Annotated in this window: 56 protein-coding genes (2 of these 56 running past the window's edge); 15 read left to right on the forward strand and 41 right to left on the reverse strand. The window is 61.2% G+C overall.

Annotated elements, in window-relative coordinates; all coding sequences use genetic code 11:
• The 10 genes from ACVWVP_RS24705 to ACVWVP_RS24750 form a co-directional block, all read right to left on the reverse strand.
• Positions 1-1318, reverse strand: the 5' portion of a protein-coding gene (locus ACVWVP_RS24705) for an OprD family porin (RefSeq protein ID WP_457408537.1). It extends 17 nt beyond the left edge of the window; 1318 of the gene's 1335 nt are visible here — the first part of the coding sequence; it begins with the start codon at positions 1316-1318; its stop codon lies off the left edge, out of view.
• 144 nt (positions 1319-1462) lie between these two features.
• Positions 1463-2812 carry an MFS transporter gene (locus tag ACVWVP_RS24710; RefSeq protein ID WP_457408539.1) on the reverse strand — a complete coding sequence of 450 codons (1350 nt, stop codon included), beginning with the start codon at positions 2810-2812 and terminating at the stop codon, positions 1463-1465.
• A 109-nt stretch (positions 2813-2921) separates the two neighbouring features.
• On the reverse strand, positions 2922-3941 hold the full coding sequence (gene dmpG / locus ACVWVP_RS24715) for a 4-hydroxy-2-oxovalerate aldolase (RefSeq protein ID WP_178923757.1): 1020 nt from the start codon (positions 3939-3941) through the stop codon (positions 2922-2924).
• A 10-nt stretch (positions 3942-3951) separates the two neighbouring features.
• Complete coding sequence (locus tag ACVWVP_RS24720; protein ID WP_178923759.1) at positions 3952-4884, reverse strand: acetaldehyde dehydrogenase (acetylating); 933 nt, start codon at positions 4882-4884, stop codon at positions 3952-3954.
• A 1-nt stretch (position 4885) separates the two neighbouring features.
• Positions 4886-5077: a 2-hydroxymuconate tautomerase gene (locus ACVWVP_RS24725; RefSeq protein WP_178923761.1), complete on the reverse strand. Its 192-nt coding sequence runs from the start codon at positions 5075-5077 to the stop codon at positions 4886-4888.
• Between the two features lie 10 nt (positions 5078-5087).
• Positions 5088-5888: a 2-oxo-3-hexenedioate decarboxylase gene (gene dmpH, locus ACVWVP_RS24730; RefSeq protein WP_259175602.1), complete on the reverse strand. Its 801-nt coding sequence runs from the start codon at positions 5886-5888 to the stop codon at positions 5088-5090.
• An 11-nt stretch (positions 5889-5899) separates the two neighbouring features.
• Positions 5900-6676, reverse strand: coding sequence for a 2-oxopent-4-enoate hydratase (gene dmpE / locus ACVWVP_RS24735; protein WP_457408542.1), 777 nt, complete (start codon positions 6674-6676; stop codon positions 5900-5902).
• Between the two features lie 8 nt (positions 6677-6684).
• Complete coding sequence (locus ACVWVP_RS24740; RefSeq protein WP_457408543.1) at positions 6685-8142, reverse strand: 2-hydroxymuconic semialdehyde dehydrogenase; 1458 nt, start codon at positions 8140-8142, stop codon at positions 6685-6687.
• Entirely contained in the window at positions 8139-8843 is a 705-nt protein-coding gene (locus tag ACVWVP_RS24745) for a class II aldolase/adducin family protein (protein ID WP_457408544.1), read from the reverse strand. Before ACVWVP_RS24745 ends, ACVWVP_RS24740 begins: the two co-directional genes overlap by 4 nt.
• Positions 8840-9703, reverse strand: a complete 864-nt coding sequence (locus tag ACVWVP_RS24750; protein ID WP_178923771.1) for a VOC family protein — start codon at positions 9701-9703, stop codon at positions 8840-8842. Before ACVWVP_RS24750 ends, ACVWVP_RS24745 begins: the two co-directional genes overlap by 4 nt.
• Before the next feature lie 106 nt (positions 9704-9809).
• Between ACVWVP_RS24750 and ACVWVP_RS24755 the strand changes: the two genes are divergently transcribed.
• Complete coding sequence (locus ACVWVP_RS24755) at positions 9810-10715, forward strand: LysR family transcriptional regulator (RefSeq protein ID WP_457408546.1); 906 nt, start codon at positions 9810-9812, stop codon at positions 10713-10715.
• A gap of 344 nt (positions 10716-11059) precedes the next feature.
• On the opposite strand, the gene ACVWVP_RS24760 is transcribed toward ACVWVP_RS24755, so the two are convergent.
• From ACVWVP_RS24760 to ACVWVP_RS24780, 5 genes are read right to left on the reverse strand one after another with little or no spacing between them, the layout of a single operon-like run.
• A complete protein-coding gene (locus ACVWVP_RS24760) occupies positions 11060-11638 on the reverse strand; it encodes a hypothetical protein (protein WP_457408549.1) in 579 nt (192 codons plus the stop codon).
• Positions 11639-11675: 37 nt separating this feature from the next.
• Positions 11676-12170, reverse strand: a complete 495-nt coding sequence (locus ACVWVP_RS24765; protein ID WP_457408551.1) for a periplasmic heavy metal sensor — start codon at positions 12168-12170, stop codon at positions 11676-11678.
• Complete coding sequence (locus ACVWVP_RS24770; protein WP_178923779.1) at positions 12167-12598, reverse strand: hypothetical protein; 432 nt, start codon at positions 12596-12598, stop codon at positions 12167-12169. The genes ACVWVP_RS24765 and ACVWVP_RS24770 overlap by 4 nt, the downstream gene beginning before the upstream one ends.
• Entirely contained in the window at positions 12595-13173 is a 579-nt protein-coding gene (locus ACVWVP_RS24775; protein WP_178923781.1) for an RNA polymerase sigma factor, read from the reverse strand. The genes ACVWVP_RS24770 and ACVWVP_RS24775 overlap by 4 nt, the downstream gene beginning before the upstream one ends.
• A gap of 37 nt (positions 13174-13210) precedes the next feature.
• A complete protein-coding gene (locus ACVWVP_RS24780; RefSeq protein ID WP_176997828.1) occupies positions 13211-13522 on the reverse strand; it encodes a YXWGXW repeat-containing protein in 312 nt (103 codons plus the stop codon).
• Positions 13523-13745: 223 nt separating this feature from the next.
• On the opposite strand from ACVWVP_RS24780, the gene ACVWVP_RS24785 reads away from it, so the two are divergent.
• On the forward strand, positions 13746-13886 hold the full coding sequence (locus ACVWVP_RS24785; protein ID WP_178923785.1) for a hypothetical protein: 141 nt from the start codon (positions 13746-13748) through the stop codon (positions 13884-13886).
• A gap of 3 nt (positions 13887-13889) precedes the next feature.
• Here ACVWVP_RS24785 and ACVWVP_RS24790 read toward each other — a convergent pair whose 3' ends face one another.
• Entirely contained in the window at positions 13890-14138 is a 249-nt protein-coding gene (locus tag ACVWVP_RS24790; protein ID WP_178923802.1) for a DUF1652 domain-containing protein, read from the reverse strand.
• A 247-nt stretch (positions 14139-14385) separates the two neighbouring features.
• On the opposite strand from ACVWVP_RS24790, the gene ACVWVP_RS24795 reads away from it, so the two are divergent.
• Positions 14386-15330 (forward strand): sensor domain-containing diguanylate cyclase, encoded by a 945-nt coding sequence (locus ACVWVP_RS24795; RefSeq protein WP_457408554.1) that lies wholly within the window; start codon positions 14386-14388, stop codon positions 15328-15330.
• A gap of 288 nt (positions 15331-15618) precedes the next feature.
• Here the strand turns inward: ACVWVP_RS24795 and ACVWVP_RS24800 are convergent, their stop codons facing one another.
• From ACVWVP_RS24800 to ACVWVP_RS24820, 5 genes are all read right to left on the reverse strand, one after another.
• On the reverse strand, positions 15619-15879 hold the full coding sequence (locus ACVWVP_RS24800; RefSeq protein ID WP_457408557.1) for a hypothetical protein: 261 nt from the start codon (positions 15877-15879) through the stop codon (positions 15619-15621).
• Between the two features lie 4 nt (positions 15880-15883).
• Entirely contained in the window at positions 15884-16330 is a 447-nt protein-coding gene (locus ACVWVP_RS24805; protein WP_457408559.1) for a GNAT family N-acetyltransferase, read from the reverse strand.
• An 80-nt stretch (positions 16331-16410) separates the two neighbouring features.
• On the reverse strand, positions 16411-17319 hold the full coding sequence (locus tag ACVWVP_RS24810) for a helix-turn-helix transcriptional regulator (protein WP_259175592.1): 909 nt from the start codon (positions 17317-17319) through the stop codon (positions 16411-16413).
• A gap of 36 nt (positions 17320-17355) precedes the next feature.
• Positions 17356-18051: a fumarylacetoacetate hydrolase family protein gene (locus tag ACVWVP_RS24815; protein WP_457408562.1), complete on the reverse strand. Its 696-nt coding sequence runs from the start codon at positions 18049-18051 to the stop codon at positions 17356-17358.
• Between the two features lie 66 nt (positions 18052-18117).
• A complete protein-coding gene (locus ACVWVP_RS24820; protein ID WP_457408564.1) occupies positions 18118-19173 on the reverse strand; it encodes an AbrB family transcriptional regulator in 1056 nt (351 codons plus the stop codon).
• A gap of 107 nt (positions 19174-19280) precedes the next feature.
• Between ACVWVP_RS24820 and ACVWVP_RS24825 the strand changes: the two genes are divergently transcribed.
• The gene (locus ACVWVP_RS24825; protein WP_259175588.1) at positions 19281-20180 is read left to right on the forward strand and encodes a LysR family transcriptional regulator; all 900 of its coding nucleotides are present in this window, start codon (positions 19281-19283) and stop codon (positions 20178-20180) included.
• 13 nt (positions 20181-20193) lie between these two features.
• On the opposite strand, the gene ACVWVP_RS24830 is transcribed toward ACVWVP_RS24825, so the two are convergent.
• Complete coding sequence (locus ACVWVP_RS24830) at positions 20194-20523, reverse strand: hypothetical protein (protein WP_065906328.1); 330 nt, start codon at positions 20521-20523, stop codon at positions 20194-20196.
• Positions 20524-20614: 91 nt separating this feature from the next.
• Positions 20615-23116, reverse strand: coding sequence for a TonB-dependent siderophore receptor (locus tag ACVWVP_RS24835; protein ID WP_457408567.1), 2502 nt, complete (start codon positions 23114-23116; stop codon positions 20615-20617).
• A 252-nt stretch (positions 23117-23368) separates the two neighbouring features.
• On the opposite strand from ACVWVP_RS24835, the gene ACVWVP_RS24840 reads away from it, so the two are divergent.
• The 4 genes from ACVWVP_RS24840 (at position 23369) to ACVWVP_RS24855 (ending at position 25322) form a co-directional block, all read left to right on the forward strand.
• The gene (locus ACVWVP_RS24840) at positions 23369-23782 is read left to right on the forward strand and encodes a hypothetical protein (RefSeq protein ID WP_457408569.1); all 414 of its coding nucleotides are present in this window, start codon (positions 23369-23371) and stop codon (positions 23780-23782) included.
• 58 nt (positions 23783-23840) lie between these two features.
• Positions 23841-24227 (forward strand): hypothetical protein, encoded by a 387-nt coding sequence (locus ACVWVP_RS24845; protein WP_457408571.1) that lies wholly within the window; start codon positions 23841-23843, stop codon positions 24225-24227.
• Between the two features lie 240 nt (positions 24228-24467).
• The gene (locus ACVWVP_RS24850; RefSeq protein WP_457408574.1) at positions 24468-24764 is read left to right on the forward strand and encodes a hypothetical protein; all 297 of its coding nucleotides are present in this window, start codon (positions 24468-24470) and stop codon (positions 24762-24764) included.
• Positions 24765-24914: 150 nt separating this feature from the next.
• On the forward strand, positions 24915-25322 hold the full coding sequence (locus ACVWVP_RS24855) for a hypothetical protein (RefSeq protein ID WP_457408576.1): 408 nt from the start codon (positions 24915-24917) through the stop codon (positions 25320-25322).
• A gap of 555 nt (positions 25323-25877) precedes the next feature.
• Here ACVWVP_RS24855 and ACVWVP_RS24860 read toward each other — a convergent pair.
• A complete protein-coding gene (locus tag ACVWVP_RS24860) occupies positions 25878-26315 on the reverse strand; it encodes a DUF3995 domain-containing protein (RefSeq protein WP_176999060.1) in 438 nt (145 codons plus the stop codon).
• A gap of 93 nt (positions 26316-26408) precedes the next feature.
• Here ACVWVP_RS24860 and ACVWVP_RS24865 point away from each other — a divergent pair, with 93 nt between their 5' ends.
• Together ACVWVP_RS24865 and ACVWVP_RS24870 are read left to right on the forward strand one after the other, a co-directional pair.
• Positions 26409-26798, forward strand: a complete 390-nt coding sequence (locus ACVWVP_RS24865) for a DUF2946 domain-containing protein (RefSeq protein WP_457408577.1) — start codon at positions 26409-26411, stop codon at positions 26796-26798.
• Positions 26799-26893: 95 nt separating this feature from the next.
• Positions 26894-29020, forward strand: a complete 2127-nt coding sequence (locus tag ACVWVP_RS24870) for a TonB-dependent receptor (RefSeq protein WP_457408578.1) — start codon at positions 26894-26896, stop codon at positions 29018-29020.
• A gap of 139 nt (positions 29021-29159) precedes the next feature.
• On the opposite strand, the gene ACVWVP_RS24875 is transcribed toward ACVWVP_RS24870, so the two are convergent.
• Together ACVWVP_RS24875 and ACVWVP_RS24880 are read right to left on the reverse strand one after the other, a co-directional pair.
• Positions 29160-30176: an ABC transporter substrate-binding protein gene (locus ACVWVP_RS24875; protein ID WP_457408580.1), complete on the reverse strand. Its 1017-nt coding sequence runs from the start codon at positions 30174-30176 to the stop codon at positions 29160-29162.
• Positions 30177-30308: 132 nt separating this feature from the next.
• The gene (locus ACVWVP_RS24880; RefSeq protein ID WP_174244875.1) at positions 30309-30758 is read right to left on the reverse strand and encodes a hypothetical protein; all 450 of its coding nucleotides are present in this window, start codon (positions 30756-30758) and stop codon (positions 30309-30311) included.
• A 414-nt stretch (positions 30759-31172) separates the two neighbouring features.
• On the opposite strand from ACVWVP_RS24880, the gene ACVWVP_RS24885 reads away from it, so the two are divergent.
• The 3 genes from ACVWVP_RS24885 (at position 31173) to ACVWVP_RS24895 (ending at position 32097) form a co-directional block, all read left to right on the forward strand.
• Complete coding sequence (locus tag ACVWVP_RS24885; protein ID WP_218647132.1) at positions 31173-31448, forward strand: hypothetical protein; 276 nt, start codon at positions 31173-31175, stop codon at positions 31446-31448.
• 110 nt (positions 31449-31558) lie between these two features.
• Positions 31559-31789, forward strand: a complete 231-nt coding sequence (locus ACVWVP_RS24890; protein WP_178923303.1) for a hypothetical protein — start codon at positions 31559-31561, stop codon at positions 31787-31789.
• Between the two features lie 71 nt (positions 31790-31860).
• On the forward strand, positions 31861-32097 hold the full coding sequence (locus tag ACVWVP_RS24895; protein WP_178923304.1) for a DUF2789 domain-containing protein: 237 nt from the start codon (positions 31861-31863) through the stop codon (positions 32095-32097).
• Between the two features lie 6 nt (positions 32098-32103).
• Here ACVWVP_RS24895 and ACVWVP_RS24900 read toward each other — a convergent pair whose 3' ends face one another.
• From ACVWVP_RS24900 to ACVWVP_RS24910, 3 genes are all read right to left on the reverse strand, one after another.
• Entirely contained in the window at positions 32104-32307 is a 204-nt protein-coding gene (locus ACVWVP_RS24900) for a hypothetical protein (protein ID WP_176999053.1), read from the reverse strand.
• Between the two features lie 114 nt (positions 32308-32421).
• Positions 32422-34104: a methyl-accepting chemotaxis protein gene (locus tag ACVWVP_RS24905; protein ID WP_372339935.1), complete on the reverse strand. Its 1683-nt coding sequence runs from the start codon at positions 34102-34104 to the stop codon at positions 32422-32424.
• A 95-nt stretch (positions 34105-34199) separates the two neighbouring features.
• Positions 34200-34604, reverse strand: a complete 405-nt coding sequence (locus ACVWVP_RS24910; RefSeq protein ID WP_010564800.1) for a TraR/DksA family transcriptional regulator — start codon at positions 34602-34604, stop codon at positions 34200-34202.
• A 373-nt stretch (positions 34605-34977) separates the two neighbouring features.
• Here ACVWVP_RS24910 and ACVWVP_RS24915 point away from each other — a divergent pair, with 373 nt between their 5' ends.
• Positions 34978-39609, forward strand: coding sequence for a hypothetical protein (locus tag ACVWVP_RS24915; protein WP_457408584.1), 4632 nt, complete (start codon positions 34978-34980; stop codon positions 39607-39609).
• A gap of 241 nt (positions 39610-39850) precedes the next feature.
• Here the strand turns inward: ACVWVP_RS24915 and ACVWVP_RS24920 are convergent, their stop codons facing one another.
• The 11 genes from ACVWVP_RS24920 to ACVWVP_RS24970 form a co-directional block, all read right to left on the reverse strand.
• On the reverse strand, positions 39851-40873 hold the full coding sequence (locus tag ACVWVP_RS24920; RefSeq protein ID WP_026083090.1) for an ABC transporter permease: 1023 nt from the start codon (positions 40871-40873) through the stop codon (positions 39851-39853).
• Positions 40874-40898: 25 nt separating this feature from the next.
• Entirely contained in the window at positions 40899-42452 is a 1554-nt protein-coding gene (locus ACVWVP_RS24925) for a sugar ABC transporter ATP-binding protein (protein ID WP_176999050.1), read from the reverse strand.
• A 64-nt stretch (positions 42453-42516) separates the two neighbouring features.
• Complete coding sequence (locus tag ACVWVP_RS24930; RefSeq protein ID WP_176999049.1) at positions 42517-43446, reverse strand: sugar ABC transporter substrate-binding protein; 930 nt, start codon at positions 43444-43446, stop codon at positions 42517-42519.
• Positions 43447-43494: 48 nt separating this feature from the next.
• Entirely contained in the window at positions 43495-43680 is a 186-nt protein-coding gene (locus ACVWVP_RS24935) for a hypothetical protein (RefSeq protein ID WP_176999048.1), read from the reverse strand.
• Positions 43681-43831: 151 nt separating this feature from the next.
• Positions 43832-44860: a Gfo/Idh/MocA family protein gene (locus ACVWVP_RS24940; protein WP_259175571.1), complete on the reverse strand. Its 1029-nt coding sequence runs from the start codon at positions 44858-44860 to the stop codon at positions 43832-43834.
• Between the two features lie 150 nt (positions 44861-45010).
• Complete coding sequence (locus tag ACVWVP_RS24945) at positions 45011-46021, reverse strand: Gfo/Idh/MocA family protein (RefSeq protein ID WP_176999046.1); 1011 nt, start codon at positions 46019-46021, stop codon at positions 45011-45013.
• 18 nt (positions 46022-46039) lie between these two features.
• Positions 46040-47971, reverse strand: a complete 1932-nt coding sequence (gene iolD / locus ACVWVP_RS24950; RefSeq protein ID WP_457408590.1) for a 3D-(3,5/4)-trihydroxycyclohexane-1,2-dione acylhydrolase (decyclizing) — start codon at positions 47969-47971, stop codon at positions 46040-46042.
• Positions 47972-48056: 85 nt separating this feature from the next.
• The gene (locus ACVWVP_RS24955) at positions 48057-48878 is read right to left on the reverse strand and encodes a TIM barrel protein (protein ID WP_457408593.1); all 822 of its coding nucleotides are present in this window, start codon (positions 48876-48878) and stop codon (positions 48057-48059) included.
• Positions 48879-48903: 25 nt separating this feature from the next.
• Positions 48904-49692 (reverse strand): 5-deoxy-glucuronate isomerase, encoded by a 789-nt coding sequence (gene iolB, locus ACVWVP_RS24960; protein ID WP_078742045.1) that lies wholly within the window; start codon positions 49690-49692, stop codon positions 48904-48906.
• A complete protein-coding gene (iolE, locus tag ACVWVP_RS24965; protein ID WP_457408596.1) occupies positions 49689-50582 on the reverse strand; it encodes a myo-inosose-2 dehydratase in 894 nt (297 codons plus the stop codon). Before iolE ends, iolB begins: the two co-directional genes overlap by 4 nt.
• A gap of 176 nt (positions 50583-50758) precedes the next feature.
• The gene (locus tag ACVWVP_RS24970) at positions 50759-52696 is read right to left on the reverse strand and encodes a bifunctional 5-dehydro-2-deoxygluconokinase/5-dehydro-2-deoxyphosphogluconate aldolase (protein WP_457408598.1); all 1938 of its coding nucleotides are present in this window, start codon (positions 52694-52696) and stop codon (positions 50759-50761) included.
• 284 nt (positions 52697-52980) lie between these two features.
• Here ACVWVP_RS24970 and ACVWVP_RS24975 point away from each other — a divergent pair, with 284 nt between their 5' ends.
• Positions 52981-53889: a MurR/RpiR family transcriptional regulator gene (locus ACVWVP_RS24975; RefSeq protein WP_176999041.1), complete on the forward strand. Its 909-nt coding sequence runs from the start codon at positions 52981-52983 to the stop codon at positions 53887-53889.
• Between the two features lie 57 nt (positions 53890-53946).
• Here the strand turns inward: ACVWVP_RS24975 and ACVWVP_RS24980 are convergent, their stop codons facing one another.
• On the reverse strand, positions 53947-56033 hold the 3' portion of the coding sequence (locus ACVWVP_RS24980; RefSeq protein WP_457408602.1) for an efflux RND transporter permease subunit. It continues 1018 nt past the right edge of the window; only the last 2087 of its 3105 coding nucleotides appear in the window; its start codon lies off the right edge, out of view; it ends in the stop codon at positions 53947-53949.

Here is a 56033-nt window from a genome sequence, read left to right on the forward strand (position 1 = left end):
TATAGGTCAGATAAAGCCGGTTTTCATCCAGGTCCCGTTGCGTGGCCACGGTGCTGCGCAGCATCGCATTGCGCCACTGCACGGCGAACCCGGTGAGCGGCTTGCTCTGGAAGGCATAGGTCAGCATCACATCACGTTCCCACTCGTGCTGCGCGCCCTGGTCGGACTTGATATCCCCGCCGCGCTGGTAGACCACTTGGGAGGTCAGCCCCGGCAACCCTACCGTGGCAAAGTTGAAGGCATGTTGCGCCACCCAGGTGTTCTCCCCGGCGCGCTGGAAACGTGCGCCGGTCTGGCGGTCGGTGATCAGGTAGGTCGCCGAGCCGTCGCCCTGGTTGAGAAACGGAAAGTCGCTGGAACCGTTGAGGTGCTGGTAGCCCAGGCTCACCGCATGGCCGCCCAGGCTGTAGGTGAACAGCCCCGCCAGCACGCGGTTATCGACTTCACCGTTGTTGTGGTAACCGGTGCTGCGGTAGCCCTCGGCACGCCCAGCAACGTTGCCGTTGCGGCCGTCCGATGAACTGTCGAAAAAGCGCAGGTCAGTTTTGAAGCTGCCCACCGGCAGGGCCAGGGTGTGGACCAGGCCGACGAAGTGCTGCTGGTAGAAGTCTTCGAGGTCGCCGTAGTAGTACTGCAACAGCAAGTTCGGGCGCAGCGTGTAATCCACGCCGGCGTAGTAGAACTGATTGCTGCGCTTGCCGGCCGGGCCGCCAGCCCCGCTGATGGCGAGGTCTTCGTTGTTGGACGAGTTACGGCTTTTCACACCGCTCAAGCGCCCGCCGATCAGGGTGAGGTTGTCGAAGTCCTTGGACGTGGCCTGCCAACCCTGGAAGGTTTCCGGCAACAACCGGCCATCGTTGTAGACCACCACCGGCAACCTTGGCATCAGGGTGCCCACTTTCAGTTCAGTCTTGGCCACGCGCACCTTGCCGGTCAGCCCCAGGCTGCTGAAGTCACTGACCGCGCGCCCGTCGCTGTCGGTGGGGAAGACGAACCCGCCCTGGGTCACGCTGTTGGGGTTGCCGTGGGTGCCGCGCCCGGAATCCAGGCGAATGCCGAGCATGCCCAGTGCGTCCACGCCAACACCTACCGGGCCCTGGGTGTAGCCGGAAGTGAAGTTGAGGATAAAGCCCTGGCCCCACTCTTCCAGCTTGGACGGCTGGGCCGGGCCACTGCGGTTGTCCTGGTTGAAGTAGACGTTGCGCGCCTCAAGCTTGGCGTGGGCATCATCGATGAAGCCTTCGGCCTGGGCGACCGAGCTGACGGCGAGCAAAACGCAGGCGCACGCAGGCGCCGCTTGGAATACGGAAGTTTTCATTGGGTGTACCCGTTGGCTTTTATTGTTGTGTGGGGTGCAGCTAAAACCTGTAGGAGCCGGCTTGCCGGCGATGGCGGTTTTGAGGCCTGCGATGAAGGCAAAGTCCTCATCGCCGGCAAGCCGGCTCCTACAAAAACAGGGGTGTCAGGTTGGGAGTACGGTGACCTCAGGCCCGCGCTTTTTTTCGGTCATGCGCTGCAAAGAGAAGATCGCAATCGAACCGAACAACGCGGGAATCGCCAGTACCACAAAGAACACTGAGGGCTGGCCCAGCTGCGCGATCAGCCATGCGCCGAGCACCGAACCGATGATCGAACCCACCCGCCCGTTGGCCATGGCCCAGCTCACGCCGGTCGCCCGTGCTGCCGTCGGGTAGATGCTCGCCGACAGCAGGTTCAAGCCGTTCTGCGCCCCGGCAACGCCAAAGCCGACCATGAACACGGTGAGCCCCAGCCAGAACGCGTCCGCCAGCACAAAACCAATCAGCGCGATCACCAGCGCCGAACCGAGGTAGGCCAGGCCCAATACCCGATACGGGCTGACACGGTCCATCAGCAACGCCATGAGAATGGCGCCTACGGTGCCGCCCAGCGGCACCATCGCACCGATCCGCGCAGCGGCGGCGATGTCGTAGCCGGCGTCCTTGAGGATGCTCGGCAGCCAGCTGGTCAGGAGATAGAACACAAACAAGGAGCAGAAGAACGTGCCCCACAACAGCACGGTGCGCAGGGCACGGTTTTCGATGAACAGTTGCGAGATCGGCGAACGCACGGCCACCGGGCTTTGCGGCTCGATGAAGGTGACGTCGTGCAGGTCGTTGCGGCCGGTGATCCTGCCCATCACCTTGCGCAGCGCATCGGCATGCTGCGGATGAGCAGCCATGAAGCGCACCGATTCGGGCAGCAACCACGCCAGCAATGGCAGCAACAGCAACGGCACGATGCCACCGATCATCAGCACGCCACGCCAGCCGAACACCGGGATGATCTGGCTGGCCACCGCACCGCCGAGCGCCAGGCCGGTGGTGAACCCGCTGTAGCTCAAGGTGACCATGATCATCCGGCGCCGGGCCGGCGAATACTCGGCGCTCAAGGTGATGCACGTCGGCATCGCCCCGCCCAGGCCGATGCCGGTGAGAAAGCGCAAGGCGGTGAGCATGTCGATGGAGGTGGAATATGCCGAAGCCAGGGTGCCGAGGCTGAAGATCAGCACCGAGACCAGCAACACCTTCTTGCGCCCGTAGGCATCGGCCACCGGGCCGAAGATAAACGCGCCGACCATCAGGCCGAACAGCCCGGCGCCGAAGGCCGGGGACAGTTGCGCCGGTTGCAGGCCCCATTCCTGGCGCAGGGCCGGGGCGATATAGCCGATGACGGCGGTGTCGAAGCCGTCCACCAGTACCACCAGGAAGCACAAGACCAGCACCATGATCTGGTAGCCGGAAATCCTGTTGTTATCAATTGTTGCGCCTAGGTTGGCAGTCTTGCTGTTCATCAATGTTCCCCTGTTTTTGGAGTTGTCTTGGGGTGAAGCCAATGTACTGCAACGCAGATTTTCCAGTTTGAAATCCGATCACCTGTGGGTTCTCCACCAGCAAGTGAAATCACCGGTTAAGCAGGTCGAGTGCGACGTCGACGATCATGTCCTCCTGCCCGCCCACCATGCGGCGTTTGCCCAGTTCCACGAGGATGTCCACGGTCTTGAGGTCGTAGCGCCTGGCCGCGACTTCGGCATGCCGCAAAAAGCTCGAATACACCCCGGCGTAACCCAGGGCCAGGGTCTCGCGGTCCACCCGCACCGGGCGGTCCTGCAGTGGGCGCACAATGTCGTCGGCGGCGTCCATCAGTGCGTACAGGTCAGTGCCGTGGTTCCAGCCCATGCGGTCGGCGGCGGCGATGAACACCTCCAGCGGCGCATTGCCCGCACCGGCGCCCATGCCGGCGAGACTGGCGTCGATGCGGTCGCAGCCCTCCTCCACGGCGACGATGGAGTTGGCCACCCCCAGCGACAGGTTGTGGTGGGCATGCATGCCGGTTTCGGTCTCAGGCTTGAGCACGGCCTTCACCGCGCGGAAACGCTCACGGATGTCGTGCATGCCCATGGCGCCGCCGGAGTCCACCACGTAGATGCAGGTGGCGCCGTAGCTTTCCATTTTCTTGGCTTCGACGGCCAGGTTCTGCGGGCTGGTGAGGTGGCTCATCATCAGGAAACCCACGGTGTCCATGCCCAGGGTGCGCGCGAACTCGATGTGCTGGCGGGCGCAGTCGGCCTCGGTGCAATGGGTGGCTACCCGCACCACCCGCGCCCCGGCGTTGTACGCGGCCTTGAGGTCGTGCACCGTGCCAATGCCCGGCAGCAACAGGGTGGCGACCTTGGCGTGGCGGATCACATCGCTGACCGCCTCGATCCACTCAAGGTCGGTATGGGCACCAAAGCCGTAGTTGAAGCTGGAGCCTTGCAGGCCGTCGCCGTGGGCCACTTCGATGGAGTCGACACGGGCCTTGTCCAGGGCGCGGGCGATGGTTTGCACGTTGTCGAGGGAATACTGGTGACGCACGGCATGGCTGCCGTCGCGCAGGGTCACGTCGCTGATATACAGCTTCTTGCCAGGGTTGAAGGTCATGGTCGGGGCCTCACAAAGCCTGCGCCATGCGCTCGGCGGTGGCCAGCGCAGCGGAGGTCATGATGTCGAGATTGCCGGCGTAAGCCGGCAGGTAATGGGCGGCGCCTTCGACTTCGAGGAACACCGTGGTCTTCAAGCCGCTGAAGCGGCCCAGCCCGGGAATGTTCAACGGTGCGTCGGGCGTGATCACGTCGAACTGCACCTGCTGTTTCAGGCGATACCCCGGCACGTAGGCCGTGACCGCATTGGCCATGTCTTCGATGGACGCTTGCACTTCAGCCTGATCCGCCGCCTCCGACAACACGTACACCGTGTCACGCATCATCAGCGGCGGTTCGGCCGGATTGAGCACGATGATCGCCTTGCCCTTGCCCGCGCCGCCTACCGCCTCGATGGCCTGGGCGGTGGTTTCGGTGAACTCGTCAATGTTCGCCCGGGTGCCGGGGCCGGCGGACTTGCTGCTGATGGAGGCAATGATTTCCGCGTAATGCACCTTGGCCACCCGGGACACCGCCGCCACCATCGGAATGGTCGCCTGGCCGCCGCACGTGACCATGTTCACGTTCAGCGCCGCCAGGTTGGCGTCCAGGTTCACCACCGGTACGCAATACGGGCCAATGGCTGCCGGCGTCAGGTCGATCACGCGGATGCCCGGCTTGTGCTGGCGCAGCAGTGCATCGTTGGCCACATGGGCGGTGGCCGAGGTGGCGTCAAAGACAAAGTCGATCCCGGCAAACTCCGGCATGCGCACCAGGCCTTCAACCCCCTCGTGGGTGGTGGCAACGCCCAGGCGCCGCGCCCGTTCAAGGCCGTCGGAGGCGGCATCGATGCCCACCATCACCGCCATCTGCAACTGCTGGCCATGGCGCAGGATCTTGATCATCAGGTCGGTGCCAATGTTGCCCGAGCCGATGATTGCGACGTTCTTCTTGTGTGTGCTCATGTCAGCGCCCCAGGGCCTTGGCGGTTTTGCCGGCGATCCCGAACTGGGTCTTCGGCACTTCGGTGATGATCACCCGCACGGACTCCGGCGGGGCCTGGATCGAGTCGACCGCAGCCTGGGTCAACGCCTCGATCAGCCGCGCCTTTTGCTCGTCGTCGCGGCCTTCAATCAGATAAACCTGCATGATCGGCATGGTGCTTTCCTCACTCGGACTTGGCGGCAAAGCGCATGGACACGCTGCCCAGGTGCTGGTAGCGCACGGTGATCTGGTCGCCCGCCGCCACCGCGATGGCTTCGGTCACGCCACCGGTCATGATGAAGGTGCCGGCGGGCAGTTCCTTGCCCTGGGTGGCCAGCATGTTGGCGAGCATCGCCACGCTTTGCGCCGGGTGGCCAAGCACGGCGGCACCGGCGGCGGTGGCGACCACTTCACCGTTCTTTTCCATCACCACGCCCAGGCACTTGAGGTCGATGCCCAGCGGGCTGCGAGCCTGCCCGCCGGTGACAAAACGGGCGGACGAGGTGTTGTCGGCGATCACGCTTTTAAGGTCGAAGCGGAAGTGTTCATAACGCGAGTCGATCACTTCCACCGCCGGCAAAATGAAGTCGGTGGCCGCCAGCACATCCCCCACGTGCACGCCCGGGCCTTTGAGCGGGTGCTTGAGCACAAAGGCGATTTCGGCCTCGACCTTGGGGTGGATCAGCCTATCAACGTCGATCACCGAACCATCGGCGCAGGCGCCGTAGTCGGTGATAAAACCGTGGATCGGTTCGGTGACGCCCATCTGCTTCATCTTGGCAAAGGACGTCAGGCCCATCTTCAGGCCGACAATGCGCACGCCTCGTGCTTCCTTGTTGGCGCGGATGGTGTTCTGGATCGCGTAGGCGTCCTCCCAGTCCATGTCCGGGTGGGCGTCGGTGATCTTGGTCACGGCTTCACGGTTGAGCTCGGCGTTTTCCAGGTGAATGGCCAGTTCGGCGATGGTTGCGGCTGACAGGTTCATGGGGTGGTCCTTCAAACAAAACGGATGGAAGCCGAGCCGATACCGCCCAGGCTCATGCGCAACTGGTCACCCGGCTGGACCGGGACCATGGCGGCCAGGGAGCCGGACAGGATCACCTCGCCTTTCTTCAACGGGATGCCCAGACGCCCCAGGGTATTGGCCAGCCATACCACGGCATTCGCCGGGTGGCCGAGGGCCGCCGCACCGGCGCCGGTGGCGACGATCTCGCCGTTCTTTTCCAGGGTCATGCCCACGCACGCCAGGTCGATGTCACGCGGGTCGGCCACGCCGTCGCCGAGCACGAACGCCGCGGCCGAGGCATTGTCGGCGACGGTGTCCTGGATCTTGATTTTCCAGTCCTTGATTCGCGAATCGACGATCTCGAAGCACGGCATCACATACGCGGTGGCGCGCAGTACATCAGCCACGGTCACGCCCGGGCCGACCAGGTCCTGCTTGAGCACAAAGGCGATCTCGCCTTCGGCCTTGGGCGCGATAAAGTCGGCGCACGCCAGCGCGGCACCGTCGTTGACCAGCATGCCGCTGAGCAGGTGGCCGAAGTCGGGCTGGTCCACGCCGAGCATGTCCATCACCACCTGGCTGGTGACGCCGATCTTCTTGCCGATCACGGTTTGCCCGGCATCGAGGCGCGGTTGCAGCATGGCCAGCTGGATCTGGTAGGCGTCGGCCACCGTCAGCTCGGGGTATTGCTCGGTCAGCGGCGCCAGCGGTTTACGCTCGGTGAGTGCCTGGTGCAGTTGCGCGCCGAGGGGGTTGAGATGTGTCATGGCGGACCTCACAGGCGGATGCACACGTTGCGCAGTTCGGTGTAGAACTCCAGGGAATGCACCCCGCCCTCGCGGCCAATGCCCGATTGCTTGGCGCCACCAAACGCGGTGCGCAGGTCGCGCAGGAACCACGAATTGATCCAGCAGATGCCCACATCCAGCGCGGCGCCCATGCGGTGGGCAACCTGCAGGTCGGTGGTCCACACGCTGGCGGCCAGGCCGTAGGGCGTGTCGTTGACCAGGCGCACCACCTCGTCTTCATCATCGAACGGTGCGATGTGGCAGCACGGGCCGAAGATTTCTTCACGCACAACAGCAGAGTCTTCCGACAAGCCGGTCCAGATCGTCGGCTGCACCCAGGCGCCTTCGGCCAGTTCGGCAGGCATGTCCGGGATGCCGCCGCCCGTCACGACGGTGGCGCCGTCTTTGGCTGCCTGGGCGTAATAGCTCAACACCTTCTGACGGTGGCCCACGGAAACCAGCGGGCCCATGGTGACGCCAGAAGCATTTGGCGGGCCGACCTTGATGGCTTCGGCACGCGCCTTGAGGGCGGCGACAAACGCCTCGAACAGCGGCCGTTGCACGTACACGCGCTCAGTGCCCAGGCACACCTGCCCGCTGTTTTCGAACACCGCGCGGGCGATGCCGGCCACGGCCTTGTCCAGGTCGGCGTCGGCGAAAATCACCCCGGCGTTCTTGCCACCCAGTTCCAGCGAGACTGGGCGTACGCCCTTGGCCGCGGCTTTCATGATCGCTTCGCCGGTACCGGTCTCGCCGGTAAAGGTGATGCCGTCTACGTCTTGATGTTCGGTGAGGAAGGCCCCCGCCGAGTGCTCGCCAAAGCCGTGCACCACGTTGTAGACACCTGCGGGCACGCCGGCGTCGCGCATCACTTCACCGAGCAAGGTGGCAGTGGCCGGGGTTTCTTCCGACGGTTTGACCACCACGGTGTTGCCGCAGGCCAGGGCTGGGCCGACTTTCCAGGTCATCAGCAGCAGCGGCAGGTTCCACGGGCAGATTACCCCGATCACCCCGCGCGGGTTGCGCACCGCGTAGTTGACCGCCTTGCCGCCGTCGGGGGTGTCCATGGTGAAACTTTCGGTGGGCACGTTGCGGATCAGGTCGGCAAACACCTTGAAGTTGGCGGCGCCACGGGGGATGTCCAGGTGGCTGGCCAACGCATGGGGCTTGCCGGTGTCGGCCACTTCAGCGGCGACGAACTCTTCGGCGCGCTGTTCGATGCCGTCGGCCACCTTGTGCAGCAACGCGGTGCGTTGGGCGATGGTCATCTTGCCCCACGGACCGCTCAGTGCGGCGCGGGCGGCTTTGACCGCCGCGTCGACCTGCTCGCGGCCGGCCTCGTGAACCTGGCCGATCACGCTATTGTCGGCCGGGTTGCGGTTGTCGAAGGTGCGCACGCCCTCGACCCATTGGTTATCGATGAAGTTATGAAAATGCTTGGTCATGGTTGGCGCTCGTCTCTTGTTATCAGGTTCAGCTCGGCATCGCCGGCGGTGAGGTAGTCCCACATGCGTTCAAAGATTCGCCCGCTGGCGGTGGCGCGGCGGTCCGCTTCTTCACGGCTCAGCAGCGGTGCGTGGTCGGCCACGCCGGCCGCCAGCAGTTGCAGTTCGATACGGGCGGCGTCTTCGAGGTAGAACACCAGGGTCAGTGCTTCCACCAGGGAGCCGCCGACCACCATGGCGCCGTTGCCACGCATCACCAGGGCCTGGGAGCGGCCCAACTGTTCGGCCAGGGCGGCGGCCTGCGAGTCGTCGCGCAGCAGTTGCGGGTCATCCCACAGCGGCACGCCGTCCTTGAAATAGGCGCCCATGCCGTGGCGCAAACGCGGGGTCAGCCCGGCGCAGGACAAGCTCATCACCTGCATCGGCATGCAGCGGATCACCGCGTTGACGTCTGGCCGACGCTGGTAAATCTGTTGATGAATGCGCACTTCGCCCAGCACACCCTCCGGCAGCGGACCATGCACCGGCACCACGGTGCCGGGCTCGCCGGGCGGGATCAGGCCCATGGGCTTGGCGGCGCACACCAGGAAGTGCTCGGCATCCAGACGCAGGCTGCAATGGCCGTAGGCGTGCACAAAACCGGCGTTGGCCAGGGCACGCGCGGCCACCCGCACTTCGGCTTCTTGGCTGACGCGGCTCATGATTTGAACTCCGGAATGTCCGGCTTCGAACCCCAGGCACAGAACGAGCTGGTGACCAGCGGGAATTGCCGGGGCTGGTGGGTGGCCTCGTCTTCCGGGGCGATATGACTCACCCCAGTGGAGTATTCGTAGGTCATGCCGTCTGGCCCTTCGAAGTACAGGAACATCGCCCCTGACGTCGGGTGACGACCCGGCCCGAATAGAATCCTGATCCCGCGTTCCTTGAGGAAGTACCAGGCGCGCATCACGTCATCGATGCTTTCCACCTGGTGGTTGATGTGCTGCACGCCGGCATGGCTGGAGGGGAACAGCGCGATCTTGTGATGCACCTCATCGATGCGCAGCAGCGGCGCTTCACCGATGCGGTCACTGACCCGTGCGTTGGCCAGGGTGGTCCAGAACGCTTCGTCGCGCTTGGCGTCGGTGGTGCGCAGGCCGATATGGCTGAAACCGGTGATACCGGCATCGCGGGTGGCGAAGTAACGGCTGCCACTGGCATGGGGGCGCAGCACCAGTTCGATGTGATTGCCGCTGGGGTCGCGAAACTGAATCAGCTCGTTGACGTGGCGCACCTCGGCGTCCTGGCGACTGCCATGGCGCACGGCAAAGCCGTTGTCTTCGAGCAATTGGGCGGCGTGGTCGAGTTCGTTCCAGCTGGTGACTTCGAAGGCGGTGGTGGTTTCCCGTGGGTCGCCTTCGTAGTAGCACAGGGTGTGGTCGCGGCTGTCGGAGCGAAAATAGATCGCACCGTTGGCCTCGCGCGCCACCTGCAGGCCGAGCATCTGCGTGGCGTACAGCTTGGCCTGGGCAAGGTCCGCCGTGCCCAGACGCACATAGCGGATGTCATGCAGATTGATCATGAGGGTGCCTCTTGGTTTTATTCTTGTCTGGACACCATCCTCGCCGTGGGGCACAAATAGCAGAAGCAAATTCTAGTTATTCAAACTATTTGATCTGGTTATAGTCATGCGCACGGACCTGAACCTGCTACGCGTCTTGTTGGCCATTCACGATTGCGGCAACGTCACCGCCGCCGCCAAGCGCCTGGGCATGAGCCAGCCCGCCGCCAGTGCCGCGTTATCGCGCTTGCGTCACTCCCTCGGCGACCCCTTATTCGTGCGCAGCGGCACCGCCATGGAGCCCACGCCACGGGCGCGTAGCATCGTCGAACGCACCCGCGAAGTGATCGCCACCATCGACCAGGAAATCCTCCCCAGCCCCACCTTCGACCCGGCGCAAAGCCGCGAAACCTTCACCTTCTGCCTCAGTGAAATCGGCGAAGTGGTGTTCCTCCCCGCCCTCTTCGACCGCCTGCGCAGCGCCGCGCCCCACGCCAAGATCCAGTGCCTGAGCCTCGGCCCCAAAGACCTCCACGACGCCCTGCGCGAAGGCCGCGTGGACTCGGCACTCGGCTACTTCCCCGACCTCGACGCGCCGAACATCTACCAGCAACGCCTGTTCGACCACGACCTGGTCTGCCTCATCGGCCGCCACCACCGCATCACCGCGCCGCAACTGAGCATGGAAGAGTTCTGCACACTGGAGCACCTGCAGGTACGCGATGGCAGCCGCAGCCAGGAAATGTACGAGAGCTTTTTGGCCGAGCAAGGGATCGAAAGGAAGATCGTGGTGCAGATGTCCCACTACATGAGCATGTCGGCCATCATCGAACGCTCGGAGTTGATCGCGGTGATGCCGAGGTCGGTGGCACATATCTATGAAAAGCACTCGGCGGTGCGAATGATTGAACCGCCGGTGGAGATACCGCCGTATAGCTTGAAACACCACTGGCATGCGCGGAATCAGAAGGATCCGCGGCATTTGTGGTTGAGGAAGGTGGTGGTGGGGATTTTTGGGGATGGGCGAAAATAGTACCCCGCTAACCCCCTGTGGGAGCGGCGGTGCGATGATTCGACTTGCTCGCGAAGGTGGTGTGTCAGTCGACTCAGATGCCAGCTGGCCTACCGCTTTTCGCAGGCAAGCCAGCTCCCAAATTTTGAGCTGTGTCCGGCCGGGAAATTGGGTACACCGCTAACCCTCTGTGGAAGCGGCGGTGCGACGATTCGACTTGCTCGCGAAGGCGGTGTGTCAGTCGATTCAAATGCCAGCTGGCCTACCGCTTTCGCAGGCAAGCCAGCTCCCACATTTGAAGCTGTGTCCGGCCGGGAAACCGGGTACACCGCTAACCCCTTGTGGGAGCGGGCTTGAAGAGTGCTTTAAACCTCCACTTCCTTCTCCAGCACCAAGGTAATCCCCGTTTGCGAGTACACCTTCGACCAGGTGTTCATCGTCTTGAAGTTATCGTGGTTGTCGCCATCCGCCGGGCCCATGAAGTCTCCGCCCGGGCGCAGCATTACGTAGTGCAGCCCCACTACAAAAGTGGTGACCACACACAACGCTCGGCGATTCGCGGCCATCGGTGGCGGTGCGCCGTGGATCACGGGGAAGCCTGCCTTCACGCAAAGCTCTTCGCACTTGGGGTACAAGGTGGCCAATGCGCTGGCCAGAAAGCCTTCCATGTAGATGGTCACGTTCAACCCCAACGTCCGCGCCGCCAACGCCACGCTGTGGGGGTAGGAGTAGCCGGCTTTGGTCGGATCGAAGGGTTTGACCACCCCGCCGGTCAGCGCGCCGGAGGTGAATTTGTAGAGTTCCACCTCACACATGTTGGTGCGCAACGCATCGGTTGCGGTCATGCCACCGGGCAAGGTTGCCTCCAGCTCCACTGCCGCGCACAACAACGACGCAGCCCCACAGGAAAAATCAAAAGCCTGTTTCTTTTTCGCAGCCGGCATAAGCACACTTCCATTGAGTTCATGCGGGCTTAACAACTCAAGAGCGGGGTTTATTCCCCGCTGTCTGGATGAATTTTTCTTTAGCCTTGACCTGCCCGCGCTGGTACAGCGCCTCGACCAGTTTCTGCCGTTCGTCCTGGGGCAAGTTGCTCGCAAATTGCGCCAGGGTGGTGTCCACCAGGGCCCTGAGCGCAACGTCTGCCTCGCGGGCCTTGGCCAGTTCGGTGACCAGCGCGTCGCGGTTCAGGGTCGGCGATTCCAGCTGCTTGATCACGCCAAGGCGTGCTTCGCGACCGGCCATGATCAGCGGCTGGCTGTCGGCACGGTTCTGGCGCAGCAGTTGGCGCAGTTCCTTGCGCCGCTCGGGCGGCAACTTGATCATCGCCTGGCGCAGGCCATGCTGGTTGACCACCGCTTCGGCGGGCTTGGCGGCTGTGGTCCAGTGGTACAAGCCACCGCCGACGCCGCCGATCAAAAACACATTGAGCAACACCGAGACGACCAACCACGGCTTGAGGGATTTGGGGGTCATTGCTCGGTTTCCTCGGCGTTGACGGTAAAGACGACGTCGGCGTCGCCCTGATCGAAGACGCTGGGCAGCACTTCGGATGACGACATCGGCAGCGGCACGCTCAGCGACGCCACCAGCACCCCGGCCGCAATACCGGCGATGCCCACCCCCACCAGGCCGGCGGGTGACAACCAACTGGCGTAGCGCGACCAGAATGACGCACGGCGCGGCGCCGACTGGCGAATCTGTCGGGCCAGCGCCGGGTCGGCGAACGCCAGCTGATGGCTGTCCAGCTGGGCATCCAGCCAACTGGCTTCGCGCAACGCCTCGCGGGCGCTGGCATTGCCGTTATCGAGCAGCGCCTGGGCGGCGGCTTGTTCGGCGACGGGCCAGCGGTGCAGGCTGGCCCCGTAGGCATCAGCCAGATGAGCAAATCGTTCGGGCGTCATGGTTTTTCCCTTCCTGGGCGGGCAAGCCCTGGTGTGTCGGCAAGTTGATTGCGCAACTGGCGTCGGGCCCGCGACAGCAGGCTCTCCAGTGCCTCGACGCTAATATTCATCAGGGCCGCGGCGTCGATGTTCGACAGCTCCTGGTAATACTGCAGCACAATGGCTTCGCGCTGGCGCTCGGGCAACGTCGCCAACGCGGCGGCCATCCTCGCACTGCGGTCGGCGGTTTCCAACTGCTCATCAAGGGACGGTGCGCTGTCCGCCAGCTCCAGCACTTCGTCCTCGTCCAACGGGCGCTCCTTGCGCCGACGCAAGCGGTCGTGGCACAGGTTCAGCGCCACCCGATGCAGCCAGGTGTCAAACCGCGCTTCGCCAGCACGCCAGTTCGCCGCATGGCGCCAGATCCGCAAGAAGCTTTCCTGGGCCACGTCCTTGGCCTCGTCGGCGTCCCCCAGGATCCGACCGGCGAGCGCCAGCAGACGCGGCAGCTTGCGCGTCACCATCTCGTTGACGGCCGCAGGTTCGTTGTTGCCGATACGTGCCAGTAGCTCAACGTCCGGATCAGTGTCTTTCAATCGGGTAATACTCGGTCCGGAGGCTAAGTTTCAGGGTTCAGCGGATCCAATGCCCTTCGCGCCAGTACCAGTTCGGCCCATGGGATTCCCAATGGCCGGGCTCCCAGCGCGCGTTGCGCATCACTGGCTGCCAGTGCCCCGGCACCCAGGCATAGGCACCGCCTTCCCAGCGCCAGTGCCCACGGTCCCAGGCGTAGCCGGGGCGTTCGGCGGGTATCACTTCAACGCGCTCGGCCGGTGGCGCCTGGCGAATGATGACTTCGGTCTGGGCAAACGTCGGGGTGCTGACAAACGCAGCGAGTGCCAGCGGGGCAAGCAAGACAAGGCGCAATTTGGCCAGTGGTTTCATGGCAACTCCTCATACGGCGAGCGAAAGTGCACGCTGCTGATGGGTTGAACGCCAGGTGCGGGAAGAATCCGTCGCGAACACCGCAGATTTTTTTACGCAATGCGTAAGAGGAGTATTGCCCAGGGGATGGCGGCGCTTGATGAAATGTTTGAAAGCATCGCGACGGATATTCCAGGGTGGCGGCGTTCAACCTGTAACGCCGAACACACCAAGAGGAAACATCATGTCCCGTCGCCTATCTATGCTGGTTGCCGCCCTGCTGATCGTGAGCCTGAGCGGCTGTGTGATCCTGCCGGAACATCGGCATTGCTGCTGGCGCTACTACGGCGCGGTCTCGACCCAGGCCGACAGCGCCGTGTCATGACGCTTAGCCTACGGCTGCAAACCCGCGGCGCCCGGCCTTGATCTCGGTGCGCAACTCGCCAATCAGGTTTGAAATGGAACGGATGCTGTCCAGGCCTTCGGGCGAGACGCGGGTCAGCAGCAAGTCGACGCGCCCCGTCACCGGCTCGAACACGCTGATGCGCAGCGAGCCGTCGCTGTTGAGGCTGCAATCACAAGACAGCGGCAAGAAGCCTGACGCCATGATGCGACTGAATTCAGTGATCGAAATCATCATAAGCCCCCGTCCCTGGGCCCTGCCCTGTCGGTGTGATGGAACCAGAGTAGATGAGCTTGCGACCCTGGCGTAACAATTAATGCAAAAGTGTTAGCTACCGCGCATTTTGCCTCGTAAACGCTGGTGCGTTGGCGCCAGGAACCCGGCACTTGACCTCTCGTCCGGTGCGCTGGCGAAGGCTTGACTCAAGGGCCGGTTCAAAAGACGCTCATGGCATTTCGCCCTCCCTTCGAGCAGCCCACCCATGAGCATCGCCCCACCGAGCCAGCCCGACAGCGACGTCTACAAAACCCTGCTGGAGTCGACCAAAGCCATCCCCTGGCGCATCGACTGGCAGACCATGACCTTCAGTTACATCGGCCCGCAGATTGAGACACTGCTGGGCTGGACCCCGCAAAGCTGGGTCAGCGTGGATGACTGGGTCGAGCGCATGCACCCCGATGACCGCGAATACGTGGTGAATTTCTGCGTGTCGCAGTCCCGTGCCGGCGTGGACCACGAGGCCGACTACCGGGCGCTCACGGTGAATGGCGACTACGTGTGGATTCGCGACGTGGTGCACGTGGTGCGCAAGGATGGCGAAGTCGAAGCACTGATCGGCTTCATGTTCGATATCAGCGAGCGCAAGAAGACCGAAGAGCACCTGATTCGCTTGCAAAAGCAGCTCGAAGAATATTCCTACCAGGACGGCCTGACCGGCATCGCCAACCGGCGCATGTTCGACATGGTTTTGGAACGCGAGTGGGCCAGCGCCCAGCGCAGCCAGTTGCCGCTGTCGCTGATCATCCTGGATATCGATTTTTTCAAGCAGTACAACGACCACTACGGCCATATCAAAGGCGATGAGTGCCTGCGCCAAGTGGCGCGCACGCTGTCGCTGGCGGCCAACCGGCCACGGGATTTCATTGCGCGCATCGGCGGCGAGGAGTTTGTGTGGTTACTGCCGGAGACCGATGCCGCCTCGGCCAGGCAGGTGGCGCAACGCTGCCTGCACTTGATTTGCCAGCAGCAGATCGAGCACGGTTTTTCACCGGTGTCGAAATTGCTGACCCTGAGCCTGGGCGTGGGCACCCATCTCGTCACGCCCGACAGCGCGATCCTGGGGTTTGTCGAGAAGGTGGACAAGTTGCTGTACCAGGCCAAGCGCAACGGGCGCATGCGCGCGGAGTTCGCCGAGGTGGAAGTTTGACGTTTGAGTCAAATCGCAGGCAAAAAAAATCCCAAGTAGCTGATGGAAACTTGGGATTTAAAAATGCATAAACCGTGGGAGGTGAACGCCCGGCTATAGTACCGATTGTAAAAACCTGTAACAAGATTATTTTAATCCTTTCGTCGGATTAAAAGTCGCGTAAGTCATTCAATAACCACATATTTTTTAAGGTAGCACGACGCACTTGTGCCACTTTTTGGTGCAAGTACTGCGACTATCACCTGACACTTCGTCGGTATATATCCGCTGTATAAATAAGGTTATTGATTATAACGGTGCGACACTTTCGGAAGAGCGAGCCTTTAGTTGCCTGCACGCCTCGGGCGGCTGGAGGTTGGCCGGCAAGGCCGCACGGGCCACGCTTTCGATATGTTGGCAAAGGGTGAGGCGCTCGGCGGCTTCCTCCCGCTCCTGGTCCACCTGCGCATTGAGCCGCACAAAGTAAACGCCCAGCAAAACCGCGACGCACAGCACGCCGACCACAAAGTAGCGAAAGCTGTTGGAGGACGGGGCTACGGGTGGGTTCATGGCACTACAGCGCCCTGCTCTTCTGGTAACGAACGTCGTCGCCGTCGACCTGATCCACCACCGACCAACCCAGGCGTTGGTAAAACCCATTGGCGCGTATCTCATCACGCCCGTCGGTGACCAGGAACAACGTGTCATGGCGTTCAAACAAGGCTGCCTCGGCAACCGCCATCAATTGGCCGCCCAGCCCTTGGTTTTCATAGGCCGGCCGCACGAACATCGCAAACACTTCGCCACTGTCCAGGTCGACCATGGAAAACCCGGCAGGCTCACCATTGACCTCGGCGATCCACACACAGGGCGCTTCACGGATGCTGCCCGCCAGCACTTCAGGGGTAATACCCCGCTCGGCCATTTGTTCTCGGCTCAGGTGGTTCTGCGTCACCGAGGTCCGAATCGCAAACAATATGTCGATGTCCTGCAGTGTCGCCAGCCGTATCCGCGTATTCATGGGCGCTTCCTCCGTTGAAGCACGCAATTGTATGCAAATAGAAACATATGCATTGTCGTGGTTTTGTAAAAAGCGCGGGATTACAGGGATTCAGTGTGCTGCTGGCGGCGGAATTGCCCGGGCGCCAAGCCGTGGGCCTTGCGGAAACAGCGGGAAAAGTACGCCTCATCGGTGAAGCCACAGCGTTGGGCGATAACGCCGATCAATTGCGCACTGTTGAGCAACAAGGTGCGCGCCAGTTGCATGCGGCGGTCGAGCACCAACTGGGAAAACGGTTTGCCGGTCTCCTTGCGCAACAAGTGGGTGAGGTAGTTGGGCGACAGGAAGGCCGCAGCAGCCGTGTCTGTCAGGTTGAGGGTGGGTTCGTGCAGGTGCTCGCGGATGTGCCCCTGAACCCGTGCCAACGCGTCCTTGCGCCCGCGCCGGGTGGCATTGCTGGCGGCAAATGCCTGCAGCGGTTCGGCGTAGGCCTGGCACACCAGGCCGATCAGCTGGAACAGGTAGCCCTTGAGGCGCTCGCGCGCGCCGAAGGTGCGGTGGGCGTCGAGGGTACGCATCTGGGTGAGCCAGGTTTTCACTTCTTCGAAGGCGGCGTCGTCGAGGATGAAGTCCAGTTGTTCCTGGAAGCGGAACGGTGCCAGTTCCGGCGCCTGGCCGATGGGGATGTCTTCCAGGTCCAGTGGGTCGCACGTCAGCTGCGGCAGGAAAAACGCCTGGCTGAAGTTGATCAACATGAACTCGCCATCCTCGGGATGAGGGATCACGTGCAGGCGATGGGGCAGGATGAACGCCAGGGCCTTGTGCGGAAACGGCCGCACCGCGCCGCCGATATGCTGCACGGTGTCGCCACCGAGGTTGATCTGGATCTGGAAATACTCATGGCGATGGGGACTGGTCAGCGCCGCCCGCCCGCGCTTGTCGCGGATGTAGAAGTCGGGGCGGTCGCTGCGTTGTTCCATGCCATAGGTGGTGACGCGGGTGCCTGGCATAACAGTCTCTCGGGTGGCCTGGGCACCACTTTAGCCTTAACCCTGGCTGAGGGTGAAACTCAACTCGCCAATGCCGTCGATGCCGGCCGTGAGCACATCCCCCGGCTGCACGGCACCCACACCTGCGGGCGTGCCGGTGAAGATCAGGTCGCCCGCCTTGAGCGCCACGGATTTGGACGCGTGGCTGATTACTTCGCTGACGGACCAGATCAGGTCGGCCAGGTCACCCACCTGGCGTTGTTCACCGTTGACCTTGAGCCAGATTTTCCCCGTTGAGGGGTGACCGATGGCACTCACGGGTTGCAAGGCGGTGTTCGGCGCCGACTCATCAAACGCCTTGGCCCATTCCCACGGACGGGAGAGTTTTTTCGCCTGGGCTTGCAGGTCACGGCGGGTCAGGTCGATGCCGACGCCATACCCCCAGACATGGGACAACGCTTCTTCAGGGCTGATATCCACCCCACCCTTGCCGATGGCCACCACCAGCTCCACTTCATGGTGCAGGTCGGCGGTCAGCGGCGGGTAAGCGATCACCCCTTCGGCGGGCACGACGGCATCCGCCGGCTTCATAAAGAAAAACGGCGGCTCGCGGTCTGGGTCATGCCCCATTTCGCGGGCGTGCTCGCTGTAGTTGCGCCCCACACAAAACACCCGGCGCAGCGGGAAACGTGCGTCGCTGCCCTGGATGGCAAGGGAGGGAATGTGCGCGGGGGTGAATACGTAATCAGTCATGGCCTATGCCTCTTCGTTTACCTGGCGCCAGTATGGCGAGGGGCACGAGGGCAAAGTTGGACAGGCTTACGCAGATTTTGTACTGGCCGGTGCTTGCTCTTGCAGCGCTCGGTCCAGCAGGCGGTACAGCGGCAGACACGCAGCCTGGATCAACAGCATACGGATAACTTGCATGGCCGTGACCAAGGTGACCGCCAACCCCAAGGCTTCGGCGGTGAGGCTCATTTCCGGGGCACTGCCGGGCATCATGCCCAGGGCCAGCGACAGCCACGGCATGCCCAACCCGGCACCGAGCCCCCACGCGGCCAGCGCAGTGGCAATCACTGAGCCCGTCAAGAGCACCAGCACCTTGGCCAGAAAACCCGGCGCACGGCGGAAAAAACGGCGGTCGAACGCAACACCCAACGCACACCCGATCAGCAACTGCCCGCATCCGCTGAGCCAGCCCGGCATACTCATCGACAAATGGTTGCAACCCACCCCCACCGCACAGATCAGGAACGGCCCGAAGGTCCAGGGGTTGGGAAGGTTGCAGCGCTTGAACGCCAGCGCGGCGAGAAAGCCCATTGCCAGGATAAAGATCAGCCAAGGCCAGATGACCGGCAACGGCTCGTGCGCCACGGAATGGGACACGCCAAAGGTAGCCACCGCGGGCACCGCCAACAGGATCAGCAGCAACCGAATGCTGTGGGCCGCCGCGATAAAACTGGTGTCCGCCTGACGCTGCCGCCCCAGGTGCACCATCTCAGTGGAGTTGGCCGGCATCAGCGCGAAGAACGCCGTGTTCAAGGCAACGCCCCATCGGTGCAAGACCAGCACCGACCCCAAGGCCAACACCAGCGTGAGCAATACTGCCGTTACGATCAGCCCCAGATGCCCCGCCACTTGCTGCATCACCGGCACGGTGAAATGGCAGCCGATGGCCACGGCCACGATCAACTGCCCGGCTTTGCGCCCGTGGGGAATTTCCGGCACCCGGCTGCCCGCGCAGCGGGTCAGCAACACCGCGAGCAATGAGCCGACCACCCAAGGCAAAGGCCACCCTGCCCACTGGGCAAGGCTGCCGCCCAAGGCGCCAACAATAAGGGTGGCAAGCCAGTAACAGCGAAGGTAAAGGGGCATGATGACATCCGGCATGGAGAAGAATGCCGACAGGTTATAGACTGCCGCGCATCACAAAAAATATCCATTTGTGAAGCAATTCATCACTCTTTGTTATGTGAGCCGGAATGAACCTCAGAGCCCTGGAATACTGCGTCGAAATCGCCCGCCAAGGCAGCTTCACCAAAGCCGCGCAGGCCCTGCATGTGGCGCAGCCGGCATTGAGCATGGCGGTCAGCCGCCTGGAAGATGAGCTGGGCGTGGCCTTGTTCAACCGGGCCACACGCCAGATCAGCGTGACGGCCGAAGGCCAGCTGTTTCTGGCTCGCGCCGAAGCGTGCCTGGAGGGTTTGGCCGGCGCACGCCGAGAACTGCAGGACTTGACGCAACTGCACAGCGGCGAAATCCGCGTCGGTGTGCCACCGATGTATGGCATCCGCCATATTCCGGATCTGTTGATGCAATTTCGTGCCCGCTACCCCGGAATTGCCATGCACGTGATCGAAGGCAGCGCTGACGACATCAGCGAACGCCTCGCGACACGGGCGATTGATGTCGCGTTGCTGGAGTCGCGGCGCGTCGAACCTGGCTGGGAGTCGGTGCTGCTGGGCAGCGATGAGATGGTGCTGTGCGTGAACGAGCATCATCCTTTGGCGGGAGCGGAATCGCTGTCAGCAGACCGCCTGCATGACGAACCGATGCTGGTGTTCGACAACACCTTCCTGCAACGTCACCTGCTGGATACTTTTTGCAGTACCGCACGGGTGCGGCTCAACATCGCCCTGGAAAGCAACTTCGTGCCGCTGGTGATAGCGGCCACGCGCAGCGGGATGGGCGCTTCTACTCTGCTGCGCTCCGTTCAGGAGCAGGAGCCAGGGTTGGTGGGTGTGTCTTTTGCGCCAGCGCAATTCATGCACTTCAACCTGTGCTGGCGCGCCGATGAATACCTGTCCCAAGCCAATCGGCGCTTTATCGACATTGCCAAGGTGTTTTTCCAGGAAGATGCCGGCTCACCACTGTCACGCTGAGCCAGTCAGGCCATTACTTGCGCGCCACTTTGTAGCGCAGGCAATCCTGGTAAAAACTCTGGCGGATGGCCTCGGGTTTCAGCCGGGAACGGCTGTCATAGGTCTGCTCGGTGATGCCCATGGCCATCATGCGCATCCACGATTTGCTGAACTTGATGGTCTGGATCTTCTGCCGCGCAGCATACAGCGACACACCCGACAGCTTGAGTTCCTGGGCCCTGGCGGCCGTGCCAGCGCCCCAACTGCACATGTACTTGTCACCCTCGCGCAGCTCCCGTGCCTGCACGGCAGCCGCGCCGCCTGCCAGGGAGCAGGCGATCAGCATGATTCCAACAGTGCGCATTTGCATCCCCACCTAACCACCTGAAAATAAAAGCGATTCTGGCGAGGATTTTGTTACAAAGGGGCCATTAAATTGCCTTATCGGTGGTTTTTTACCACTGATAAGTCGCACTCGCCTGCACGGTGCGTTGCGAGCCGTACCAGCACCACGAGTACGAGTAGCACGAGGCCACGTACTCTTTATTCGCCAGGTTGGTGGCGTTCAATGCCAGGCGCAGGTTGTCCTTGAGGCGGGTGATGTTCGGGATGTCGTAATGCACCGCCGCGTCGAACAAGGTGTAGCCCGGCACCTTCAGGGTGTTGGCGGTATCGCCCCAGGACGACCCGACATACCGCGCACCGGCGCCCGCACCAAAGCCTTTCAGGCTGCCATCATGAAAGGTGTAATCCGCCCACGCCGACGCGGTATGGCGCGGCACGCCGTAGGTGGTGGTGCCCTCGGCGGCAACGGCCGGGCCTACGGCAATGTCGCTGATCGGCGCATAACGCACGGTGCTGTTGGACTTGCTGATACGGTTGTCCAGGTAGGCGTAGGCCGCGGTGATGTCCAGGTTGTCATTGAGACTGGCCTTGCCTTCGAGCTCGAAACCACGGGACTGCACTTCGCCATCCTGGCTCTGGCAGCGGCCGGTACCGCACAAATGCGTCGGGTCCGGGTCGGTGGTCAGTACGTTGGTCTGGCGCAGGTCGAAGATCGCGGCAGTGATAAAGCTGTTGCTGCCCGGCGGCTGGTACTTGATGCCGACCTCATACTGCTTGCCTTCAGTAGGCTTGAACACCGAACCGCCATACCCCGTACCCGATTGCGGCTGGAACGACTCCGAATAGCTGGCGTACGGCGCCAGGCCGTTATCGAACAGATAGACCAGCCCCACGCGGCCGGTAAAGGCCTTGCTGTCCAGGGACGACTTGGCCTTGGCGCCGGTGCTGAGGGTCTGGGTGCTGTTGTCGGTGCTGGCCCAGTCATAGCGACCACCCAGCAGCAGCACCCACTTATCCCACTTCATCTGCTCTTGCAGGTACACGCCGGTCTGCTCGCTACGCGACGTGCCGTCGGTGGTATACGCAGGCACCGGAACCGCCGCGCCGTACACCGGATTGAAAATATCAAGGGTCGGGCCTGCGGTGTACACGCCGGAGCCCTGCTTGGTGTCGGTGCTGGTGTTCTGGTAATCGAGCCCCATCAGCAGCGTGTGCTGCAACGGGCCGGTGTCGAATTTGGCTTGCAACTGGTTGTCGAGGGTGTAGGCATCCATGTCGACGTCAGCGGCAATGGTCGAGCGTCGGATGGTGCGGTAATCCGCCATCAGGTAGTTGTTGTAGAGGCTGCGGTACTGGCCTTCGCTGCGCAGGTAACGCGCGTTCTGGCGTACGGTCCACACGTCATCGAAGTGGTGCTCGAAGGCGTAGCCGATGGAATAGTACTCGCGGTCGCTCTTCTCGAAGTTCTTCTCGCCGTCATAGAAATCCACGTCGATGCTGCGCCCGGTCGGGCTGTGCAACACCGAGCCCCAGGCTGGCACCGAACCGTAGGACGCGCCCTTGGGGTCCTTCTGAAAGTGCCCGAGCAACGTGAGCGACGTCGCCTCGTCCGGGCGCCAGGTGAATGCGGTGGACAGCGACTGACGGCGGGTCTCGGTGTGGTCCACTTGCCCATCGGCATCGTCGAAAAGCCCGGCGACGCGGTAGGAATACACGCCTTGGTCATCAATCGGCCCGCTCAGGTCGAAGGTTGTGCGCTTCTTGTTGAAAGTGCCGTACTCCACGCCAACTTCATGAAACGGCGTGTCCAGCGGGCGCTTGGTGACCATGTTGATCACGCCGCTCGGCGTGCCCTGCCCGTACAGCACCGAGGCCGGCCCGCGCAGCACTTCGACGCGCTCCAGGTCGAAGGCGTCCTTTTGCGGCAATGCATCGCGGCTCGACGGCATGCGCAAGCCGTCCAGGTAGGTGGCCGGGGAAAAGCCACGGATCGTCAGCTGGTCCAGGCGCGACGCCGTGGCGCCACGGGTTTCCGGGATCACGGCGGCGCTGTAACGCAGGATCTGGTTGAGGCTCTCGGCGTTCTGCGCGCGCATCTGGTCCTTGGTGACAATCGAGATCGACTGCGGGGTCTCGATCAGCGCGGTGTCGGTCTTGGTGCCCGACAGGCTGCGCGTGGCCACATAACCGGCCACCGGCCCGGTGGGGCTTTCGGTGCGGTAGGCACCGCTGATGGTGGTGGCCTGCAACTCCATGGCCCCGCCGTTATCCGGAATCGGCTCCAGCCGGTAGCGGTCGGCGGAGAGCTTCAGGGCCTGCAGGCCAGTGCCGGCGAGCAACTGGTTCAGCGCCACGTCGGTGTCGTACTGCCCGCTCAATCCATTGCTGTGCTTGCCCCGCGCCAGGCTCGCATCAAACGCCAGCACCAGGTTGGCCTGCTCGGCCAGGCTGTTGAGTGCCTGGCTCAAATCACCCGCGGGAATCGAGAAACGGCGCAGCGCGCTGCTGCTTTCTTCGGCGAAGGCAGGTTGAACAGACAGCAACGGCACGGCGGCAAAGGCGAACGCCACTGACAGGGCCAGTGGATGCAAGGGACGAGCAAGGCGCGACATGGGAAATCCTGCGTAATAGAGGTTCTATTAACCATGACGGCCAGGTCGGAAAATCGGGCAAGGATGAGAGCCATTTTTATTTGCGCAGCTTTTCGCAATGAGCCGGATCGTCTTTTGACGTAATCCCCCGGGCTAGTTTTTCGCGGCTTTTTCCTGCTTCACGTCGTCCCATTCTGATTTTTCCAACCGTTCATCCAGCCGCTTTTTGCTGCGGCAGACTCCGACGCCTTGCCCTTCGACGAGACGTCACGGATGACTCACACCGCCCACATTGCCTTTATCGAACACGAGCTGGATGGCTTCCATCAAAGCCTGGCGGAGTATCGCCAGCAGATGGGCGCCTGGTACTCACGCGCGTTGGATTCAGCCAGCCATGCAGCGGACTTGCCTTCGTTGCTGGGCATGGAGCGGGTGTTGCGGGTGGGTGATTCGCAGCAATCGGTGAGTGTGTCCGATGCTGATTTTTCGACCGTCACCCATTGCTCGCTGGGCGGCGAGCTGAACATCGAGAGCCTGTTCGAATCGGTGTATGACGTGCCGATCGGCAACATCCCGGTTGAGGTGATCGGGCTCGATGACGGCACCTCCACCGTGGTCATGCTCGATGAGCACGGTAAAGGCTCGCACCACTGCTCGGCGGGCAAGCGCTATCAGGTGCGGGTGTGAGGGAGCATATATTACTCACACTAGTTCCTGTCAGCCGATCCCGAATTGGAGCCCCCAAATGAGTTATCTAGAAACAGAAATTGATGAAACCTTAGAAAATCTACAAATTAAAAATACAAAGTTCAACACCGACGAACTGAAGACGTTGATCACGTCCCTTTGCAAAATTTTTTTTGGAGGCGCTCGATATCTAGACCCAAACAGCCTAAAAATCAAGCACGCCGAATACAATCCTAAATTTTGGCAAGAGGTCTCAAAACGCATATACATCGATCAGTTGATCCTGATTGTCGTCGACACTGCGTACAGGGCATGGGCGATTGAAAAAGCAGAACACATCGAGAACGTCTTGTCGGAAACTACTGGATATCCTTTTTGGATAACCGATAAAAAGTTTTCGTTCTTAATTTACATGGACGACCATGACTGCGTGAGCTTTGCCTAGACAGAGCATTACAGGGCCAATATTTCATATTCGCCCGAGCGAGTTCACCACAAAAATGTGCAGCCTAACTTTTCACAACTCACCGAATCCTTCTAACAAGACGACCACCTGATTACCTAGCACTACTTAAGCCACATTCACAACCAGACCTGAAAAACAGGCAAAAAAAGCAAATACAACAAATCTAATGCGCCAACAAAAAACATGAAGATAATCTGCGTCCCACTCACCTCGAAAGCCATGCACTTATTGGATACAGGCTCCTGCCCTGACTCATTACTCGAAACAATCAACCTCACCTCCGAAGAATATGACCGATTCTTAAAATCCGGCGCAATAGACACTATAAATGCTTCGCTTGGCAAAATAATCGATGAATACGAAGACGAAAAAATCGATACGCCTGAAGATCTCAAAAAAACACTAAGCATTTTAGAGGCGCGAAAGACAGCTACCAACTCAGACATCATAAACAAAATAATAAGTTTAAACACCTTAGCGATACACAACTATACAGGGCTATTTTTCTTCTTTTAGCCTCCTACAACATCCATTTTACAACCGCTTCAAACCATCATCATTCGAACCATAAAACCACAAAATCAAAAATCACTCAAAGGACTACGAACAAACTCACAATCGCCGGACCACTTAAAAAAGCAATCTAATCAGCAACGAGATTTTACAATGAACTATTTCGACGAAGAAGTTATTAAGGACTTCCAAAACCACAATGCAGAACTTATTATATTGACTGAGGCCGAATGCGACCTATTAATAAACGCAATCAGCAGCCTTCCTTTTTCCGGAATCCAGATCGCATGGAAGTCCTTAAAAGGAAGCACCTATCTCGGAACAATGGAATCACTAGAGGCGCAAAACTCGCTTGTGGAAAAAATCATTTCGGCCAGCGATGACGACATCCTTATAATCGGGGACACTGCTGACAACGCCTATTCAATAGACGTCAAAACCCTGGCTCTAGCAATCGAAATATTTTCGCAATTACCTCAGCATACCTTTATCACTCAAAAAAATCTCAGCTGGATAGCTTGCATATCATTTAGAGGCCACATCGATTTTTCGACGCTATAAACTTTATAGCCACGACACTTACTTAATCATTCTAAAAACACCTCAGACGTTTTAAGTCAGGTTAATCGCGACAGGGTCACCACGAAAAAAACATAACATCCAAAATCTCAAACCAATTAAAAAACCATAAACAACACCTTTTAGAGTGCTCAATTACCGAAGAGCTGAAATGAACATACTAATCACTGCAGCAATACCGGCCGACCACGGTCTATCCGTGAGCTTCCACTCGTCTGCCGGAAGTGGCACAGGCTTATGGGTAGGCATCACACCCAAAATCGGCGATGAACCGGATGTAGAGTTCGACCTAGAGGAAATCTTCTCATTGGGAAAAAACCTCATGCCCTCATCCCGAAAGACTCCCTCCATAACGGCCGTAAACGAAGTCACACAAATAACATCCGACTTATCCAGGATGAAGACGGCGAGCACACCGCGTTAAAATTCGGCGACTCAATAATCCTTATCGAACTTGACGAACCACTCACTCAAAAAGTCGGCTTTGTTGAGGTGACGGCATCAAGAATCCGCCTCTACCCCACAAACACCTGAGCCTCACCCCCACGCCACCACCAACAACCCCACCCCCAACACCAAACACAACGGCGAGTAAAAATACGTATCCAACTTCGCAAACCTGGACCCACTCACCTTCTTGAAAAAACCCACCAGCTCCGAATCCCCGATCGCCCTGGCAAACATGATCACGGCTATGGCGCTGATTCCCCATTGCAACGCGCCATGGGACACCGCCGAGAAATACAGCCCGGCGCGCAGGCAAACCAGCAGCGCTATCGCCACTAGCCCCATCGCCACCAGAAAGGTGCCCAACGCCGAAGGCTTGAATGCTGGCCGTGGCCCTCGGGCGAATTCGCCGGGTAACTGGGGGATGGCGGCCAGGCTGCCGAGCTTGCCGCCTGCGGCCCAGTACAAGTGCACCATGCTGATGCAGGTGAAAATCCCGACAATCCATCGTGCGATGACGAAGCTCATGGCTGGCTCTCCCTGAAAACGTGCGGATGAGGATAGTCGGCCTGAGATTTTTTGTAGGCATTTCGTCGGCCGCTGATGGTAAAGTGCCGCCCCATGAAAATCGCCCGTGCCGACCGCTCGCTCATTGCCTGGATGCTCTATTGCTGCGTCCTGTTCAATGTGTTCGCGTGCAGTATTGGTCATGGGCAGATGCTGGGGATGCAGCTCAATGGCATCGGCGGGCAGTTCTGTACGGTAGACCCGCGTACCCAGGCGCCGGTACAGAAGAACTCGACCGACGAGAACCTGCCGACGCTGTCGAAGGCGTTCGGTTGCCCGCTGTGTTCATCGGGTGGCATGGGCCCGGCGCTCAATACCAGCCTCAATGTGGCGGTGCTGCCACAACCTCACGCGCCACCGCCTGCGGTGGTTGTGGCTGCCGACATCCCTGCCCGCTTCACCTGGCCCACGGCTCACCCGCGCGCGCCGCCTGTTTTTGCCTGACACCTTCGCTTTCTGATCAGCACTGACCACCGTTCCCGTTGGGGATTACGGCCGGCTGTGCGTTGTTTTCAAGCCAAGTTTTTCAGGATTCAATCATGAAACATCTTCCCCTATTGGCGGGCCTGTTCGGCTGCCTGCCTGTTTGCGCCGTGGCTATCGAGTTGGCCCCCACCACCATTGATGGCGATCAAGCCGCTGAGCCTGGCCTGGTGCTGGATCAATCCAGCGGCATGGCGTCGCGCCTCGGACTGAGCGTGCGGGAGACCCCGGCGTCAGTCGCTATCGCCAATCACGATGACATCGAGCGCCATGGCGCCAAGACTTTCCGCGATGCGGCCAACACCCTGCCCGGCGTCAACGCGAGTGCGCCGCCGGGGTTTGGCGGTTTCGTGTCGTACCGTGGTTTTACCAGCAGCCAGATCACCCAGATGTTCAACGGTATCAATGTCGCCACCGGCCTGGCACGTCCGGTGGATGCGTGGATCTACGACCGCGTCGAGCTGGTGGGCGGCCCCTCCTCCCTGATCAACGGCGCCGGCTCCGTGGGCGGCTCGCTGAACTACGTGACCAAACTGGCCACCCGTGAAGAGCAAGCTGCCGAAGGCCAGCTCACCTATGGCAGCTACGACACGGCCGGCATGGCCTTCGGTGTCAACCACGCCCTGACCGAACCGGGTGCCGAGGTGCAGCACTACGCGCGCCTGGATGTGAGCCGCAACACCAACCACAGCTACATTGATCGCGATCAGCGTGATGCCTGGAGTGTGGCGTTTTCCCTCCTGAGTGACTTGACCCCCAACCTGTCCCACACCCTGGCCCTGGAATACCAGGATGAGCACGAAGACAGCCCTTACTGGGGCACGCCAGTGCTCAACCCCAAGGCCGGCGAATTGAAGATCGACCGGCATAACCGCTTCAATAACTACAACGTCGCCGATGGTCGTTATGAACAACGCACGATCTGGGCGCGCTCGATCATCGATTACCGGATCAACGACAGCACCACCCTGAAGAACACCCTGTATCACCTGGACAGCCAGCGTGATTACCGCAACCTGGAAACCTACCAGTACAACGCCGACAACAGCGCGGTGAACCGCTCCACTGCCTACCAGGTGCGCCATCAGGGTGAGCAGAACGGCAACCAGTTCGAGCTGCGTCACGACAGCAGTGTGTTCGGTTTGTCGACCACGTGGTCCGGCGGTTTTGAATACAAGGTCAACAGCACCACCAACAACCCGCTGAACGTGCCGGGCAACAGCACGGTGGACCCGAACAATTACAACCCGGGGCACTTCTATGACATCCCGGGCACCAAGCCCGGCTTTGTCAGCGACAAGACCAACGAGGTCACCACCCGTGCGTTGTTCGTGGAAAATCGCCTGGGCCTGACCGATAAACTGTCCCTGCTCACCGGCCTGCGCTACGACGCCATCGACCTGGACGTGACCAACCACCGTACGGTGACTGCAACCAACCCACGGCACTTCACCCGCCGTTGGGAACCGATAACCGGCCGCGTGGGCCTGACTTACCAGTTCATCCCGACGGCCAATGTGTATGTGCAATACAGCACCGCCGCCGAGCAGCCGAGCACGACTACGCAAGTGTTCGACGTCTCGACGGGAAAACAGTGGGAAGTGGGCAGCAAGTTCGACTACCTGGACGGTCGCGGTTCGGCCACCGTTGCCGCCTACAAGATCGAGCGCAAGGACTTTGCCGTCACCGACCCGCTGGACCCGACCAACAGCATTCCAGTGGGCGCACAATCGTCCAAGGGCATTGAGTTGGCCAGCTCGCTGCGCATCACACCGACGTTATTGGCTGAAGGCAACTTCGCCTGGGTCGACGCCGAATACGATGACTTCAACGAGAAAATCGCCAGCGGCGCGGTGGTCTCGCGCAAGGGCAATACGCCGACCAACGTGCCCAAGCAGGTGGGCAACCTGTGGCTGACCTATGACTTTGCCGAGGACTGGCAAGGCGGTGTGGATGCACGGTACGTGGCGCAAGTGTATGCAGACAATGCCAACACCCAGACGGTGCCGGCCTATACGTTGTTCGGGACATTCCTGCGCTACAAGGTAGATTCGCACACCTCGGTGACCGGTCGCGTGCGCAACCTGACCAATGAGGTGTATGCCGAGTTTGCCCATGTGTCACCGGCGTATTACCTGGGGTCGCCGAGGACCTTCGAATTGGCCGTGCAAACCAAGTTCTAAAACATACCACCCGGTCAATGTGGGAGCCGGGCTTGCCCGCGATAGCGGTATATCGGGCGATAAATTTGCTGGCTGGCTCACCGCTATCGCAGGCAAGCCAGCTCCCACATTGGGTTCTCCACTCGGCAAAATATCCCGGTTACTTGAGACTTGCCTCAACCTTCTGCGCCACATCCTCAGTCAACCACGCCTTCCACACTTCAGGATGCTCCTTGAGAAACACCTGCGCCACGTCCCGCGGCGGCGTGTGATTTTCACTCATCGCCGCCAACGCTTTATTCAACGGGTCAATCGGAAACTGAACCTTGGTGAAAAACTCAGCGATCTGCGGATGCTCCTTCTGGAACGGTGTGGACACACCAATGCTCAATTTGGACGCCAATGAACGCGTCGGCCTTGGGTTGGGGTTGTCCGCATCGGTCAGCGTTTTCCAGGCGTCGGCGTCAAACGGTGGTTCTTCCAACTGAATCAGTTTGAAACGGCCCATCAGGGGAGTCGGTGACCAGTAGTAGAACAGCACCGGCTTACCGCGACGAATCGACGAGGCGATTTCGGCATCCAAGGCTGCGCCCGAACCGCTGCGAAAATTCACGTAACTGTCGTCCAGGCCGTAGGCCTTGAGCTTCTGGGCGTTGACCACTTCAGAAGTCCAGCCGATGGGGCTGTTGAGAAAGCGACCCTTGCCGGGAGACTCCGGGTCCTTGAACACGTCCTTGTAGCGCGCCAGGTCCTGCACGCTCTTGAGGTCGGGCGCCAGCGGCTTGAGGCCTTTGGCAGGGTCGCCCTTGACCACATATTCCGGCACCCACCAGCCTTCGGTCGCGCCTTTGACCGTATCGCCCAGGCCCACCACCTTGCCTTCGGCTTCGGCCTTGATCCACACGGGGCTGCGGCCGGCCCACTCTTCGCCAATCACCTGGATGTCATTCTTGGCCAGGGCGGTTTCCAGGGTGATGGTGGTGCCGGGCAAGGTATCCGTGGGCAAGTCATAGCCCTTCTCCACGATAAACCTCAGCACCTCGGTGATGAGGCTGCCGCTTTCCCAGTTCAGGTCAGCAAAATGCACCGGCGCCTCGGCGGCACTTGCTGGCAACGTCGCCATCGACAGGCCAATGGTAGTCAGCGATGCAGCCAACAGCGTTCTCAATCCTTTCATGCCTTTGCACCTCGCGATGTCGCAGCAAATAGCGGATGGCTTTGCTGCCTATGCGCGAAGCCTCTAAGTAGTTAAGTCAACTCAACTGTAGTAGAGGTTCCGGGAGAGAACGGTACACGCGATGTTTATGGACTACTCGCTGGCCTTGAAGGTCACCAGTTCGCCCTTGCGCCACTTGGCGGCCTTGCCGGTCACGGCCTTGAGGGTCTTGGTCAGCCCTTCCTGCAATTGCTCGTTGGCGGCAAACACCAGCATGACGCTGTGGCCTTCCTTGAACACGATGCCCTGGCCTTCGGCAGAAGACACAAAGGCGTAATCGCCCAGGCCATATACGGTCAACTTGATGTCGCGGAACTTCAGTTCGAACTTGCCACCTTCACGGCTGGGCAATACGGCGGCACGAAAGTGATCGCCGACCTTGAGTTCCAGGCGTGGCTTGTCGTCCACGACCATCGCTGTTTCGGTATCGATTTCAGCGATGTAGATACCTTCCGGCGTCTGTTCAGTGATGTAAACAAAACGGGATTGAAACTGCTTGACCAACTTTGCGCGCAAATCACCCAGCACGAATAACGCGTGCATATCCAGATTACTGACTGCCAAGGAAACGCCCCCACATCAAAAAGAGCGCCGACCGCCTGAGCGGGCAGCACAAGAAAAGGCCGTAACGGCACGATCACACAACACATTCGTAAAAAAGCTGAAAAAGGGCCTGCAGCCGCGCCGCAAGACTCGTACAGACGTACGCGATAGACCTTTTGCAAGGTCATCCGGCATCACAGCAAATCACAGGTTCAACGACCAGAGAACACGGGTCGGCCAACTTCAGAGAATAACCCAATCAAAAATGCAGTTTTCCGACAGCCTAAACAAATGTAACGATCTGGCTAGGAACTCGACCAAGGCTGCCGCCAACAATACTAAAACAGCAACACGGGTCAAAACCACCCGAAACGCTGCTGGTGGGTCAACAAGATCGATCAACGGGAGCTGGCCATGCAACACTCACGACACGATACACCCTATTCCGCCACTCGTTCATCCTGCCAGGACGAGCAACCATATTACTGCCTGCATGGCCGTGACGGATACCCGGATCCGGTCCTCTACCAAGTGATTCCCGCCGGCAGGAATTTTTTTCATATCCGCGAAGTCACCAGTGGCCGGGTCAAAGGCTTTCGCAGCAACCATGACAAAGCCTGCGAGCTGGCCAAGAAACTGGAGGCGGTCCTGCAGGCCCCCTACGGCGTGGTCGTTTCATCACCTGAGTGAGTTTACTGCGCCGTCGCTGCCCAACAACTGCCATACTGGCCCGTCCATTGAAGTTTGTCCCTTGCGGGTCAGGTTTCATCAGTGCAGTTACCTCGAAGGGAAGGCTATACGTGACGGAATTTGATATTGGCGAATTTTTCATCCATGGCGATGCCAGGGAAGTAGACGGTGAGTTTCAGGCAGTCATCATCATGCGCGCCAAACCACCGCTGACCACGGTCACCACGCACCAGGTCGAAAAAGATCGCTGGTTCAAAACCGTCGACGCCGCGGCCATCGCGGCCAAGGAAGCCGCAGTCGCGTTGAAGGCTGCGGTGGATTGCGGCGCACTCAATTCCTGATAATCCGATAGAACTCTGAAGCGCGGCAGGCCTCCCATGCACAACGACCATCACCTTGCAGGGAGATCGATATGGACGCGCCCGTACCCACGCTGGAAACACTGTTTGAACAATTGGGCCTGGACTCCACGCCCGAGGCGATCGACGCATTCATCGTCGCGCACCCGCTGCCTGAAGACGTCAAGCTGATCGATGCGCCCTTCTGGACGCCCCAGCAAGCGCAGTTCCTGAAGGAAGAATTGCGCGAAGATGCCGAATGGGCGATTGCCGTGGACGAGTTGAACCAGCGCCTGCACCAACCGCAGTAAGGCTGCTCAATGCAGGCTGTCTGACTGTTCCAGGCGCAACAGCGCTTGCCAGGCAGCCTGGCATTCCTGGGCCTCTTCACGGCTGGCGAACGCCGTGCCGCGCTGTTCCCCGTTCAGCAGCACCACCCAACAAGCTTTCTGACCCAGCGCACGCAGGGTTTCAGGCACACCACTGCCGATCATCACGGCGACATCGACTTTGTTTTGCATGGCGCTTCTCCGCAGCATTAGTTAGCTGGCTAACAATGTTCGCCATGCTACGGTTTTCTGCCAGTAGGAAAAAGCTATCCCCGGAATAGCTGCATTGCATAAACCGCAACAATCCTAATGGGCAGGCTTTGCCCCTTCCGGCTTATAGCCCAGGCGCAGCCCGCCCCAGTGCCGGCCCTTGACCATGATCGGCACCGACAAGTCGTGCATCAGCTCGCCGGTGTCACGGGTATACGTCTGCAACAGCACCGCCTGTTGATGGCTGCCGCAACGAATGCCGGTACGGTCTTCGAACTTGCGTTTGGTGCGGTTCTGCACGGCATCCACCTGTGCATCGCCGGTCAGGGCGTGAGAAAACGCTTTGTTATGAGTCGGCACATAACCCTGGGGCGTGCAGGCAATCGCGAACACCAGCCCCTCGTGACGGGGCAGCAAGGCTTCCTGGATCGCTGGCAAGACCTGATCGGTATAGCCGTCAAAACGCGTGTGGTACTTGCTGGGGCTGGTATTGGGAATGGCGGTGTAGCTGCGATCGAACAGGTCTTCCAGGCTGATACGGCTTTGCTGCACATCGGCCTCGAACTGCTCGGCAATACGCTGGGCGCCTTCGCGGGCCAGGTCATAGATACGCTGGTGATAGTCATCCAGCCCGACTTCGGCCAGGCGTTCGCTGATGGTCTCAGCCTGCCCTTCCATTTGCACAGCCGCGTCAGCGAGCTGGCGGGTTTGCTGGTCGCTCACGGTCAGGTCGCTGCGCATCTGCTCCACGGCATGGAACAGACTGTCGAGCTGGGTGCGGTTGGTATCGGCGCCCTCGGCAATCTCATTGACCTGCCCTTCTACATCCGCCGCCAGCCTGGCGATGCTTTCCAGTTGTTCACCGGCGTGTTCCACCTGTTCGACACCGGTGTGCAGGTCCGCCGAGAGTTGGCGAATCTGCTCCACCACCTGGGCCGTGCGTTGTTGGATATCGGCGACCATCACCCCGACTTCATCCGTGGCAGTGGCTGTGCGCCCGGCCAGCCCGCGCACTTCATCAGCCACCACGGCAAACCCACGCCCATGCTCACCGGCACGCGCGGCTTCGATGGCGGCGTTCAGCGCCAACAGGTTGGTCTGGCTGGCAATGGACTGGATCACCAGGGTGACCCGCTGGATCTCTTCGCTACGCTGGCTCAGGGCTTCGATCAGCTCGCGGCTGGCGTTGGCACGTTGGCTGAGCTGGTGCATGCGGGTGATCGACTGAGCCAGCACTTCCCGCCCTTCGGTACTGCGCCGGTGGGCCTGGCTGGCCGCTTCCAGGGCTTGGCGACTGAGTTGGGAGGTGACCTTTTCCGTACCGATCATCACCTCGGCGCTGCCGACGATTTGCTTGGCCGCGCTCAACTGCGATTGCAAACGCCCGGCCAGTTGCTTGACCGAATAGGCCACGCCGGCAGCAGACAGCGCGTTATGGCTGGTGGTGTAAGAAAGGTCGCGAGTCAGCTCACCCATCGCATCGGCACCTTCGGCAGGCGCAATCACCGGCGCGCGATGTTTAAGGCGGGGCAGCCAGATCACCAGCAAGGCCAGTGGCAGGCACAGGTACAGCGGCAAGCTGGCAAACGCCAGGCTCAGCAGCACGAGCACCAGGGCAGTGCTCTGCAAGCACGGCGTCAGCCAGCCGGGCAGCCCGCGCGCCACCGAATGCGGTGGCACTGCTGCACTCATCAGAGATCCGTCTCCTGCCATCGTTGTTACCCCACTGCTTGTCGTTATTGTGTCTGCATTAAACGCCACTATCAGGCCATTATCCATGGGCCTTTAGTGGGGTGGCTTGCAGCAGATCAATAGACGGGGCGTAACAGGTGTTTCCCGGGGGCACCGATGGCTCGGCCCCCCGTTTCACCGCATCAGGCTTGACGCTGGTGCTTGTCGATCTGCTCGTGGCGCTCTTGCGCTTCGATGCAGTACTTGGTGGTCGGGCTGATCAGCAGGCGCTTGAGGCCGATTGGCTCGCCGCTGTCATCACACCAGCCAAAGGAATCTTCCTTGATGCGCTCCAGTGCGCGCTCAAGTTGCGGCAGCATGCGCTGGTCGCGGTCGATGGCGTTCACCAGCCAGGTGCGCTCTTCTTCAACGGAAGCGGCGTCGGCCGGGTCAGCCGGGGTGTCCAGGCTTTCAATGGCGATACGGTTCTGTTCAATGCGCTCGTGGTGTTCCACTTTCATGTCTTGCAGCAACTGCTCGAAAAAAGCGTGCTGTTCGGCATTCATGTAGTCATCCGCCGGCATGGCCAGCAACTTTTCCTTTGTCATTGATTTCTCTATAAAAAATACGTGCATTAAGGCGAATAAGGGAGCGTTCCGGCCGACCTCTGCAGGTCTCGGAAGGGCGCCGTCCATTCCAAGCGCCACCCGGCACTCAATTTACGAGGGGCGGCAGTCTAAGGCCGACTTGAGGGCGCAGCAACTGAAAAGACAGGCATTTTTTCCCAGATAACCCCCAAAAGCACCAGGACGGGCTCGGCGAACGGTCATCGGAGTGCGTTTATAGCAAGAAATTCAGGGTTGTGGAGCTATATAGAAGACAAACGGTTGATAAGCCCCCAGCAATACATAACGCCAGGCCGGGGGTGAATAGGCATTAGCTGATGGCCTCTGCGATTTTGCAGTGGCACAAGGAGCTTTCATGCCTACCCCTCCCAACCCATCGGCTGCCGCCGTCAGCGCTCAATTCGCCAACCGACCCTCACTGGCGGCAGTGGCGCGGCAACTGCTTGCGACTTCGATTGCCCAGGCCTACCCCTCACTCACCCTTGACCTGCAGCGAACCCAGCTCGCCACCCCGCTGACCAGCGGCTGGAAGCTTGAACCCTTCATGCCTGTGGTGCTGGAGTACCTGGCCAAGGGCACCCTGCCAGATTTTCGGGACCACGACGGTCGCCCCGCCTACCTGTCCGACCGACCACCCACCCGGCTCACGACGCCAGACGGGCAGCCACTGGATATGCAGGTCATCGCAAAGCAGGTCCAGGTCCTGGCCTGGACACTGCCCATCGCCCTGCAAAACAGCCTGGCCAGTTTCTGGGGCACTGAACGCTGGCGTTGGCTCAGCGATGTATTGCGAGACACCCTGAACATCGGAGCCATCAGCCAACCCGACCTCACCCGGCCTGAACGGGACATGCTCGGCCAGCTCATCGACTGCCCCGACCGTGACCAACGTTTCACACGCTGGGGCGACACTGCCGTGCACGCCTACCTTCCCCATGCCACCCTCAAGGCCGGTAGCCGGGTACAGAAACGGCTGGGCACCGACCTGTTGCTGGTGTGCTCGCTGCAAAGCCAGGCCCGCGTGCTGCTTTGCCCCTCCACGGGTCCCTGCACAGGCTTCAACAGTGTCGACGAGGCCTTGCAGGCCTGGGTCCAGGGCATCACCCAGGACGAAATAATCGAACACATCACCCTGCAGCGCTACGAGCCAGACGGCAACCTCTTCGACACCCAGGCCGCCGCCTTGCTCAACCAGCAGTTGGAGCGCCTGCAACAGCTCAAATTGCCCCAACAGCAGACACCCGACCAACTCCAGGCGCTGTATCGCACCCTCACAAACCCGGCCAGTGTCTTTCCCAGCACTGCGCCACACCCCGTGCTACAAGCTTTGCGCAAGCAGGTCCCTGGCTGGCTGCAACAGGCATCCGAGGAGGAGCGTGCACGCTACCGGCACTACGCCTTGCAACTGGCCAGTGCCAAAAAACGCAGCCAGGGTCGGACCTTTCTCAGTGACATCCCGGACCTGCGCACCTTCACCCGCACCGCCCTGCTGAACCAACTCAAGAGGGACCAACTGCGCCTTGAACCGAATCACACCACCCCGCTGCTGCCCGAAGACCTGCAACTGACCTTCAACGTGGCCGCTGGCTACCCAGGCGGTGCCGGGTTTGTCGACAAGGTACACATGACCCTCGTTGACCTGGCGATCAACAACTTGCAAGGCCAACCCCGAGGGCGGCTCACCGTGACCCATCGTTTCGGCGAATCGCTGCCCGCCTGGTTGACGTCCGACTATCTCCTCGGCAGTAACGGGCTTATCCAGCGCGTCGATATCGGCAAGACCTACCCGGAGCTGCTCCAGACCCGGTTACTGGCAGACAGTGAAGACGCTCGCCAACGGCAGCGGGACTTTGCCGCACAAACCGAGGCACAACTGCCCCTGCAAGCACTGGAACTGAGCCTGCGACGGCAACACGGGTTCACGCCACAAGGGGCGGCCTACGTAGCGGCGCTGATGAACACCGATCAACGCCAAGTCGATGGCCAAACCATCGTCATCCGCCACCTGGCCCTCGTGCGCAAACCACAGGCTGCGGCAGATGGGGTGAGCAACATGTACATCATCGAACCCGAAAGCGCCGAGTCAGGGGTTCACATCCTGTACCGCCCCCTGTATGCCGATGCCCTGCAGCAGTTCCCCAGCCGCCAGGCCATGCTGGACGCGATTGCCCGCCCCGGCGAACTGCAAGACAGCGTGCTGGCCTGGCTGTCCGATAGCGCACGCCCCATTTACGCCAATGGCGGATTCCACGAACCCCACTATGTGCGCTTCGGCCTGGGCAGCGAGTTCGACACACCGGAGATCCCCAAGCCCGTCACCCTGGCCACCGACGGGATCAGCGATGAACTCCTGCAATTCCTCGCCAACGGCCACCTGATGCAGTACCTGTACGGCTGCAACGCCCGCGCCCTGGTGGACCAGGCGGACCGGGAAACGGTGTCCAATGCCGAGAGCCGCTGGAAAATATTGCTCGAAGGCGCCAGCCTGCTGTTCAACACCCTGCTGCTGCCGCTGGCACGTGGGCCCTTCATGCTCGCGGGCTGGCTGTTCAGCCTGATGGATGCCGCCAGCAAGGACCTGCCGGCACTCAATAGCCAGGACCCGATCGCACGGGAGTTGGCGGTGGTGGATCTGCTGCTCAATGTGGGCATGCTGATGTTCCAGATGACGCCTTCCTCGACGGCACCGGTTATCCATGAGCACGCCAACTCCGTTCCGACGCCTTCGCCGTTTGCGGCGCGCCGTGCCGAGCAATGGCCGCAACCACCGGAGCCCGTATTGCAACAAGGTCCGGTTCTGCTGGAGAGCCAGGGGCTCACCGACACCGTGTTCGACTTCAGTTTCTCCAGTGCCCGCGACCAACTGAGCCCCAGCCAGCAGGAACACCTGTGGCGACTGCAGGCGCCGAAGCCGCAAACCCTGCCTGAACCGGTCCTCAATGGGCCGCGACGGGGTCTCTATCATCATCTGCGTGACTGGTACGCGCTGATCGAACATCGCTGGTACCAGGTCAGGCTCGAAACAGAGGGCGGCGTGGTGATCGTCGACCCCTTTGACACCACTCGGCTCGGCCCGTACCTGCAAACCGACGGCCACGGCCACTGGTCACTCGACCTGCGCCTGCGCCTGCTCGGCGGCATGCCTCCCAAGCGAATTGCTGCCGCGCGCGAACGCAAGGCCCTGCGCACGCAGCAACTGCTCGATGAGCAGGCGCTCTTTCTCAACAGCCGCCAGCAAGCGCTGCAGACCAAAGTCGACATGGCGCAACAGCTGATGCACCGCGCCGCCAGCAACACCCAATACTCCGACGCCGCCCGGGCCAACACCCGCACGAATTTCGACCGCGCGCTGCACGAGCAGATAAACGCCTACCAGGCGCTGCTCGACAGCCGTCAGGAACGCATGGAGCTGGGCATCCCCATGCCCGTCAACGCTGCGGCGGTATTCCTGGAGAACACGGTGAACAACGCCCGCAAGTCGGTGGTGGTGGCCGACATGGACCGCCAGGCGCTGTATGCCGAACACCCTGACTTCAGTTGTCCTTACGAACAGGCGTTGCCGTCGATCATCGCCAACCCGGCGCACTATGCACAATTCCTCATGAGCCTGAGCCGCATCAATGAACGCCAGATTCAGGCCCTGGAGCTCAAGGACCGTCACCTCCTGGAGCTGTTCAACGTTGGCCAACCCGGGTTGGACGCGTTCAACCGCCTGACGCTCAATCGCCCGGATGAGCTCAGTGCCCTGTCACTCAAATACCTGCAGTTGCAAAACCTCAAATACCTGAGCCGAAGGGACTGGCGCGCCGGCTTGTTCACCAATGAACTGGACCTGGCCCTGGACCCACTGGGTCCACACCTGCGCACCCACAGCGAACTGAACCTGCTCAACCTCAGCCCGGCCGATCGCATGGCCGTACTGGACAGCCTGTTCCTGCAGTACGGCCAGGCCGTAGACGCGCTGCAAGGCGTAGCGCTGGTGCACGCCGAAGCGCTGGACAATACGTACTTCCAGCCCTTGCAGGCCTTGGTCACCTCCTTGTATCAGGACGTGCTGCTGCAATTGGCCGCTGAGGTCAAGCCATCTGCCGAGATGCCCAAAAGCCCGCCAAAACGGGCGATGACCGCGCCTGGAAAACCGCAGAAAAAAGTGATCAAGACCCGCAGGCAAGGCATCCTGATCGGTGACGTGAAGCCCGCCGGCAGCACCTTGCCCATCGAGGTGGTGGAGGTTCGCACCGAACAGGCAGACGAACTGCTGGTGACCTATTCACAGCACGAGAGCGGCTGGGATGAGGTCCTCGAGCAGCGCCGCCCAAGCGCGCCCGCGCCCGACACTCGCGCCTTGAACGTGATCAAAGGCGAGGCACGCAAGCGCGTCAAGGACCTGGCCGCCATCATTCAGCGCCAGGAAGGTTACGCAACGATGTCGCGATACCCGATCGAAATACAGGAAAGCCTGGAGAACGAGGCTGCACGCTTCACCGAACTGGCGGGCGAACTGGAGCGGGCGATTGCAGCCCTGGCGCCCGACCTGCAACTTACGGCCGACCGCAACCTGGCGGCAGAACTGCGCAGTGCGTCCGATACCATGATTGCCAAGGGGCATGAGCTGCGGGTCCAGCGCACGTTGGAGCTGCCCCCCACCGACAGCCATGTGGCGTACCTGCTTGGGCAGGACAAGATCCAGCTCGCCAGCCTCGGCCCACGGGTAGCCATGCGCGGGGAGCGAAAGGACTTCATCCAGGAATATGCCGTCAACGACAAGCGCGGCTTTCCGTTGTGGTATGCACACTTCCATTACGCCAAGGCGGACACGCCCAAGGCCGAGTACAGCGTCGCCCACCTCAAGACCAAGGCCCAGCGCACCGAGAGCTACTACTCACTGCTGAACAAGGCACAAAGCCCACAGAGTGTGGTGGACGTGCATCGCGGCGGGATCAGCCGGGAGCTGGCCGAACGCCGGTTCCTCCCCCTCGCGCCTTGATGCAGTGAGCAGGCTTGCCCTGCGCGGCGGTGTGTCAGGTTGGCTTGAGGGGGCTGGTGTACCGCGGCGCGGCGCAAGCCCGCTCACTACAAACTGCAGCTGACTTGTAGTGAGCAGGCTTGCCCTGCGCGGCGGTGTGTCAGGTTGGCTTCAGGTGGCTGGTATACCGCGGCGCGGGGCAAGCCCGCTCACTACAGGCGCCAGGCGCAGTGCACCATCGCGCATTTCCGAGGGGGCAGCACTAACGTTTGAGCTTGCGCTTGTTACGGTATTGGTCGATCACCACCGCGATGACGATGATCAGGCCCTTGATGATGTCCTGGATGTACGCATCCACCCCGACAAAGGTAAACCCGCTGGCCATCACCCCGAGGATCAGCGCGCCGATCACGGTGCCGGTGATGCGCCCTACCCCGCCCGCCAGGCTGGTGCCGCCGATCACGGCCGCCGCAATCGCGTCCAGCTCATAGGACATGCCCATGCCCGCCTGCCCGGTCGCGGCACGTGCCGAGGCCACCACGCCGGCCAAGCCCGCCAGCAGGCCCGCGATGCTGTACACGATGATCAAGTGGCGCTTGACGTTGATGCCCGAGGTCCGCGCCGCCTGCATGTTGCCGCCGATGGCGTAGGTGTATTTGCCGTACTTGGTGTAGCGCAGGGCAATGTGGAAGATCACCGCCACCACCAGGAAGATGATCACCGGCATCGCGCCATGGCCGATGGCCGTGTACGAATCCGAGAGCATGCTCACCGGCTGGCCTTCGGTGTAGTAACGCGCCAGGCCACGGGCCGAGACCATCATGCCGAGGGTTGCAATAAAAGGTGGAATCCCCGTGACGGCGATGATGCTGCCGTTGATTGCCCCGGCCAACAGCCCCACGCCCAGCCCCATCGCCACCGGGATCCACACCGGCAAGTCGGTCAGGCTGGGGAACACCGCCCGGGAAAAGTCCGACGTCTGCGCCAGGCTAGCGGCGATCATCGCCGACAGCGCCAGCACCGAGCCGGAGGACAGGTCGATCCCTGTGGTGATGATCACTTGCGTCACACCGATGGCCAGCAGGCCGATGATCGACACCTGCAGGATCATCAGCACCAGACGCTGGGAGTTCATCAAAAAGCTCTGGTCGCGCACGATCCAGCCGAACAGTTCAAACACCAGGCCGATGCCGATCAGCACCAGGAAAATGCTCAGTTCGGTCGGCATGCGTCGACGGTGCTTGACCGGTGCCGTGGCGGGCTTGTTGTCTGTTATTGCGTTCATAGCCAATCACCTTCTTATTCTGTAGTCAGTGGACTGCGGTCATACCGGAAGCCAACTGCATGACTTTTTCCTGGGTCGCTTCGCTGCGGTCCAGGGTGCCCATCAGGTCGCCCTCGTGCATCACCATCACCCGGTCGCTCATGCCCAGCACTTCGGGCAGCTCGGAGGAAATCATGATCACCGCCATGCCTTCACTGGCAAGGAAGGAAATCAAACGGTAAATCTCGGCCTTGGCGCCCACGTCGATGCCACGGGTGGGTTCATCGAGGATCAGCAAGCGTGGATTGGTCATCAGCCAGCGCGCCAGCAGGGCCTTCTGCTGGTTGCCGCCCGACAGGGTGTCGATACACTGCTCCAGGGACGGCGTCTTCACCCGCAGTTTCTTGCACATGTCTTCGCACAAGGCGCGCAGGGCTTTCTGCTGGATAAAACCGTTGCCGGTGTAATGCGGCAACACCGCCATTTCCATGTTCTCCAGCACCGACAGGCACGGGAACAGGCCACTGAGCTTGCGGTCCTCGGTCAACAGCGCAAACCCCTTTTCGATGGCCATGTGCGGGTCGGTGATGCGCACCGGCTTGCCGTCCAGGGTGATCTGCCCACCAGAGCTTGGGGTGATGCCAAAAATGGTTTCCGCCACATTGGTGCGGCCTGAGCCCATCAACCCGGCGATGCCAAGGATTTCACCCGCATGCAGGTCGAATGACACGTCCTTGAACACGCCATCCAGGCGCAGGTCGCGCACCGACAGCAGCAGGTCGCCAATCGGCGTCTCACGCACCGGGAACAGCTGGCTCAGTTCACGGCCGACCATCATCGAGATCAGGCTGTCGCTGTTCATGCTGTCGGCGCGTTGCAGGCCGATGTAGTGGCCGTCACGGAACACCGCCACTTCATCGGCAATGGCGAACACTTCGTTCATTTTATGGGTGATGTAGACGATGCCTTTGCCCTGGGACTTGAGGTCGGCAATGATCGAAAACAGGTGGGCCACTTCCTTTTCGGTAATGGCCGAGGTCGGTTCATCCATGATCAGGATGTCGGAGTCGTAGGACACGGCCTTGGCAATCTCGACCATCTGCCGTTCGGCGATGCTCAGGTTGCCCACGTGTTCCTCGGGGTCCAGGTTGATGCGCAGGCGTGCCAGCAATTCGGCGGTGCAGCGGTGCATTTCGCGGTGGTTGACCATGTGCAGGCTGTTGAGCTGCTCGCGGCCGATCCAGATGTTCTCGGCGATGCTCATGTGCGGCATCAGGTTGAGTTCCTGGTGGATCATCGCGATCCCGGCCTTCTGCGCTGCCAGGGGCGTTTCAAACACAATCGGCTTGCCGCGCAGGCGAATCTCGCCGGCGTCGGGCTGGTAGATGCCGGCGATGATCTTCATCAACGTCGACTTGCCCGCACCGTTCTCGCCCATCAGCGCCAGCACCGTGCCGGGGCGTACCCGCAGTTGCACGTCGGCCAGGGCCACGACACCGGGAAAGCCTTTGCTGATGTTGACGATTTCCAGCAGGTAGGGTTCTTCCAACGGCTGAGGCTGGATACCGGGAGGCTGCGAGACAGTCGCTTGAGCGAGCATAGAAGGTACTCCATCTGCGGGGCGACCGAGGCCGCCCCGCCGGCTTATTGTTGTTATGTCAGGGCTATTTGAAATCTTTGACGTTGTCCGGAGTGATCAGCTGGAACGGGATCACCACGTTCTGCTCGATAGGCTCGTTCTTGGCCATCTTGCGTGCTGTCTCCACCGACTTGTCGGCCTGGCCCTTGGCGTCCTGGAAGGCCGACACGGTCATGTCGCCCTTGGTGATCGCGTTCAAGCCATCTGGGGTGCCGTCGACACCGGCGATCAACACGCCCTTCTTGCCCGCCGACTTGAGCGCCATGGAAGCACCGATGGCCATCTCATCGTTGTTGGCCAGCACCGCCTGGAAGTCGCGGCCCTGGGTCAGCCAGTCGTTGACCAGGGTCATGCCCTTGTCACGCAACCAGATGCCGGTCTGTTCCTGTTCCACCTTGATGCCCGGGTATTTGGTCAACACTTCCTTCACACCCTTGGTACGGTTGGTGGTGGAGTTGTTCGCCAGGTCACCCAGCAGGATCACGATATTGCCCTTGCCGCCGAGCTTTTCGGCGATGTACTGCATTTGCAGCTTGCCGGCCTCGACGTCGTCGGAGGTCACGGCCGCCACGCCTGGGGCCAGGGTCGGGCTGTCAGGACGACGGTTGACGAACACCAGCGGGATTTTTGCTGCAGTAGCCGCCTTGATGATGTTGGCGGTCGAGGCGGTGTCCACCGGGTTGACGATGATCGCGTCGACCTTCTGGCTGATGAAGTTCTCAACCTGGCTCAGTTGCTTGACCACGTCGGCGCGGGCGTCTTCGAACTGCAGCTGCACACCGTCCCCCTTGGGATAGGACTTGGCTTGCTTGTCCATGTCTTCGCGCAGGTAAGTCAGGAAGGTGTCATCGAACGCGGACATGCTCACGCCTATCTTGAGGTCGGCAGCCGAGGCAAAGCCACTGGCAAGCAGCATGGACAGGGCCAGCGCGGTAAAACGGATCGGGGTCTTCATGAACGGTCTGTCTCCAATTTCTTGTTGGTTTTTTGGACGTTGCGTTTATCAGAGCGGTACGGGCGAAGACGGCAGTCGAACCACCGGCGCCCCTGGAATGCAGCACACCAGCGCGTCTTTATTTTCGACGATCAGCACATTGAGGAAGGAGAAGTAGAACGGCCGGGCGCGGGGCAGGCCGCGTGGCGTGTGGGCAGGGCGTAAAACTCGCAGTACAGCGTTGAAGATTTTCATCTGACGGTACCTGGTTGTTTTTGATCTTGTTTTTGTTGAGCCGCTCGAATCGAGTCCGAACGTACTTTATGCAACCTGGAAAAGACTTTATTGGAAAATAATTTCCATATCAACAAGTTTTAGAATTTTATTCTATTTTTCTGGAAAAGCCCTACAGCGCCTTCGTTTCGACCACCTGACGACGCTCATGACTGAGCCGTGCCGCGTCCAAAATACGCGTGGTTTCCAGTGCATCAGCGGCCTCCACCGGCAGCGGCCCCTGCCCTTGCACAGCACTGTGCAACTGTCGATAGAACTGCGTCCAGCAGCCTTTTTCCGACGGCACCCGCTCACGCTCCTCGCCCTGCTCGAACCAGCCCCAGCGCCGGTGTTCTTCCGCGCCCCAGTGCTCGCCTTCGGTTTTCGGCGACTTGCCGGCCATCAGCAACGCCTCCTGGCCATCCAGCCCGTCGACGGTGTAGCACCCGGCGGTGCCGCTGACCCGAAAGCGCGGCCCCTGGCTGTTTTGCAACGCGCTGCCCCACAGGTGCGAAATCACCCCGTTGGCGTGGCTCAGCGACACAAAGAAGCCATGGTCGAGCGTAGGGTATTCAGGGCTGAACTGCAGTTGTGCGAATACCCGGTCGACCGGGCCGAACAGTTGCAACGCCTGGTCCACCAGATGGCTGCCCAAATCGCGCAACCAGCCGCCACCGCTGGCGTTGCCCACGGCCTCGGGGGTGTAGCGTTCCACACGGGATTCGAAACGGGTGATGGTGCCCAGGGCGCCGGCATCGATCAGTTTGCGCAGGGTCAGGTAATCCGAGTCCCAGCGTCGGTTCTGGTAGACGCTGAGCAGCGAGCCCTGACGCTCGGCCGCCGTGATCAGGGCCTGGGCCTGTTCGGCGTTGGCGGCAAAGGGTTTGTCACTGACCACGGCAACACCGTGCTCGATGGCTTCCAGCACCAGGGCCGGGCGGCCTTTGAGGGTGGTGGAAATCACCAGGGCGTCGACGCCGGCTTCGACGATCTGGCCGATGGAGTCAAAGGCCTTCACGCCCGGATGGTCAGTGTTCAATTGCTGGCGGCGCTCGGCTGAGCGCGTGACCACGCCGACAAACGTGGCGCCTGGCAGCGTGGCAATCAGCGGCGCATGAAAGAAGCGCCCTCCGTGGCCGTAGCCAACCAATCCAATTCTCATGAGTCGATTCCTTCTTGAATTGGAAACCCGGTCAACTGTGGGAGCTGGCTTGCCTGCGATGACGGTGTATCAGGCACTGCATTTTTAACTCAAAGACCGCTATCGCAGGCAAGCCAGCTCCCACATTTTTGACCGAGTTTCTTCAGTGGTTCAGCCGTAGAAGTGCGGACGCTCCGGCAAGCTCACCTTCACGATCTGTTCACTGCCTTGCGCTTCAATACACGCATCCGCCGCCACCGCTGCCGCAAACCCATCCCACGCCGACGGCCCGCCGACTTGCCCGGCCCGCACGCTGTCGATAAAGGCCTGCAACTCCACGTCATAGGCGCCGATGAACCGATCCTTCCAGTCCATCAGAATGGCGTTGGACAGCTTCGCACCACTGCGCAGTTGCACTTGCGACGGCTCCGGCAGCTTGGCGATACCGGTCTCCCCCACCACTTCGCACTGGATGTCGTAGCCGTACTGGCAGTTCACGAACACTTCCACGTCGATGCGCGTGCCCTTGGCGGTTTCCAGCAGCACGATCTGCGGGTCGCGCAGGTGGGCCAGGGCCTTGCTGGATTTGCGCGGGAACACCACCTGCACCGACACGTAGTCGTCGTTGAGCAACCAGCGCAGCACATCCAGCTCGTGGATCAGGGTGTCGGTGATCGCCATGTCGGTCTTGTAGTTCTCGCCCACCGTCGGGTTGCGGTGCGCGCAGTGCAGCATCAAGGGCTCGCCGATCTGGCCGCTGTCGATCACGGCTTTCAGGGCGCGATAGCCTTCGTCATAAGGGCGCATAAAGCCGACTTGCACCAGGCGTTTGCCAAACGCCACTTCCGCGTCGACGATCTTGCGACAGCCTTCGGCGGTGACAGCCAGGGGTTTTTCGCAGAACACCGGCTTGCCGGCAGCAATGGCGGCCAGCACGAATTCTTCGTGGCTCGGGCCCCAAGAGGTGACGAGCACCGCCTCCACTTCAGGCGAACGGATCAGCGCATGGCCGTCGGCGTACACCTCGGCGCTGATATTCAGGTCGGCCACCACCTTGGCAGCCTGCTCCAGGTTGATGTCGGTCACCGCCACCACCTGGCTGTTGAGCAGGGTCTGGCTGCAACGACGAATATGGTCCCGGCCGATGGCGCCCGTACCGATGACTCCAAGCTTCAAAGACATACAAAACTCCTCTTGTTATTAGTACTGCCGGGCCTTCGCCAGGTGTTCATTGAGTTTTTTCGCCGCTGCATTCGTGCGTTCGCTGGTGGAGACCTGCGCCACGCCCACCCGCCACCACGACAGGTAGCCGTGGACCATGGTCTTGGGCAGCACTTTGATGTCGATCAGCGTCGAGACGGTTTGCGTGCGCGCATCCGCCAGGGCCGCTTCCAACTGCTCCACGGTGCTGACCTTGTAGGTCTTGCAGCCGTAGGCCGCCGCGCTCATGGCGAAGTCCACCGGCACCAGGCCGCCGTCGAGCTTGCCGCTCTCGGGGTTGCGGAAGCGGAACTCGGTGCCGAAGCTGTCCATGCCATTGCCGATCTGCAGGTTGTTGATGCAACCGAAGGCCATGTTGTCCAGCAGCACCACGTTGATCTTGCGCCGCTCCTGAATAGAGGTGGCCAGTTCCGAATGCAGCATCATGTAGGAGCCATCACCGACCAGGGCATAGACCTCCTTGGTCGGCTCAGCGAGCTTCACGCCCAGCGCTGCGTTGACCTCGTAGCCCATGCACGAATAGCCGTATTCGACGTGGTAGGTGTTCACGCCCTTGCTGCGCCAGGCGCGCTGCAAATCGCCAGGCAGGCTGCCGGCTGCGGCGACGATGATGGCGTCGTCGGCCAGGGTTTCGTTGAGCACGCCCAGCACGCGACTCTGGGTCAGGCAGGAGCCGGTCAGCTCGATGAATTCGCGCAGCACCGCGCGGTCCAGGTGGTCATCGACCTCGGGCACAAAGCCGTCGCCGGCATATTCCACCTGATGCACACGGTCCACTTCGGCGTCCAGCTGCGCCTTGGCCTCGGCGACCTGCCCGCCCCAACCGGCACGGTAGTCGCCCAGGGCATCGGCGAGGGCTTCGAGGGCGACCTGTGCGTCGGCCAGCACCTGCACGCCGTCCAGTTTCAACGCATCGCAAGGGCTGATATTGAGGTTGAGAAATGTCACGTCCGGGTGCTTGAACAGCGACTTGGACGAGGTGGTGAAGTCGGTGTAGCGCGTACCGACACCAATGATCAGGTCGGCCTCGGGCGCCAGCAGGTTGGCCGCCAGGCAGCCGGTCTCACCAATGCCGCCGACGTTCAGCGGGTGGCTGGACACTACCGCACTCTTGCCCGCCTGGGTTTCTGCGAAGGGAATATCAAAGCGCTCGGCAAAGGCTTGCAGCGCGGCATTCGCGCCGGAGTACTTCACCCCGCCGCCACAGATGATCAGCGGCTTGCGCTTGCCCCGGAACGCGGCCAGCGCGTCGCCGATCATCGCGGCGGTGGCCGGGCGACGCTCGATACGGTGCACACGTTTTTGCAGGAAATAATCCGGATAGTCCCAAGCCTCGGCCTGCACGTCCTGGGGCAGTGCCAGGGTCACGGCGCCGGTTTCAGCCGGGTCAGTGAGCACGCGCATGGCGTGGATTGCCGCCGTCATCAGTTGCTCGGGGCGGTTGATGCGGTCCCAGTATTTGCTCACGGAACGGAAGGCATCGTTGGTGCTGATGCTCAAGTCGTGGAATTGCTCGATCTGTTGCAACACCGGGTCCGGCTGGCGACTGGCGTAGACGTCACCAGGCAGCAACAGCAACGGAATCCGGTTGGCGGTGGCGGTGGCCGCCGCGGTCAGCATGTTGGCGGCGCCGGGGCCGACCGAAGCAGTACACGCATAGATCTTGCGGCGCAGGTGCTGCTTGGCAAAACCGATGGCCGCGTGGGCCATGCCCTGCTCATTGCGGCCCTGGTGCACCACCAGGTCGCCGGCGTCCTGCTCGAGGGCCTGGCCCAGGCCCAGCACGTTGCCATGCCCGAAAATCGTAAACACCCCGGCGACGAATTTGCTCTGCACGCCATCGACTTCGATGTATTGGTTATCCAGGAACTTCACCAGGGCCTGGGCCATGGTCAATCGTGTTGTACTCATGTTCACACCTTGTGAATGCAATTCGATCGTTCAACCCCGATCAACCTGTAGGAGCCGGCTTGCCGGCTCCTACAGTGGATCGTTGTCAGGTTCGGGATTTCTGTAGGTGGGCAATACTCGCGCCCAACGCCTGCTGGATATCCGCCAACTCGTGCACACTCTCGGCGAACGGTTCAAACGACAGGTAACCGCTGTAACCGGTGCTGAGCAACGTGTCGATCTGTGTGGCATTGCCCCGAATGTCGCCCTCGCCCACCAGCACGCGGTGGCCGTCGCGGATCGCGTTGAGCGGCGCCTCGGCATCTTCTACGCCGGAGATATGCACCAGCCCAGTCAGTTCCGGGAAGAACTCGTGCTCGCTGGCCAGGTGATGGTGGAAGGTGTCGTGCACCAGGCGGAACACATCCAGGCCACCGATGGACTGGATCGCGTCCACCGCCACGCGCTTGCGCCGCAGTGCGCATTCTTCAAAGCCCAAGGGCTCGATAAACCCGAGAATCCCATGGTCACGCAGGATCAACGCCAGCTCGCTCAAGGCCGTGCGCAAGCCGGCTGCACGCTGGGCTTCGGTGCGGGTGTCGCCGCGCTCATTGAGCGGGCACATCACCAGGCCCTTGGCCCCGCATTCACGGGCGTAGGTGGCGAGCTGGATGGCCTGGGCACGGCGCTCGTCATTCCACACATCGAACGGGTACAGCGCGTTGATCGACAGCACCGTGATGCCCTGCACCGCGCACAGTTCACGCACGCGGCTGGCCGGGGTGCCGAATTCAATCTTTTTATCCCCGAGATCATTGCGGATCTCGATGGCATCGCACTTCAACGCCGCCGCCAATTGGATGAAGTCCGGCAGGGACAGGTTGGGGGCGACCATGCGGTTAAGGGCAAAACCTAACGGCGACTTCATTGTTGTTGTTCTCCGTCCAAACCGGTTAAAGGTCCAACAGCCAACTGTGCTGCGGGTCGTTATGGAAATGCCAGGCGCGCTTGGGGCCGGCCATCACGTTCAGGTAGTACGACTCGTAGCCGTACGGCACGCTGACCGGGTGATACCCCTTGGGCACCACCACCAGGTCACTGTTTTCCACGGCCATGGCCTGGTCGATGCTGCGATCGTCGGTGTAGACGCGCTGGAACACGAAGCCCTGGGGCGGGTTGATCTGGTGGTAATAGGTTTCTTCCAGAAAGCTCTGGTGTGGCAAGTCGTCGGTGTCGTGCTTGTGCGGCGGGTAGCTGGACGAGTGGCCGGACGGCGTGCGCACTTCCACCACCAGCAGCGAATGCGCCGGCTCGCTGTCGGGCAGGATGTCGCACACATAGCGAGTGTTGGCGCCTTTGCCGCGCACACTGCGCTTGCACTGCTCGGGGCGGATCAGCCGGGGTTCGTAGCCGCTGGCACCCGGCGCGGCGCAGACGGCAATCTGCACGTCGCTCAAGGCGGTAACCTGGGCATCGGTGCCGGGCGGCAGGTAGGCGGCGAAGGGTGATTTGTCTTCGAACACCGACTGGCGATCACCGAGGTTCTGCCAGTTGAAGCCCTCGCCCTCGATGTTCACGCGACCGCTGAGCAGCACCAGGCACAGTTCTTGATCGCCGGCGGTCACCGGCAGGGTTTCGCCCAGGCTCAGGCGATACGCGGCAAAACCTACGTACTCCAGGCGCCCGTCTTCCAGGGCGACCATGGTTTGCCCGCGTTTGCTGCTTTTGACCAACAGGCTCATTGTCCAACCCTCTCAGTGAGAAGCGCACGCAACGTGTCATAACCCTTTTTCGCATAGATGTAGCTGGGCGCCACAGCCGGGTCCTGTTCGGCTTCCACCACCAGCCAGCCTTCATATCTGGCGGCCAGCAGCACATCGAGCAGTTCGGCAAAATCGATATCGCCGTCGCCAGGCACGGTGAAGGTGCCGTTGACGATGCAATCGGGAAAGCTCCACATCTGGTTGCGCGCCAGTTGCACCACCGGTTTGCGCACGTCCTTGAAATGCACGTGGCAGACGCGGTCGATGTGTTTGCGCAGCACGTCGATGGGCTCGCCGCCACCCATGTAGCAGTGGCCGGAATCGAACAGCAGGCCGACTTCGGGGCCGGTGCGACTCATCAGTTGGTCGATGTCTTCCGGAGATTCGACGTAGGCGCCCATGTGGTGGTGGTACGCCAGGCGCACGCCCTGGGACAGGGTGAAGCGCGCCAGTTCAGTGAGCTTTTCGGCATAGTCCTGCCAGGCCTGTTCACTGTGAAAACGCGGGCGTTCAATCAGGCGGATTTTCGAGCCCTGGATCGAGTCGGCGACCTCGCCGTACACCAGCACGGTGGCGCCGTTCTGTTTGAGCAGCTCGACATGCCCGGCGATGGCTTCGATTTCTTCGGCCACCGAGCGACGCGCCAGGCGGCTGGAGTACCAGCCGGAGACAAGGGCCAGGTCATAGGGGCGCAACACATCGCCCACGCCCTTGGCGTCCTTGGGGAACTTGCCATTGAGTTCAAAACCTTCGTAGCCGATGTCCTTGCCTTCGCTCAAGGCAGTGCTCAGGGGCGTCTCGCCGCCCAGGGCCGGCAGGTCGTCGTTGCTCCAGGAGATCGGGTTGATGCCAATTCGGATTGCGGGCATGGCTGCACCTTTTATTGTTTTCAGATATCACTGAGATCTGGCTTCTGTGGGAGCTGGCTTGCCTGCGATGGCATCAACTCGGTATGTCTGATGGACCGAGTCGTCTGCATCGCAGCGGTGCGGCGACCCGACAAGCCAGCTCCCACATTGGATTGCATTTCAGATTGAGAGCATTTTCAGTCCCGCGCTTGGCGCCAGGCGTTAATAAGCTGTTCGAAGGTGGCCTGCACCTGCTGGATCAGCGTCTCGTCATCAATCTCCCCCGCCAGCCACGCGCGGCTCGGCTCCTGGAAGATTGTGCGGCCTACGGCAAACCCTCGGCAGGTGGTGCTCTGGGCGGCCTGTTGGAAGCCCTCGGCGAGGCATTCGGCCGATGCATTCAGGCCCAGCAGCACCACGCCTCGGCAGTACGGGTCGCGTTCCTGGATCAACTCGTCGAGTTTTTTCCAGTCTTCAGCCGACTGCGCTTCGATCTTCCACCACGCCGGGTAGATGCCCAGGTTGTACAGGCGCTTGAGGCTGCGGTAGAGCACGTCGGGATAAGTAGACGGGTGATCCTTGGGCGGGATGACTTCCAGCAGCAGCTCATGGCCACTGACTATCGACGCCTCGTACACCGCCTTGAGTTGGGCTTCCTGCTCCAGGCGCAGCATGGGTTCGTCGTCGGGGTGGAATTGCACCAGGCACTTGATGATCTGTTCTTGCGGCCAGGCGATCAGGTTGCTGCCCACCGAGCGGCCGTGTTCGAACGCCAGGGGCCGAGAGTTCTGCACCTCCACCGGGCGCGCGATCCACCAGCCACGACCGCTGGCGGCGTTGAGCGCGTCCTGGCCGAAGCGCTGGTCGGCCAGCAGGCCCACGTCAGCTTCCACGCCTTGCTCGGCGAGTTTTTTCTCGACGCGTTCGATGGCCTGGATAAACAGTTGCTTGGCATCGCTGATGCGCGCCGGGTCCTGGCCGCCCTTCTGTGCCAGGTCCACCAGTTGCCAGCGATGATCGAAGGCAAACACGAACAACTGCTTCCAGGCTTTGCGCGGCACCGTCACCCGATGCAGGCGTTGCAGGGTCACGTCCTGGTCGGGCCGGGTGATCGGCACCGGGCTGTTGAACAGGTAGTCCAGTTCGGCGGGCGTCGGCATGGCCGGTGCACAGGCGTGGCGCGACACCACCAGGCCGCCACAGGCGTTGGCCAACTGGCTGCAGCGTTCATCACTGGCATCTTTGATCCAGCCGCTGAGGAAGCCCGACATAAACGCATCGCCCGCGCCGAGCACATTGAGCACCTCGACGCGCACGCCGGGGTAGATCGCGCCGTCTTCCAGGCGTGCCGGGATTGCGCCGTGAATCACCGTGCAACCCTGCGGGCCGAGCTTGACCACCAGCGTGGCCGGGGTCAGCGAGCGCACGGTACGCAAGGCGGTGAGCAGGTCTTCGCTGCCACCGGCAATCAAAAATTCTTCTTCGGTGCCGACGATCAGGTCAAAGCGCGGCAGGATGTTTTGCACGTGCTGGCTGACATTCTGGTCCGCAACAAAGCGCGTCTCGCCGTCGGCCTTGCCCGCCAGGCCCCACAGCACCGGGCGGTAGTCGATATCGAGCACGCGCTTGACGTTGTGCTTGGCGGCGTAATCCAGCGCCTGGATGCTGGCCTTGTACACGCCCTCGGTGGAGAAATGCGTGCCGGTGATCAACAGGGCTTTGCTGGAAGCGATGAAGGCTTCGCTGATGTCTTCGGCGCGCAGGGCCATGTCGGCGCAGTTTTCGCGGTAGAACACCAGAGGGAAGGTTTCGCGGTCCTTGAGGCCCAGCAGCACCAGGGCGGTGAGGCGCTCCGGGTCGACCTTGATGCCGCTGACATCGCAGCCTTCGCGGGCCAGGGATTCCACCAGGAAGCGCCCCATGTGGTCGTCGCCCACCCGGCTCAGCATGGCCGACTTGAGCCCCAGCCGCGCAGTGCCGAAGGCAATGTTGGCGGAGGACCCGCCGAGGTACTTGGCGAAGCTGGACACGTCCTCAAGCCGCGCACCCACTTGCTGTGCGTAGAGGTCGACGCCCAGGCGCCCGAGGCAAATCAGATCCAATTGACGCCCACTGGCAAAACGAGTCTGGCCCATGCTGGCTCCTGTTATTTTTATCAGCCTGCGTTGTGCCGCCGTGGCGACGGCAAACGCTCTTGGTGGGAGCAGACTAGAACGTCCGGCGACGGCAATCAATATTTATTCCATAATTATTTTTAGTGGAATATTTTTTCCAATACGCCACCTTGAAGGCTCTGCCCCGACACTGCATCGATTCAGCAGGCCAGGCACGCCGTGATGCCGGGGTATTTTTTTGCGCCTACCCTGTAGACTTGCGCCACCCATCAGCGCATCAGACGAACAAGCCAGAAGGATTGCCCATGTCCAGCACCGATCACGAGACCACCCTGGAAGGAACCATCGCCAGCCCTCCGATCAATGCCGAGCGCCTGTTGCAGCTGATCACCGACGAATACGAAAGCCTGCCGCGCCAGCTCAAGCGCATCGCCAGCTACATGAGCCAGCAGAGCGACCGGATCATGGTCGACCGCATCAGCGACATCGCCCGCGAATGCGAGGTGCACCCTTCTGCCATCGTGCGGTTCTCCCAGCGTTTCGGCTTCAGTGGTTTCAGCGAAATGCAGGCGCTGTTTCGCGAGGCCTACACCCACAAGACCACGCCGGTGCAGAACTACCAGCAGCGCATCCGCAGCATGATCGCCAACAAGTCGCAGAAAGCCAGCGGCGGCGACCTGGCGCGGGAATGTGTGAACGCCACCCTGTCCGGCATCGAGCGCCTGGGCCTGGAACTGGACGACGCGGCCTTCGAAAAAGCCGTGGACCTGGTGGTCAATGCCGACAACATCTACGTGGTCGGCGTGCGCCGGTCCTTCGCGGTGGCCGATTACCTGGTCTACAACCTGCAGCACACCAACAAGCGCATCCACTTGATCTCGGGCCTGGGCGGCAGCTACCGCGAGCAGATGCGCAGCGTACGCGCCAACGACCTGGTGATCGCCATCAGCTTCACGCCCTACGGCAAAGAGACCCAGCACTGCCTGCGCATCGCCCAGCATCACCAGGCCAAGACCCTGATCATCACCGACAGCAACCTGTCGCCCCTGGCCAAGCGGGCGAACGCGGTGTTGCTGGTGAACGAAGGTTCCTCGTTTGCCTTCCGCTCGTTGAGCGCCACCTTGTGCCTGTGCCAGGCGCTGTTCATCGCCGTGGCCTACCGCCTGGAACTGAAGGTGGACGAAATCCACGAACAGGTTGGGTTCGACGACTGACGCCTGTCGCACCACGCCCCCTGTAGGAGCTGGCTTGCCAGCTCCCACATTTTTGGGTCAGTGTTTGGCTTTACGCATCAGGTAGTACGCCGCCGGGATGACGAACAGCGACAGCAACGGCGCCGTGAGCATCCCGCCAATCATCGGCGCCGCAATGCGGCTCATCACCTCACTGCCCGTACCGCCGCCCAGCAGAATCGGCAACAGCCCGGCGATGATCACCGCCACCGTCATCGCCTTGGGCCGCACCCGCAGCACCGCGCCTTCGCTGAGGGCGGCCAGCAGGTTGCCGTCCTTGCGTTCGGCCCAGGCGTTCTTCAGGTACAGCAGCATGATCACGCCAAACTCCGCCGACACCCCCGCCAACGCGATAAACCCCACGCCCGTGGCCACCGACAGGTTGAAACCCAGCCAGTAGAGCAACCACACACCGCCCGTCAGGGCAAACGGCAGCGTCGCCAGAATCAACAGCGCTTCCTCCACCCGGCGAAAGGTCAGGTACAGCAGTACAAAAATGATCAGCAGTGTGGCCGGCACCACCAGCTTCAAACGCTGATTGGCTCGCTCCAGGAACTCGAACTGCCCCGAGTAACTCAAGCTCATGCCCGGTTGCAGGTGCACCTGCGCATTGATGGCTGCGCGCAGGTCTTTGACCACCGACGCCAAGTCACGATCACGCACGTCGATGTACACCCAGCCCGAAGGCCGCGCATTTTCACTCTTGAGCATCGGCGGGCCATCGTTGACCTGGATTTTTGCCACCGTGCCCAGGGTGATCTGGCTGCCCTTCGGTGTGTACACCGGCAGGTCCCGCAGCGCCTGCACCGAGTCGCGCCATTCCTTGGGGTAACGCAGGCTGATCGGGAAACGCGCCAGGCCTTCCACGGTCTCGCCGATGGTCTCGCCGCCCACCGCCCCCGACACAATCGACTGCACATCGGCGATGTTCAGCCCATATTGCGCGGCAGCGGCACGGTCAATGTCCACGTCGATATAACGCCCGCCGGTCAAGCGTTCAGCCAGCGCCGAACTCACCCCCGGCACGCCTTTGGCGACCTTTTCCACGGCCTGGGTCACGGCGTCGATTTGCATCAGGTTGCTGCCCGCGACTTTCACGCCAATCGGGCTTTTGACCCCGGTGGCGAGCATGTCGATACGGTTGCGGATCGGCGGGATCCAGATGTTGGTCAGGCCCGGCACCTGCACCACACGGTCCAACTCCTTCACCAGGTTGTCCGGGGTCATGCCGGGGCGCCATTGGTCCCTGGGCTTGAACTCGATGGTGGTCTCGAACATCTCCAACGGCGCCGGGTCGGTGGCGGTTTCGGCGCGCCCGGCCTTGCCGAATACATGGGCGACTTCGGGCACGGTCTTGATCAGCCGGTCGGTGCGTTGCAGCAACTCGCCCGCCGTTTGCGTGGACAAGCCCGGCAACGCAGACGGCATGTACAACAAGTCGCCCTCGTCCAGCGGGGGCAGGAATTCCCCGCCCAGCTTCGACATCGGCCACAGCGCACTGGCGACCATCAGCAACGCCACCAGCAAGGTCATGCGTGGCCAACGCAGCACCGCGTCCAGGGCCGGCTGATAGAGCTTGATCAGGCCCCGATTGAGCGGGTTGCGCTGCTCATCGGGAATGCGCCCGCGAATCCAGTAACCCATCAGCACCGGGATCAAGGTCACCGACAAACCGGCTGCCGCCGCCATGGCGTAGGTCTTGGTGTAGGCCAGCGGGCCGAACAGGCGGCCTTCCTGAGCCTGCAAGGTAAACACCGGAATGAACGACAAGGTGATGATCAACAGGCAGAAAAACAGCGCCGGGCCAACCTCCACCGCTGCCTCCGTCATCACCTTCCAATGCGCTTCACCTTTCAGGTCCCGTCCGGGATTGGCGTGGTGCCAGGCTTCGATTTTCTTATGGGCGTTCTCGATCATCACCACCGCCGCGTCCACCATCGCCCCGATGGCAATCGCGATGCCGCCCAGGGACATCAGATTGGCGTTGATGCCTTGGAAGCGCATGACGATAAAGGCGATCAGCACCCCCACCGGCAACGAGATGATCGCCACCAGGGATGAGCGCAAGTGCCACAGGAAAATCCCGCACACCAGCGCCACCACCAGGAACTCTTCCAGCAGTTTGT

This window comes from Pseudomonas sp. TE24901, assembly GCF_054058375.1.

Coding starts and splice junctions, on each gene's coding strand:
- ACVWVP_RS24740 (WP_457408543.1), bottom strand. CDS start 8,142: ATGACCAAGCATTTTCATAACTTCATCGATAACCAATGGGTCGAGGGC.
- ACVWVP_RS24865 (WP_457408577.1), top strand. CDS start 26,409: ATGAAAATCGCCCGTGCCGACCGCTCGCTCATTGCCTGGATGCTCTAT.
- ACVWVP_RS24915 (WP_457408584.1), top strand. CDS start 34,978: ATGCCTACCCCTCCCAACCCATCGGCTGCCGCCGTCAGCGCTCAATTC.
- ACVWVP_RS24770 (WP_178923779.1), bottom strand. CDS start 12,598: ATGACGCCCGAACGATTTGCTCATCTGGCTGATGCCTACGGGGCCAGC.
- ACVWVP_RS24885 (WP_218647132.1), top strand. CDS start 31,173: ATGCAACACTCACGACACGATACACCCTATTCCGCCACTCGTTCATCC.
- ACVWVP_RS24840 (WP_457408569.1), top strand. CDS start 23,369: ATGACTCACACCGCCCACATTGCCTTTATCGAACACGAGCTGGATGGC.
- ACVWVP_RS24710 (WP_457408539.1), bottom strand. CDS start 2,812: ATGAACAGCAAGACTGCCAACCTAGGCGCAACAATTGATAACAACAGG.
- ACVWVP_RS24925 (WP_176999050.1), bottom strand. CDS start 42,452: ATGCTCGCTCAAGCGACTGTCTCGCAGCCTCCCGGTATCCAGCCTCAG.
- ACVWVP_RS24880 (WP_174244875.1), bottom strand. CDS start 30,758: ATGCACGCGTTATTCGTGCTGGGTGATTTGCGCGCAAAGTTGGTCAAG.
- dmpG (WP_178923757.1), bottom strand. CDS start 3,941: ATGACCTTCAACCCTGGCAAGAAGCTGTATATCAGCGACGTGACCCTG.
- ACVWVP_RS24855 (WP_457408576.1), top strand. CDS start 24,915: ATGAACTATTTCGACGAAGAAGTTATTAAGGACTTCCAAAACCACAAT.
- ACVWVP_RS24790 (WP_178923802.1), bottom strand. CDS start 14,138: ATGATTTCGATCACTGAATTCAGTCGCATCATGGCGTCAGGCTTCTTG.
- iolD (WP_457408590.1), bottom strand. CDS start 47,971: ATGAGTACAACACGATTGACCATGGCCCAGGCCCTGGTGAAGTTCCTG.
- ACVWVP_RS24930 (WP_176999049.1), bottom strand. CDS start 43,446: ATGAAGACCCCGATCCGTTTTACCGCGCTGGCCCTGTCCATGCTGCTT.
- ACVWVP_RS24745 (WP_457408544.1), bottom strand. CDS start 8,843: ATGAGCCGCGTCAGCCAAGAAGCCGAAGTGCGGGTGGCCGCGCGTGCC.
- ACVWVP_RS24955 (WP_457408593.1), bottom strand. CDS start 48,878: ATGAAGTCGCCGTTAGGTTTTGCCCTTAACCGCATGGTCGCCCCCAAC.
- dmpE (WP_457408542.1), bottom strand. CDS start 6,676: ATGACACATCTCAACCCCCTCGGCGCGCAACTGCACCAGGCACTCACC.
- ACVWVP_RS24780 (WP_176997828.1), bottom strand. CDS start 13,522: ATGAAACCACTGGCCAAATTGCGCCTTGTCTTGCTTGCCCCGCTGGCA.
- ACVWVP_RS24795 (WP_457408554.1), top strand. CDS start 14,386: ATGAGCATCGCCCCACCGAGCCAGCCCGACAGCGACGTCTACAAAACC.
- ACVWVP_RS24720 (WP_178923759.1), bottom strand. CDS start 4,884: ATGAGCACACACAAGAAGAACGTCGCAATCATCGGCTCGGGCAACATT.
- ACVWVP_RS24835 (WP_457408567.1), bottom strand. CDS start 23,116: ATGTCGCGCCTTGCTCGTCCCTTGCATCCACTGGCCCTGTCAGTGGCG.
- ACVWVP_RS24920 (WP_026083090.1), bottom strand. CDS start 40,873: ATGAACGCAATAACAGACAACAAGCCCGCCACGGCACCGGTCAAGCAC.
- ACVWVP_RS24910 (WP_010564800.1), bottom strand. CDS start 34,604: ATGACAAAGGAAAAGTTGCTGGCCATGCCGGCGGATGACTACATGAAT.
- dmpH (WP_259175602.1), bottom strand. CDS start 5,888: ATGAACCTGTCAGCCGCAACCATCGCCGAACTGGCCATTCACCTGGAA.
- ACVWVP_RS24830 (WP_065906328.1), bottom strand. CDS start 20,523: ATGCGCACTGTTGGAATCATGCTGATCGCCTGCTCCCTGGCAGGCGGC.
- ACVWVP_RS24870 (WP_457408578.1), top strand. CDS start 26,894: ATGAAACATCTTCCCCTATTGGCGGGCCTGTTCGGCTGCCTGCCTGTT.
- ACVWVP_RS24805 (WP_457408559.1), bottom strand. CDS start 16,330: ATGAATACGCGGATACGGCTGGCGACACTGCAGGACATCGACATATTG.
- iolE (WP_457408596.1), bottom strand. CDS start 50,582: ATGCCCGCAATCCGAATTGGCATCAACCCGATCTCCTGGAGCAACGAC.
- iolB (WP_078742045.1), bottom strand. CDS start 49,692: ATGAGCCTGTTGGTCAAAAGCAGCAAACGCGGGCAAACCATGGTCGCC.
- ACVWVP_RS24765 (WP_457408551.1), bottom strand. CDS start 12,170: ATGACCCCCAAATCCCTCAAGCCGTGGTTGGTCGTCTCGGTGTTGCTC.
- ACVWVP_RS24815 (WP_457408562.1), bottom strand. CDS start 18,051: ATGACTGATTACGTATTCACCCCCGCGCACATTCCCTCCCTTGCCATC.
- ACVWVP_RS24800 (WP_457408557.1), bottom strand. CDS start 15,879: ATGAACCCACCCGTAGCCCCGTCCTCCAACAGCTTTCGCTACTTTGTG.
- ACVWVP_RS24785 (WP_178923785.1), top strand. CDS start 13,746: ATGTCCCGTCGCCTATCTATGCTGGTTGCCGCCCTGCTGATCGTGAGC.
- ACVWVP_RS24760 (WP_457408549.1), bottom strand. CDS start 11,638: ATGCCGGCTGCGAAAAAGAAACAGGCTTTTGATTTTTCCTGTGGGGCT.
- ACVWVP_RS24900 (WP_176999053.1), bottom strand. CDS start 32,307: ATGCAAAACAAAGTCGATGTCGCCGTGATGATCGGCAGTGGTGTGCCT.
- ACVWVP_RS24845 (WP_457408571.1), top strand. CDS start 23,841: ATGAGTTATCTAGAAACAGAAATTGATGAAACCTTAGAAAATCTACAA.
- ACVWVP_RS24825 (WP_259175588.1), top strand. CDS start 19,281: ATGAACCTCAGAGCCCTGGAATACTGCGTCGAAATCGCCCGCCAAGGC.
- ACVWVP_RS24750 (WP_178923771.1), bottom strand. CDS start 9,703: ATGATCAATCTGCATGACATCCGCTATGTGCGTCTGGGCACGGCGGAC.
- ACVWVP_RS24810 (WP_259175592.1), bottom strand. CDS start 17,319: ATGCCAGGCACCCGCGTCACCACCTATGGCATGGAACAACGCAGCGAC.
- ACVWVP_RS24875 (WP_457408580.1), bottom strand. CDS start 30,176: ATGAAAGGATTGAGAACGCTGTTGGCTGCATCGCTGACTACCATTGGC.
- ACVWVP_RS24935 (WP_176999048.1), bottom strand. CDS start 43,680: ATGAAAATCTTCAACGCTGTACTGCGAGTTTTACGCCCTGCCCACACG.
- ACVWVP_RS24905 (WP_372339935.1), bottom strand. CDS start 34,104: ATGGATAATGGCCTGATAGTGGCGTTTAATGCAGACACAATAACGACA.
- ACVWVP_RS24970 (WP_457408598.1), bottom strand. CDS start 52,696: ATGGGCCAGACTCGTTTTGCCAGTGGGCGTCAATTGGATCTGATTTGC.
- ACVWVP_RS24945 (WP_176999046.1), bottom strand. CDS start 46,021: ATGTCTTTGAAGCTTGGAGTCATCGGTACGGGCGCCATCGGCCGGGAC.
- ACVWVP_RS24895 (WP_178923304.1), top strand. CDS start 31,861: ATGGACGCGCCCGTACCCACGCTGGAAACACTGTTTGAACAATTGGGC.
- ACVWVP_RS24820 (WP_457408564.1), bottom strand. CDS start 19,173: ATGCCCCTTTACCTTCGCTGTTACTGGCTTGCCACCCTTATTGTTGGC.
- ACVWVP_RS24975 (WP_176999041.1), top strand. CDS start 52,981: ATGTCCAGCACCGATCACGAGACCACCCTGGAAGGAACCATCGCCAGC.
- ACVWVP_RS24940 (WP_259175571.1), bottom strand. CDS start 44,860: ATGAGAATTGGATTGGTTGGCTACGGCCACGGAGGGCGCTTCTTTCAT.
- ACVWVP_RS24860 (WP_176999060.1), bottom strand. CDS start 26,315: ATGAGCTTCGTCATCGCACGATGGATTGTCGGGATTTTCACCTGCATC.
- ACVWVP_RS24725 (WP_178923761.1), bottom strand. CDS start 5,077: ATGCCGATCATGCAGGTTTATCTGATTGAAGGCCGCGACGACGAGCAA.
- ACVWVP_RS24850 (WP_457408574.1), top strand. CDS start 24,468: ATGCACTTATTGGATACAGGCTCCTGCCCTGACTCATTACTCGAAACA.
- ACVWVP_RS24755 (WP_457408546.1), top strand. CDS start 9,810: ATGCGCACGGACCTGAACCTGCTACGCGTCTTGTTGGCCATTCACGAT.